Genomic DNA, 55061 nt, shown 5'->3' on the forward strand with positions numbered 1-55061 from the left:
TTGGCATTGGGAATGTGCAGCTGCTTGGCGATCGCCTCGCCGAACTGCTTCACGTTGCGCTCGTACTCCGCCTGGGTGAGGGAATAGGGCACGCCCACCGCACGCTGGGCCTTGAGCCGGTCCACCAGGTCCGAAGTGTCCAGCACGGTGGTGGCCAGCCAGGGATACCGCGGCATGACCGAGCCCGGCACCATGGAGCTGGGATCCTTCAGGTGCGCCACATGCCACTCGTTGGAATACTTCTTGCCCACCCGCGCCAGATCGGGGCCGGTGCGCTTGGAACCCCACTGGAAGGGATGGTCGTACTTGGACTCCGCCGCCAGGGAGTAATGCCCGTAGCGCAGCGCCTCGTCACGGAAGGGACGGATCATCTGGGAATGGCAGGTGTAGCAACCCTCGCGCACGTAGATGTCGCGGCCACGCGCTTCCAGGGGCGTGTAGGGACGCACGCCATCCACTTCTTCCACCGTGCTCTTCACCAGGAACAGGGGCGCGATCTCCACCAGGCCGCCGATGCTGATGACGATCATGGTGAGCACCAGCATCACGCCGACGTTGGTTTCGATCCATTCGTGTTTGAAGTTGAAGTTCATCGCGGTTTCCTTCCCTCGAACCCGGACCTCAAGCGCCGGCCCGGGCCAGTTTGGCCGCCAGCTTGGCTTCCAGCTCGGCCGCTTCGCGCTGGCCCTGGCGGATGGTCATGTAGATGTTGTAGGCCATGATCAGCACGCCGCTCAGGAAGACCATGCCACCGATGGCACGCATCACATAGGCGGGATGCATGGCGATCACCGTCTCGATGAAGGAATACTTCAGGTTGCCGAAGTCATCGAAGGTGCGCCACATCAGGCCCTGGCCGATGCCGGAGGCCCACATGGCGGTGATGTAGAGCAGCACGCCGATGGTGGCCAGCCAGAAATGCCAGTACACGAGCTTCAGGCTGTAGAGCCTGGTGTTCCACAGCTTGGGCATCATGTGGTAGAGGGAACCGAAGGTGATCATGGCCACCCAGCCCAGCGCGCCCGAATGCACGTGGCCCACCGTCCAGTCGGTGTAGTGGGACAGGCCGTTGACGCTCTTCAGCGACATCATCGGGCCCTCGAAGGTGGACATGCCGTAGAAGGACAGCGCCACCGCCATGAAGCGGATGATGGGGTCGGTGCGCAGTTTGTCCCAGGCACCCGACAGGGTCATGATGCCGTTGATCATGCCACCCCAGGAGGGCAGCAGCAGCATGATGGAGAAGGTCGCCGCCAGGGTGGACGTCCAGTCGGGAATCGCGGTCCAGTGCAGATGGTGGGTACCGACCCACATGTAGAGGAAGGACAGCGCCCAGAAGTGGACGATGGACAGGCGATAGGAATAGATGGGACGTCCGGCCTGCTTGGGCACGAAGTAGTACATCATCCCCAGGAAGGCGGCGGTCAGGAAGAAGCCCACCGCGTTGTGGCCGTACCACCACTGGGTCATGGCATCCTGGGCGCCCGCGAACAGACTGTAGGACTTCATGGAGAACAGGCTGACCGGCACCGCCAGGTTGTTGAAGGTGTGCAGCAGCGCGGTGGCGAGGATGAAGGCGATGTAGAACCAGTTGGCCACGTAGATGTGGGGCTGCTTGCGCCGCATGATGGTGCCGATGAAGACCACGGCGTAGGCGATCCACACCACTTCGATGAGCAGGTCGATGGGCCATTCCATCTCGGCGTATTCACGGCCCTGGGAGTAGCCCAGCACGTAGGAGGTGGCGGCGAGCACGATTACCGCCTGCCAGCCCCAGAAGGTGAAATTGGCCAGCGCGTCGGAGATGAGCCGGGTCTGGCAGGTGCGCTGCACCACGTAGTAGGACGTGGCGAACAAGGCGGAGCCGCCGAAGCCGAAGATCACGCCGCTGGTATGCACCGGACGCAGGCGGCCGAAGGTGATGTACGGAATGTCGAAGTTGAGGAAGGGCCAGGCCAGCTCGGAGGCGATGTAAACGCCGGCGAGCATGCCCACCACGCCCCACACCAGGGACATCACCGCGAACTTGCGGACGACGTCAAAGTTGTACTGCTCCTTCTCTGTCACTGCGACCGCCATGGTTTTTCTCCTGAAGTGCTCGAATGCCTGCCAACGCGGGCGAAATTAACCGATAAGTATATTCTTAAGTGCTTGGACATCGCAAGGCAGCCCGTACCGCCCAACCGTCACAATCTCAGTTTCCCGCCAGCAGCAGCCGGATATCGTGCACCAGGGGCGCTGCGCCGGAACCGAACCCGAACAGCAGACGCAGCCTGCCCCGGGGATCGAACACATAGGTGTTGGCCCCATGATCGAGGGTGTAGGTGTCGGGGCTGCTGCCCGGCTGTTTCTGGTAGAAAACCTTGAAATCGGCGGCCGTCTTGCGGGTGGTGGCCTCGTCACCGTAGAGCCCCAGGAAGGCGGGATGGAAGGCGGGCACGTACTGGGCCAGCAGGGCGGGCGTATCGCGGGCCGGGTCCAGGGTCACGAACAGCACCTGCACCCGCTGGGCGTCCGGCCCGAGCTGCTGCATGACCTGGGCCATTTCCCCCAGGGTGGTGGGACAGACATCGGGACAATGCGTATAACCAAAGAACAGCACCACCACCTTGCCGCGGAAATCCGCCAGGGTACGGGTCTGGCCCGTATGATCCGTGAGGCGGAAGTCACGGCCCCAGTCCGCGCCCGTGATGTCAGTGCCCTGGAAGGCGGGCGGCTTGGAGCAGCCGGCGAGGGCCAGCGCGAGCAGGCACAGGGCAAGACGAAGCAGGGTCCTCATGGCGCAGGGACGGACAGAAAAGGGAGCGCATTATCCGCTTTTCGGGCCGGCCTGTCAGCTACCCGGATGGATCAGGGGCGGCTGGCTTCAGACGCCCATTGGGCGAGTTCGGTGAGCACCAGGCCGACCGCCCGGTTGGCGGCCTGGGCCCCATGCACCGGGTCATCGCCCTGGCTGGGGACGCTGACCGTAAAGGTGCGGGTGGCGCGGGGCGCACCGGATTTCAGGTCGGTGAGCTGGGCGCGCAGGGCGAATTCCACGCGCGAGGGCGTGCTGGCAAAGTCCTGGCGCAGGCGCAGCACCTCGGTGTCCAGGCGCACAGCGGCCCGTGCCGCGGCCGGCGCAGCCAGCACCGCGGAAAAGCGCCCGCTCGCTTCCAGGGCCTGTACCAAAAGCGGTGCCAGCATGCGTGGGGGCGTGTCCACCCAACGGTGGCGCGCGAAATAGGCGAGCTCCTGGGGCTGCCGCCCGTAGGCCATGCCCGCGCTGTCGTAGCCGGCGCGGGCGCGCGGCGGCGCCACCAGCAGCGTGGGCCCCTGGCCCGCCGCGGCGGCCGGCGCGAAGTTGGCCTCCAGGGTGAACAGTTTCAGTTCTTCCGTGCGCGGCGTGGGCAGACAGGCCGCCAGTGTCAGGGTGGCGAGAATCAGCGCCAGGGCTGCCGATGGATGCATGGAGCCTCCTTTCCTCCTCATTCACCCGGACCGGGCCGGGGCGCAGGCCGCCCGAACACCAGGCTGGCGGGCTCCCGTTCCAGCTCACTGCTGGTGCGACGCAGGTTTTGCGCCAGCTCGCGCAGCTCGATCAGCAGGGCATCGAGTTCGGGCAGGGTCTGTCCGCCGAGCTGCCCCATGCCCGCCTCCAGCGCCTGCGCCGCGCCGCCGGCCTGGGTGGTGGCCCGGCCGATCTCGTCGGCCAGGTGTTCCACCCGGGTGGCGGTCTGCTGCATGCGCCGCGCCAGCCGCGCCACCTCGTCGCCTGCCGTGGCGGCGCTGTGCAGGGTGGCTTCCAGCACCGGCATCTGACGGGCGAGCAGGCGCGTGCCCGTCTCCACGTTGGCCAGGATCTGCCGCAACTGACGACGGGTTTCCTCGTCCGTGAGGCTGTTGAGGTTTTCCGCGCTGCGGTTGAGATTGGCGAGCACGCTGGTGACGGCGGTGTCCAGGCGTGTCATCAGGGAGGGGCGGGTGGGAATCACGGGCACCTTGTCCGGCCCACGCGCCGCCAGCGGCGGTGCCTGCGGCGAGCCGCCCGAGAGCTCCACCTGCACGAGGCCGGTGAGCCCCTGCATGCGCAGGGTGGCCACGGTGTCGCTGCGTATCGGCGCCCTGTCGTCCAGCGCCATCACCAGGCGAACCCGGCCGGAGCCGTCCGGGGCGAGATCCACTTCGGTCACCCGCCCCACGGTCACGCCCTTGTACTTCACGGGCGCGTTGACGTTGAGGCCCGCCACGGATTCATCGAAGTAGGCGTGATAGATGCGTGTGCGCGGCTCGCCGGGACCGCCCGCATACAGCCAGAAAATGACACCCACCAGCGCCGCCCCCAGCACGACCACGAAGGCGCCCACCAGCGTGTAGCTGAATCGGGATTCCATCACCTGTCCTCGTCCGCGCCGGGCCAGGCGGCCCGGCCGCGCGGGCCGTGAAAATAGGGCCGCAGGCCGGGATGTTGCGAGCGCGCCAGCTCGGCCATGCTGCCCAGTCCCACCACCCGCCCCTCGCCCAGCAGGGCCACGCGGTCGGTCACCCGCCAGAGCAGGTCCAGGTCGTGGGTGACCACAATGATGGTGAGTTTCAGGGCGGCCTTCAAGCCGAGGATGAGTTCATCCAGGGCGCTGGCCGCAAGGGGATCCAGCCCCGCCGAGGGTTCGTCCAGGAACAGCAGTTCCGGATCCAGGGCGATGGCCCGCGCCAGCGCCGCGCGCTTGCGCAGGCCGCCCGACAGCTCGCGGGGATATTTGTGGACGGCCTCCAGCGGCAGGTCGGCGAGGGCGATCTTGATGCGCGCCAGCTCGTCGATTTCCGCCGGGCTCAGGGTGGTGTGCTCCCGCAGGGGCAGCGCGACGTTTTCCAGCACGGTAAGGCCGGTGAACAGCGCCCCACCCTGGAACATGACGCCCCAGCGGCGTCGCAGCGCCTGCGCCTCGGCTTCGCCCAGCCGCGCCAGATCCAGGCCCAGCACCCGGATGCGCCCGGCATCCGGCCGCTGCAGCATGACCATTTCCTTGAGCAGGGTGGATTTCCCGCAGCCGCTGGGGCCGGCGATGCCGAACACCTCGCCGCGCCAGACCGTGAGGTCGATGCCATCGTGGACCAGGCTGCCCCCCAGACGGGTGGTGATGCCGGTGAGTTCGACCGCCGGTTCCATGCTCAGCGAAATCCCAGCCGTGTGATGCTGGCGAGCACCGAGAACACGGCATCGACGATGATGATGAGGAAAATGGACTGCACCACGGACAGGGTGGTGTGGCGCCCCACGCTGTCGGCACTGCCCGCCGCCCGGAAACCCTGGTAGCAGCCCACCAGGGCGACGATCAACGCGAACACCGGTGCCTTGCCCACCCCGAACAGTAAAGTGGAAACGCGTATGGTGTCGTCGAACCGGTCCAGGAAGCTCACCGCATCCACATCCAGCTGCAGACGCGCCACCACGAAACCGCCCAGCACGCCGAGAACGTCCGCATAGAAGGTGAGCAGGGGCATCACCAGCGCCAGCGCCACCATGCGCGGCACCACCAATACCTCCTGGGGCGACAGTCCAAGGGTACGCAAGGCATCGATTTCCTCCGAGACCTTCATGGTGCCGATCTGGGCGGCAAAGGCGGATCCGGAGCGTCCCGCCACGATGATGGCCACCAGCATGGGCCCCAGCTCGCGCAGAATGGAATGGGCGATGAGATCCACCACGAAGATGTTGGCGCCGTAGCGCGCAAGCTGGCTGGCCCCCTGGTAGGCAATCACCACCCCCACCAGGAAGGCGAGCAGCCCCACCAGAGGCAGGGCATCGAGACCCGCGTGCTGGATGTGATGCAGCACCAGCCGCCCCCGCCAGCGCCGCGGTTCGCCCACGGCACGGGCCATGCTCACCATGGCCTCTCCCAGGAAGGCCAGCATGTCCCGGGCCTCCGCGAGGCGCTGGAAGACCTTCATGCCCAGGCGTGCCAGCCAGCCGGGCGGCCGCGGCGGCGCGGACGCGGGCAGGCGCGCCGCGCGGTTTTGCACCAGGGCCATCAGGCGCGCCCGTTCCGGCGCCAGCCCCACCAGCTCCACCTCGCGCTCAAGCCCACGCAGGTGGGCGACAAGCGCGTCGAGCAGCCAGGCACCGGCAGTGTCGAACGCGGCAATGTCGCTGCAGTCCACGACGACACGGGAGGCCGGAGGATAGTCGAAGGTGGCCAGCCGGCCGCGCAGACCGGCGATGCCGCGGACCGTCCAGTGCCCGAGGCAGCGCAGGCGGCCGTCCCCGATCACCAGGGCGGCGGGCGCAGGTTCCGGGGGCAATGCAGAGGGCGCACGGGGCATGACGCCGGCAGTATAGCCAGCGGCCGCGGGCGCGTCAGGCGGTCTCGCGCTCCAGGCGCTGGGGCGCCAGCACGGTGTTGGGCAGATCGGCCAGACGATATTTGCCGGTCTGCACGGCGCGCGCGAGTTTTTCCAGGGTCTGCTCCTTGAGCAGGGCGAGCACCTTTTTCTTGATGGGCTGCCACTTGGTGTGCATGGGGCAGGCGGTGGCATCGGAACACACCTTGAGCCCCAGCACGCAGTCCTGGGCGAACCCCGGCCCTTCCGTGATGGCGAGCACCTGGAGCAGATCGGTCTTTTCCGCCCCCTCGCGCAGACAGAAGCCCCCCAGGCGGCCGCGGAAGGAATAGAGGAGGTTGCCCTTGCATAGGCTCTGCATGATCTTCGCGAGATAGGCCGGCGGTACGTTGAGGTGGCTGGCGATCTCCCGGTTGAGCACGGGCTGGCCCTTGGGCTGGGTGGCGATGAAGATCAGCGCCTGGATCGCGTACTGGCTGGTTCGGGACAGGATCATGGCCGCAGGATAAAGCTCTTTACGGAGCAGTTTATCCTAATTTCAGCCGTTGCGCACGGAAATTTCAGGCCAGGAGCGTCAGGGGCAGCCGGAAATAGTGGTCCACCAGCAGGGCGGCGAACAGCAGGCTCAGATACAGGATGGAATAGGCAAAGGTCTTCCTGGCCAGGGCATCGCTGTAGGCCCGGTACAGGCGCCAGCCATACCACAGGAACACGCCATCCAGCAGCAGGGCGGCCGCCAGGTAGAAGAGCCCGCTCATGCCGCTCGCCACGGGCAGCAGGGTGCAGGCGGTGAGGATCAGGGTATAGAGCAGCACGTGCAGCCGGGTGAAGGCCTCGCCGTGGGTGACCGGCAGCATGGGCATGCCCGCCTTGGCGTATTCCTCGCGCCGATACAGGGCCAGGGCCCAGAAATGGGGCGGCGTCCAGGCGAAAATGATGAGGAACAGGAGCAGGGCATCGGCACTCACCTCCCCTGTCGCGGCGGCCCAGCCCAGCACCGGCGGCATGGCGCCCGAGGCTCCGCCGATCACGATGTTCTGGGGCGTCAGGGGTTTCAGCAGCACCGTGTAAATCACCGCGTAGCCCACGAAGGTGGCCAGAGTGAGCCACATGGTCAGGGCATTCACGTAGGTGTTCAGGATGAACAGCCCCAGCCCGCCCACCACGCCGGCGAACACCAGGGTCTGCAGCGGCGTCACCTCGCCGCGCGGCAGGGGCCGCGCCCGGGTGCGCGCCATGATGGCGTCCACCTTCTGCTCGATCAGACAGTTGAAGGCCGCCGCCGCGCCCGCCACCAGGGCGATGCCCACGGTGCCGGCGATGAGGATCTGCAGGGGCACCATGCCGGGCAGCGCCAGGAACATGCCGATCACCGCGGTGAACACGATCAGCGCCACCACCCGCGGCTTGCAAAGGGCGAAGAACTGCTGGCAGCGGCAGGCCACCTGGTTGACGCTCAAGGTCGTCATGCTCGTCTCCTCACGTTGGATTCCCCCGTCTGCGCGGGCTTGGCTGGGGCGCAGCCCCGATGCGGAAGTGTAGCACCACCAGCGTCATCACCAGGAGCGCCGCGCCGCCGTTGTGCAGCAGGGCCAGGGGCAGGGGCCAGGCCAGCAGCACGTTGGACAGGCCGGTGACGAACTGCAGGAGGCCAAGCCCCGCCAGCACGCGGGCCCAGCGGGCGAGCCCCGGCACCGACCAGGCCCGCCAGGCGAGCGCCGCCAGCACGGCCAGCACACCGTAGGCGAAGTTGCGGTGCACCCAGTGAATGGCCACCAGGGCCTGGAAGGGAATGAGATCCCCGTCCCCCGTGTGTCCCAGGGGACGCCAGAGGGTGTAGGCATGACGGAAATCCATGGCCGGCGGCAGCCAGTGACCGTGACACAGGGGAAAATCCGGACAGGCCAGCACTGCGTAATTGGTGCTCACCCAGCCGCCCAGGGCGATTTGCAGCGCCAGCAACAGCGCCGCGAGGATGGCATGGCCCCGCAGTGCGCGCGCGCCCTCCCCCACGGGTTCAGGAGGGCTTTCCCGGAGGGCAAGCCAGGTGAGCAGGGCCAGCAGGGTCATGCCCCCCAGCAGATGCAGGGTGACGATGGCCGGCTGCAGTTTCATGGTCACGGTGAAGGCACCGAATGTCCCCTGGACGCACACCGCGAGGAAGATCACCGTGGCGAGCCAGGGTGAGCGGGCAGGCTCCTGCCGGTGGCGGCGCCAGGCCTGCACCATGAGCACGATGATGAGTACCCCCACCCCCATGGCGAAATAGCGGTGCAGCATTTCGATCCAGGCCTTCATGCGCGTGACCGGGCCGGTGGGCATGGCAGTCTCCGCGGCGCGGATATGCTCTCCGGCGGATATGGGATTGGAGTGGCCATAGCAGCCGGGCCAGTCGGGGCAGCCCAGACCGGAATCGGTGAGGCGGGTGAAGGCGCCGAACAGGATGAGATCCAGCGCCAGGAAGGCGGTGACCCAGGCCAGCCGCGGGTGCGGATCGCCGCCCCTGCGCGCCACGTACACGAGCACGGGCAGAGCCACGAGCAGGCCGAACAGGGCGAGCAAAAGCAGGCTCTGGAGGGTCATCAGCCGATCTGGGACGCCTTGAGCAGACGGGCGAGATCCTTGCCCATGCGCTTGAGATCGGGGTCCAGGGGGTAGCGCATCATGACATTGCCCAGGGGGTCGATCACGTAGAGATGCTCGCCAATGCTGCCGTGGGCAGGGAGGCGGCGCCCGAGCGCCCCCTGGGGGTCATGCACCAGGCGCAGCGGCGCAAGACGCTCCACGAGGGCAGGCTCCGCCGGCCCGCCATCGGTCACCAGCCACACCACCTGCACCCGGTCCTGGTCGCGTCCCTGCAGCAGTCGCACGCGGCGCATGGCGTCGAACTGACGCGCGCAGTGGGCGTCGCAGCGGCTGGACGCGGCATGCACCAACAGCCACTTGCCCCGCAGTTGGCGCAGGGACAGGGGTGTGCCGTCCGGCTGCATCAGGGTGAGGTCCATGGGCAGCGTCACCGGCTCGATCAACTCGCCATAGTTCACCGCCCCACCCTTGGGCGGCCACACGTAGTAAAAGAGATACGAGGCCACCACCGGGGCCAGGAAGACTGCCAGCACCAGGAGGAATTTAGTCCGATTTCTGCGACCTGCGTCGTCTTGCATACATCACCACGTAGAGGATCACGATGGCCGCCGCCATGGCGAACCATTGAAAGGCATAGCCCAGATGTTTTTCCACGCCGCTGTCCGGCCGCACCCACTCCCGGTAAAGCCCGTCGTCAGTGTCGTTGAGCTGGGTCACCACGATGGGCAGGAGGGGATAGGGCAGTCCCGCCGCATAGCGGGGCAGATCCAGGTTCTGCCACACCTTGCCCTGCACCACCTCGCGCGACAGTTCCAGGTATTTGCCCGGCGGCGGCCCGGCGATGCCCTCGATGCGCACAGGAGCGGGGGGCACCCTGACCACCGGCAGCGGTCCGCTCCAGTCATGGGGCACCCGGCCGCGGTCCACCAGGACCGCGACGGATCCGCCCCCGATCAGAAGCGGTGTCAGCACCTGATAGGCGGGACGGCCCTGCAGGCTGCGGTTGTCGAGAAAGATTTCGTGGGCGGGATCAAACCGGCCCGTGATCTGCACCCGCCGCCCATGCAGGGTGTCCGCATCCACGGGCCTGCCATCCAGGATCACCGGCGCGGCCTGCAGGCGGGCGTCGATGCGGGCCTGCAAGTCCCGTTTGTACTGCGCCCGGTCCAGCTGCCACTTGCCCGCGGCAAGGGTCACGCCGAGGAGCACCATAGCCGCCAGGGTGGGCCAGAAAAGACCGCGACGGGGTTCAGCCATGGCAGCAGGCCGACGGCTGGATTACACTTGCCCGGTGTCCGGCAGCGGCGGCGCGGCCTGCGACCGTCCCCCACCAGGGGCGGGAGCACAGTGCATTGCCCCGCACGCCTGCACCCGCCCCATCATCCAAGCCTGATTGCGAGCCCACCATGTCCGTCATCCTCTACCGCAGCCTCGTCGTCGCGTTTCTCGTCGTCATCGTCGCCAGCCTGTTTTCGGCCCTGGCCTTCCTGCTGAAGGACAAAGGTAGCACGGAACGCACCGTGAAGGCCCTGAGTGTACGTATCGGCGTGTCCATCACCCTGTTTGCCCTGCTCATGGCCGGCTTCTATTTCGGCGTGCTGCCGCCCAAGTCCTGACCCCGCCTCGGCTGCGTATCCCGCCCCAAAAACAAAAATGGCGCCGCGGTGCCCTGCGGCGCCAGAGTCCCCTTTGTGCTTATCGTTCTCGTTATAGGCCTCCTTTGGTGTATTCGGGGTCAGCGCATCACAGGGCGTAGACGAAGACGAACAGCAGCAGCCAGACCACGTCCACGAAATGCCAGTACCAGGACACCGCCTCGAACGCGAAATGGCGCTCCGGGGTGAAATGCCCCTTGAGAGCCCGCAACCAGATCACGATCAGCATCACCGTGCCGATGGTCACGTGCAGCCCGTGGAAACCCGTGAGCATGAAGAACGTGGCGCCATAGGCGCCTGCGCCCAGGGTGAGCCCCATCTTGGTGTAGGCATGCACGTACTCATAGGACTGCAGCCCCAGGAACAGGAGGCCCAGGCAGATGGTCAGGAACAGCCACACCACCAGCTGGGTGCGGTTGTTCTTTTTCAGGCCCCAGTGGGCGATGGTCACCGTGAGACCCGAGGTGAGCAGGATCAGCGTGTTGAGGGCGGGAATCCCCCAGGCCCCCATGCTGGAGAACTGGTTGGAACCGGGCGGCACCTCCGTGTCCACCCCTGCCAGCGTCGGCCCCAGGGGGCCGGCCGTGGGCCAGCTGGGCGTGTAGCCCGGCCACAGCATGGACCCCGTCTCTCCCGAACCCAGCCAGGGCACCGCCAGCACCCGCAAATAGAACAGGGCGCCGAAGAAGGCGGCAAAGAACATCACCTCGGAGAAGATGAACCAGGTCATGCCCCAGCGGAAGGAGCGGTCCACCTGCTCGTTGTATTTGCCGGACTCGGACTCCTCGATGACCCGGCCGAACCAGCCGAACATCATGTAGAACAGGACCGCCAGCCCGGCCAGCACCAGCCAGCCGCCCGGCAGCCGGTTCGCCCACAGCACCATGCCGAACGCGAACAGCAGCAGGGCCACCGAGCCGACGATGGGCCAGCCCGACGGCTGCGGCAGATAGTACCCTCCCCCTTGATGCTCACTCATGTTTGCTCCTCCTCGTCTTGGTTATCCAATACCCGACATGATCTGCCCGGCCTGCCCTTCATCCTGCGGCGAGGTGGGTCACCAGCCACACCACGCCCAAGAGCAGCGCAATGAACAGGGCGGCACCCAAAAGCCCCATGGCGATCACCTGGCCCGGGGTCAGCCCGGCCGCGTCCGACTCATAATCATGGCGGCGCCGAACCCCGAGAAAGCTCCAGAACACCGCCTTGGCGGCGGAAAGCCAGCCCGGCCTATTTGGGCCGCTCACGCCCCGCCTCCACCCGTGCCCGCCGCCACGGCCTTCGGGGCATGCTCGTAGAACGTGTAGGAAAGCGTGATCGTGTGCACGTCTCGGGGCAGATCGTTCTGCACCACGAACTGGACGGGCATCAGGCGCTCCTCACCGGGCTTCAGCGTCTGCTCGCTGAAACAGAAACATTCGATCTTCCTGAAGTAGCTGGCGGCGCGCGCCGGGGCATAGGCCGGCACAGCCTGACCCACGATGGTGCGGTCAGTGGTGTTCACCACCCGGTAGAACACCTGTTTGAGCTCACCCGGGTGCACCTGCATCTTGACCGTCTGGGGTTCGAAACGCCAGGGCAGCCCGGTGCCCACGTTGGAATCGAACTCGATGGTCACGATACGCGCGAAGTCCACCTGGGTATTGCTCACCGCGATACGTTCCCGGCTGAGCCCGGTCACTTCGCAAATCTTCTTGTAGAACGGCACCAGGGCGAAGCCGAAACCGAACATGGCCACGGTGACCACGATGAGCTTGCGCAGCACGATCCGGTTTTGATCCCGCCGATCCATCGCTTCAGCCATACATCCGCAGCGTCCACAGGAAAATGATCACCACCAGCGCCACCAGGACGGCCGCAGTCAGGTATTTGTTCTTCTCGTTGGGTTGCATCGTTTTCCTGTGCACGCTGGGGCGACCCGGGATGGGCCGCCCCTTGCGCGTTTACTTCAGCACCGGAGGCGTTTCAAAGGAGTGATACGGTGCCGGCGAGGGCAGGTGCGTCCACTCCAGCGAATCCGCCCCTTCCCAGGGTTTGGCTTCGGCCTTGACGCCACCCTTGATGGCCTTCAACACCACGGCCAGGAAAATGAGCTGGGACAGGCCGAACCCGAAAGCACCAATGCTGGACACCATGTTCCAGTCGGCGAACTGGAGGTTGTAATCGGGCACGCGCCGCTGCATGCCTGCAAGCCCCAGGAAGTGCATGGGGAAGAAGGCGATGTTGAAGAAGATGGCCGACAGCCAGAAGTGCAGCTTGCCCAGCTTCTCGTCATACATGTGGCCCGTCCATTTGGGCAGCCAGAAATACACTCCGGCGAAGATGGCGAACAGGGCGCCCGACACCAGCACGTAATGGAAGTGGGCCACCACGTAGTAGGTGTCCTGGATCTGGATGTCCACGGGCGTGATGGCGCACACCAGGCCGGTGAAGCCGCCGATGGTAAACAGGGAGACGAAGCCGATGGCGAACAGCATCGGGGTCTCGAAGGTCATGGAACCGCGCCACATGGTGGCCACCCAGTTGAACACCTTCACGCCGGTCGGCACCGCGATCAGCATGGTGGCGTACATGAAGAAGAGCTGGGCCGAGGTGGGCATGCCCACGGTGAACATGTGGTGCGCCCAGACGATGAAGGAGAGGATAGCGATGGAAGCCGTGGCATACACCATGGACGCGTAACCGAACAGCGGCTTGCGCGCAAAGGCCGGGATGATCTGCGAGATGATGCCGAACGCCGGCAGAATCATGATGTACACCTCGGGGTGGCCGAAGAACCAGAAGATGTGCTGGAACATCACCGGATCGCCGCCCCCCGCGGGGTTGAAGAAATGGGTGCCGAAATGGCGGTCGGTGAGCAGCATGGTCACGGCACCGGCCAGCACGGGCATCACCGCGATCAGCAGATAGGCGGTGATCAGCCAGGTCCACACGAACAGGGGCATCTTCATCAGGGTCATGCCCGGGGCGCGCATGTTGAGGATGGTGGTGATGATGTTGATCGCGCCCATGATGGAGGAGATGCCCAGGATGTGCACCGCGAAGATGGTCATGTCATTGGCGATGCCCCCCTGCAGGAACAGGGGCGCGTACATGGTCCAGCCCCCCGCCACGGCGCCGCCCGGCACGAAGAACTGGCCGATGAGCAGCACCGCCGCCACCGGCAGCAGCCAGAAGGACCAGTTGTTCATGCGCGGGAAGGCCATGTCGGGCGCGCCGATCATCATGGGCACCTGCCAGTTGGCGAAGCCCACGAAGGCAGGCATGATCGCGCCGAACACCATGATCAGCCCATGCAGGGTGGTGAGGCTGTTGAACACCTCGGGCTCGACCACCTGCAGGCCGGGCTGGAACAGCTCGGCGCGGATGAGCAGCGCCATCACGCCCCCGGTGAGCAGCATGATGAAAGAGAACCACAGATAGAGGGTGCCGATGTCCTTGTGGTTGGTGGTGGTGAGCCAGCGCATCAGGCCCGTGGGATGGGCGTGGCCGTGCTCGTGTGCGTGTGTCGCTTCCATGTTCTCGACCTCCTCCGATTATTTGCGCAAAGCCTTGATGTCGGCAGGCTGGATGACATCACCCGTGGCGTTGCCGAAGGCATTGCGCTCGTAGGTGATGACCGCGGCCAGCTCCACGTCGGACAGCTGTTTGCCGAAAGCGGCCATGGCCGTGTTGGCCTTGCCGTTCATGACGATGTCGATGTGGGCCGCCTTGTCGCCGGTGGCGATCTTCGAGCCGGCCAGGGCCGGGAAGGCGGGCGGCAGACCCTTGCCGTCGGGCTGGTGGCAGGCGGCGCAGTGGGTCTTGTACACCGTCTCACCCTTGGCCTTGAGCTCGTCCAGGGTATAGGTTTTGTTCGCGTCGGCCACCGCGGCCGCCTTGGCCGCCTTCTGGGCCAGGACCCACTTGTCGTATTCCTCCTGGGTCTTCACTTCCACCACGATGGGCATGAAGCCGTGGTCCTTGCCACAGAGTTCGGCGCACACGCCGCGATAGACGCCCGGGTTTTCGGCCTTGAACCAGGCGTCCTTGACGTAGCCCGGGATGGCATCCTGCTTGATGCCGAAGGCGGGCACCCACCAGGAATGGATCACGTCGTTGGCGGTGAGCAGCAGACGCACCTTTTTGCCCACCGGCACCACCAGGGGATTGTCCACCTCGAGGAGATAGTGCTCGCCCTTCTGCGCACGGTTTTCGATCTCGTCCCGCGGGGTGGACAGGGTGGACAGGAAGCGGATGCCCTCCGCCGGATATTCGTACTCCCACTTCCACTGGTAGCCGGTGACCTTCACGGTCATGTCCGGGTTGCTGGCATCACGCATGTTGAGGATGGTCTTGGTGGAGGGGATGGCCATTCCCACCAGGATCATGAAGGGAATGATGGTCCACACCACTTCCAGCTTGGTGTTCTCGTGGAAATGGGCGGGCTGGTGCCCCACGGACTTGCGGTGCTTCCAGATGGAATAGAACATGGTGCCGAACACCACGATGAAGATCCCCACGCACACCCACAGGATGAGGATGTGCAGGTCATAGATCTCCCGGGCCACCTGGCTTTGCGGCGTGGGCAGGTTGATCTTCGATTCCGCCGCCCATGCCGCGGCCATCGCTCCCCAGGTCATGAGCGCGGTGAGCGCGCCCACCGCGAGCCCCCTCGACTTGCTTGCCATTGCCTTCCCCCTCGATGGTTGTAGTCGTCAGTTGTTGAAATGGATGCGCAATTCCCGGGCCAGGGCCGCCCGTGCTTCCGGGGCCAGACGGCGCCCCAGGACCACCTCCCGGCCGTGGGAGCGCAGACGCAGGGCGAGCTCGCCGGCTTCGTCCCGCTCCGTCAGGAGCCGGGCCCAGTAGCGGTTGAATTCGTGGCGCGACACCTGTGCACCGTCGCGGCGCTCCACCAGCACGGTGTCGCCGCGGATGCGGATCATCTCGTAATCGCCGGCGTGGCTGCCCAGCTCGCGGAACGCCCAGGCCAGCACGCCGACTTCCAGGCCGGCGAAGGGCAGCACGAGCCACGCCCCTGCCCAGGCAAAACCCAGGGCAATGCCGAAAGTGACACCGGCGATGAGGAAGAGGCAGCACCGCCGGCCGGCGGGGGAGAGGGAACAGTTGGGCCGCACCAGAACGGTGCATTCCGACCCGGGTGCTGCGTGTGTGCCTTCCATCCTCGCCTGCTGCCTTCTTTCGTCACGGGCATCCGGCGGTTTTCCGCGCCCGCCTTGTCGTTGGCCGCTACGGTAGCATGCCGCGACAATTTGCCGCAAGGGGAAGACCGAAAAAAATCCTTTTGTTTCCGGTATTTAAAATTACTATGTCACAAGATTATGAAGTGCTGATGCATTGGCTCACGCACCGGTGGGAGGCGCAAACCCGGCTGGCAGACACAGGTGGGCCGCGGCTGCGGCAGGATCCGGCGGGGCGGAAAGACGCGGCACCACCCCCAGGAGGGGCGCGGCCAGCCGCGCCCGCAGGGTGTCCAGGTTGTCCTCGAAACGGCCCATTTCCGGGTCGAGGCGGTTGGCCACCCAGCCCGCCAGTTGGAGACCGCGCCGGGCAATGGCTTCCGCGGTGAGCAGGGCATGGTTGAGACATCCCAGACGCATGCCCACCACCAGCACCACCGGCAGCCCCAGGCGCACGGCCAGATCGGCCAAGGTCGCCTCCCCATCCAGGGGAACCAGGAAACCCCCCGCGCCTTCCACCACCACCCGCTCGGCCCGGGCAGCGAGCTCACGGAAACAGCGGGCCATGACCTCCAGGTCGAGCCGCACGCCGTGGGTCGCTGCGGCCAGGTGAGGCGCGACCGGTTCCGGGAAGCGATAGGGGTTGACCCACTCGCGCGGCGCGGCGACGCTGCCCGCGGCAATCAGAGCTTCCACGTCGCCATAGACGCACTGCCCGCCCACCTGCTCGCAGCCGGCGGCCACCGGCTTCATGCCCACGGCCTTCAGCCCCGCCTGCGCAGCGAGCTTGAGCAGGGCCGCGGCCACCAGGGTCTTGCCCACGCCGGTGTCGGTCCCGGTGACGAACAGGCCCCGGCTCATCGCAGCCCCGCCTGCCGCCGCGCGATCTTGAGGGCGATCACCTGGCGCCCGTCCTCCCGGCGCTTGGTCTCGCCCACCCAGGCATGCCCATAGACGATCTCGAAGGTCGCGGGCAGGCGGCCCTCCCGCCGCAGGGTCTCGTAGGCCGCCACCATGGCCTGCCAGCGCCCCTTGCCCATGAGCCCGTGGTTGCGTCCCAGGGTCACGTTGTGGGCGCCGATGGCCTTGAGTTCACTGAAGAGCTGTTTCAGGTCGCGATAGGTGAGGGTGATCATTTCCATGTCCATCACGGGGGCGGTGAAACCGGCATAGGTGAGCCAATCCCCCAGGTCGTGCATGTCCACGAAGCGGTTCACATGGCTGTAGCCGTCCACCCCCGCGAAGGCCTGACGCAATTCCTTGAGCGTGTCCGGCCCGAAGGTGCTGAACATGAACAGCCCGCCTGGCGCAAGGATGCGGTAGCACTCGCGAAACACCTGCTCCGGCGCATTGCACCATTGCAGGGTCAGATTGGACCAGATGAGATCCACGCTGGATGCCGCGACAGGCAAACGTTCCAGATCGCCGCATACATAGCGCACCCGGCGCGCGGCGCCCGCCAGGCGCTCGCGCAGTGACCAGCCGGCACGTGCAGTCTCGAGCATGCGCCGGGCAAGGTCGAGGGCAAGAATCAGCGCCCCGGGATAGCGGCGCGCGAGCAGCCGGGTGCCAAAGCCGGTCCCGGCCCCCGCGTCGAGGATGCGGCGGGGCGCGAGCTTCACGTAGTCCAGCCGCTGGAACATGCGCTGCGCCACTTCCCGCTGCAGCACCGCCGCCTGGTCGTAGCTGGCGGCGGCCCGCTCGAAGGCGCGCCGCACCAGCCGCTTGTCCACCTGCAGGGGTTGGTCAGCCATGAATGAGGGCCTCCAGCGCCTGGGTCACCTGGGCACGGTGGGAGAGGAAGGGCGCGTGGGCTGCGCCGGCGATTTCCAGCCAACGCCCCCGGGGCAGGTTTTGCGCCAGCCACCGGCCGGCCGCCGGCGGCGTCACGGTATCGTGGCTGCCATGGATGACCAGGGCAGGCTGGATGATGCGCGCCACCTCCGGGCGCAGGTCGGCTTGCCACAGAATGGCCAGTCCCGCCCGCAGCACCTCGGGTGCCGGCCGGCCCCGCGCAAACAGGCTGGCGCGCAGGCGGGCGATCACCGCGCGCGCGTCGTCGCCCGCGCGTGCGGTGAGGGCAAGAAAGCGTTTGAGGGTGCCCTCGTAGTCGGCCTCCAGGCTGCGCGCGAAGTCGGTGAGGGTGGCCTCGTCCATGCCATGGGGCCAGTCCGGGCGCTGTCGGAAGCAGGGCGTGGTGGCGACCAGCACGAGACCTGCCACCCGCTCGGGCCAGTCCCGGGCCAGGCGCAGGGCCACCTGCCCCCCCAGGGACCAGCCGCATACATGGGCGCCTTCGGGCAGCGCCTGCGCCACGGCCTGCGCCAGGGTTTCCAGCGTGTAGGGTGTCACCGGCGCGCTCGCGCCATGCCCCGGCAGGTCCGGCACGTGCACGCGATAGCGCCGGGCGAGGGCCTCCCCGAAACCCTGCCAGACGCCGCCATGCAGGCCCCAACCGTGGAGCAGCACGAGATCGGGCCCCCGGCCGATCCGTTCCACATGCAAACGCGCCATGGCAGGCCCTGTGGCGTGCACCCTACAGGGTCCGTTCCGCATCCTGCAGGGCCTCGCACAGACGCCGCAGGTCTTCCCTGCTGTGGGCCGCCGACAGGGAGATGCGCAGGCGGGCCTGGCCCTTGGGCACGGTGGGCGGACGGATGGCGGGCACCAGGATGCCCTGGGCCCGCAGGGCCTCGGCCAGGCGCACGGTCTCGTCGTTGTCACCGACGATGAGCGGCTGGATGGGCGTGTCGGAAGGCAGCAGGTGCCAGCGTTCGACCCGGAGATGCGACCTGAACCAGCTGAGGAGCTCCCGCAACTGACCCCGGCGCCAGCCCTCCTCCCGGAACAGGTGCAAACTGGCCAGGAGGGCCGTGGCCAGCAAAGGGGGAAAGGCCGTGGTGTAGATGTAGGTGCGCGCGCGCTGGATCAGGGTTTCGATCAGACTTTCGCTGCCCGCCACGAAGGCACCGAACACCCCGGCCGCCTTGCCCAGGGTGGCCATGTAAACGATGCGGTCGCTTATCACGCCGAAATGCTCCAACACGCCTTTGCCGCTGTCTCCCAGCACGCCGAAGCCGTGGGCATCGTCCAGCATGAGCCAGGCGTCGTGGCGTTCGCACAGGTCCAGCAGATCCGGCACCGGAGCGATGTCGCCGTCCATGCTGAAGACCGCGTCGGTCACCACCAGTTTGCGTCGGCCCCGGGCCGCGGCCAAGGTCCGCTCCAGCTGCGCAAGATCCAGGTGGCTGTAGCGCAGGAACCGGGCGCGGGACAGCAGCGCGGCATCGTTGAGGGAGGCGTGGTTGAGCTTGTCCGCCAGCACCACGTCGTTGCGTCCCAGCAGTGCGGAGACGACCCCCAGATTGGCCATGTAGCCGGTGGAGAACAGCAGCGCCCGCGGCAGGCCGACGAATGCCGCCAGGGCCAGCTCCAGCCTGTGGTGCGCCTCGGAATGCCCCACCACCAGATGGGAGGCACCCGCCCCCACGCCATACTGGGCCGCCCCGCGACAGGCGGCGTCGATCAGCGCCGGATGGGAGGCCAGACCGAGGTAGTCATTGCTGCAGAAGGCCAGATAGTCGCGACCGTCCACGCGCACGTGGACACCCTGGGCACTCTCGAGCATGCGGCGCCGGCGCAGCAGACCCTGGGCTTCGAGTTCCTTCAGCTCGTCGGGGAGATCAGGAAAAGACATGCAACATCCGCTGCGGAAAAGCCATGGGACGCGGCAGACGGGAACGCGCGCAGGAGCTCCCGGGCGGCCGCGCCGGCTCAGGCCGTCGGCCGGGACGCACCCGGGTAGGGGCCGTCCCCGCCCAGGGGTCGCATGCCCAGCTTTTCCAGCAGGGCCAGGTCGCGGGCCACCTCCGGGTTGCCGGTGGTGAGCAGCCTGTCGCCGTAGAAAATGGAATTGGCCCCTGCCAGGAAACACAGGGCCTGGGTGGATTCCGACATCTGCGCCCGCCCCGCGGACAGGCGCACGAAGCTTCGCGGCATGGCGATGCGGGTCACCGCGATGGTGCGCACGAACTCCAGGGGATCCAGCGGCTCGGTGCCGTAAAGGGGCGTGCCCTCCACCTGCACCAGCAGGTTGATGGGCACCGATTCCGGCTGGGGATCCAGGTTGGCGAGCTGGGCGATGAGCCCCGCGCGCTCCCGCCGGGACTCGCCCATGCCGACGATGCCGCCGCAGCAGACGTGGAGTCCCGCGCGCCGCACCCGCTCCAGGGTCTCCAGCCGGTCCGCATAGTCGCGCGTGGTGATGATGCGCCCGTAGAACTCGGGCGCCGTGTCCAGATTGTGGTTGTAGTAGTCGAGACCGGCTTCCCTGAGCCGCTCCGCCTGACCTTCCCGCAGCATGCCCGCGGTCAGGCAGGTCTCCAGTCCCAGGGCCTTCACCTGCCGCACCATCTCCAGCACCGGCTCCAGGTCCCGGTCCTTGGGACTGCGCCAGGCCGCGCCCATGCAGAAACGGGTGGCACCGCTCGCCTTGGCGGCCCGCGCCGCCGCCAGCACCGATTCCAGATCCATGAGCTCCTCGTTGGGCACGCCCGTGGCATGGCGCGCCGACTGGGGGCAGTAGCCGCAGTCCTCGGGGCAGCCGCCGGTCTTGATGGAAAGCAGGGTGGACAGCTGCACCACGTTGGGGTCGAAGTGCGCCCGGTGCACGCTCTGGGCGCGATGCAGCAGGTCGGCAAAGGGCAGCGCGAACAGCGCCTCCAGCGCCTCCACGGTCCAGCGGGCGGGACTTGCGACTTCACTCATTGACCGGTACCTCCACGATGATGTCACGCCAGTCCTCCCGGCGCGCCCGGAGGATGTCCAGCACGGCGGGGGGAATCAGGGTCAGGGCGAAGATCGCCCAGATGGCCAACACACCGTGCAGACCACCAAGCCAGCTCACGATGGGCTGACCGAAGATCACCATCGCCCCCGCCACGCCGTAGAACCGAAAGCCCGCGCGGCGGGTGTAGCGCGCCACCCGCTCGTCCGGATGGTGGGCGTTCTGGGCATAGACGAACATGGACGCGCCCACCCACAGCATGAGCAGGATGGGCACCAGCACGGCGACGATGGTCGCCAGATTGAACAGCTGAGCCGAGAGGCGGCATTGCTCGGCGGTGATGGCTTTTTTGATTTTCATGCGCGTGGCGGCTGGCAGCCGCCCCCCCCGCGGGCTTACAATGGGTCATCGGGAAAGCGCGGATAATCAATGATCTCGCCTCCACTGTCAAACGCGGTGCGCTCGTTTTTGAACAACTGTTCAAAACTTGTGCAATCCGACTGCATCCTGTGTGGCGCGCCCACGGCGCCGGGCCAGGTATGCCCCCGCTGTGGCGCCGAGCTGCCCGCCCAGCGCGGCGGCTGCCCGGTTTGCGGCGGCCCGGGCGAGGACCGCATCTGCGGCGACTGTCTGCGCGATCCACCGCCCTACAGCCGCTGCATCGCCGCGATGCGCTACGAATTCCCCGCCGACGAACTGATCCAGGCCCTCAAATACCGCGGCGAGCTCGCCCTGGCCCCCCTCCTGGCCAGCTGGCTCGCACGCGCCGTCGCCCACGCGCCGCGGCCGGATCTCATCGTGCCCATGCCCCTGTTTCCCGCCCGCGCGCGTGCCCGCGGCTTCAACCAGGCCACGGAAATCGCCCGCCCCCTGGCGCGCCAGCTGGGCGTGCGCCTGGAGACGGGCAGCCTCAGGCGCATCCGCGACACTGCCCCCCAGGCCCAGCTCTCCCTGGTGGAGCGCAGCCGCAACGTGCGCGACGCCTTCGCCTGTGACAAGACCGTGGCAGGGCTGCATGTGGCCCTGGTGGATGACGTGATGACCAGCGGCGCCACCCTGCGTGAGGCGGCGCGCGCCCTCAAGCGCGCCGGGGCGGCGGAAGTCAGTCTGTGGGTGGTGGCCCGCGCCCTCCCCAGGAGGTAAGCCGGTGGACAGCCGGCGCGTGGATCAGGCCGTCACCCGCATCTGCGAGCTGGGTTGCGCCCGGGTGCGGGAGATCATCCAGGCACTCGCCAGCCGGGAGCCGGTGCCCGAAACGGAAGGGCTAAACGCCGAGGAACGTGCGGCGGTGCTGGCCGAGCTGGTTTCCATCATGGCGGTGTACGACCGGCCGGCGTGAGCCTCATTCCCCGGCCGGCAGGTATCTGCGCACCGGCCGCTGCACCAGCAGGAGCCCCACCACCGTGAGCAGGAGAACGAGCGCCATGGTGGACGTGAAGCCCCCGTGGTAATGGGCGGCGGGCACGGTGAGGGCCGTCCCGGCGGCGGGCGGGTGGGGGGCACGCGCCCACTGCATGAGCGCCACCGACACCCCGACGGACAGGGAATAGGGAATCACCGGCGGCACGCCGAGCCCGGCCAGGGGCAGGACCAGAAGCCCCGCGCCCAGCCCCAGCAGGTGGCCCATCAGCGTGTTCCAGGGGCGGGCCGCCAGGCTGGCGGGCGCGGCGAACAGCACGAAGGCGGTGCTCGCCACGGAGGTCGAGGCGACGATGGTACTGGTGCCACTGGCCAGCAGGGCAAACAGCAGGGCCGTGGCCAGGGTGGCCATGATCCCGGGAAGCAGCCAGCGCTTCATCGGGGTACCGTCACCTGATTCATGCGCGCCAGGATACGCGCCGTCTGCCGGGCCAGATACGGGGAATTGGGGCGCTTCTCGAAATAGCGCGGTCGGGGCACCATGGCGGCCAGACGCGCCGCCTGTTCCGGCGTGAGACGCGCCGCGCTGGTGCCGAAATAGTGGCGGGCCGCGGCCTCCGCGCCATAGACGCCCTCCCCCCACTCGATGACGTTCATGTAGATCTCCAGGATGCGGCGCTTGGTCATCATTTTCTCCAGCATCAGCGTGATGACCGCCTCCTGCGCCTTGCGCAGGTAGGACCGCTTCCCGGACAGGAACAGGTTCTTGGCCAGCTGCTGGCTGATGGTGGAGCCACCCGCCACCACGCGCCCTTTCTTTTCGTTCTTTTCCAGGGCCTTCTCGATGCCTTCCAGGTCGAAGCCCTCGTGCTCGGGAAACTTGGCGTCCTCGGCGGCGATCAGGGCCCGCTTGAGATGGATGGAGATGCGCTCGTAGGGTACCCAGTGGTGCTTGAGTGCCGCATCCTCGCCCATCTTCGCCTGCAGTTCGGCCAGGCGCCGCTCCATGAAGGCCGTGGTGGCGGGATTGTGATCCACGTACCACCACACGTGGGCGAAGAACCACAGCTGCAGCAGAAGCACGCCGGCCAGGACGAGGGCCAGCACGCGCCACAGCCAGCGCCAGAGGGCCTTCAGCACGAGCCTCACCCCTGGCGCAGGGCGTCGATCACCGGCCGGGTCGCGGGGCGCACGCCCCGCCACCAGAAGAACGCTTCCGCCGCCTGCTCCACCAGCATGCCCAGTCCGTCGGCCACACGCGCGCCGTGGGCGGCGGCGAAGCTCATGAAGGGGGTGACCCGTCCGTACATCATCTCATAGGCGAGCGCCTGTGGGGCGAACACCGTCGCCGGCAGGGGCGGCATGTCATCACTGAGGCCGGTGGAAGTGGCGTTGATCACGATGTCGAAACGCCCCGGGATGGCGTCGAAACCGCCACCGGCCACCCGTCCCAGTCCGGCGAACTGGGCGGCCAGCGCTTCGCCCTTTTCCGGTGTGCGGTTGGCGATGAAGAGCTCGGCCGGCCCCTCGGCGAGGAGGGGCCCCACCACCCCCCGGGCCGCACCCCCTGCCCCCAGGAGCAGCACCCGGCGCCCGGCCATGGGCTCTCTGAGGTTGACCATGATGTCCCGCACCAGCCCCACCCCGTCCGTGTTGTCCCCCAGGATCTCCGTCCCTTCGAACTTGAGGGTGTTCACTGCCTGGGCCAGGCGCGCGCGCTCGGTGAGGGTGCGGGCGTAGTGGAAGGCTTCCACCTTGAAAGGCACGGTGACGTTGGCGCCCCTGCCTCCCTCGGCCCGGAACGCCTCCACGGCGGCGACGAAGCCGTCCAGGGGCGCAAGCCGCGCCTCATAGACCATGTCCTGACCGGTGGCGCGCGCAAACGCGGCATGGATGCGGGGAGACAGGCTGTGGCCGATGGGGTTGCCGAAGACGGCGTAGCGGTCGGTCATCTGGAGTCGAGTTTCAGGGTGAGTCGCAAGCCGCGAATTCTAGCCGCCCCCGCCCCCCCTTGTAACTTGCATCGTGCAACCCGGCCTTGCTGCCTTTCAGCTCTGCACCCAGGGCAGTCCCGCCTTTTTCCAGCCGTTGACGGTGCGCTGCTGGGTGAGTTTGTCGCGGTCACCCTCGAACCCCTCCAGCACGTTGTAGCAGTCGAGCCAGCCCTCGCGCGTGGCGGCCTCGGCCGCCCGGTGGGAGCGGCCGCCGCTGCGGCAGATGAACATGACCAGGGATTCCCGGTCCACCGCCTGCTTGAGCTGCTGCAGGAAATGGGGATTGGGATGCCAGCCGGGATAGGTCTGCCACTCGATCTGCACCGCGCCGGGAATGGTGCCCACCAGATCCCACTCCGCGCGGCTGCGCACATCCACCAGGCGCGCATGGGGGGCAAGCTGCAGGACCTGCCAGGCCTCCACCGGGGTCAGGGCCCCCTCGTAGGGCAGGTGGGCGACCCGCGCCCGTTCCTGGGCCCGGGCCAGGATTTCGCTCAGCGTCATCGTTGTTTTCCTTGTCACTCCCCAGCCGGTTTGAGTATAAGTCAGATTTTTCCCGCCCCTGCCCTACAGCCCGTGCCCGCCGCCGAGACACGCCCCCTCCGTGCCGAGGACCGCTACCGCGCCACCCAGCGGGTGACCTGGGTAAGCGTCGCGGTCAATCTGATCCTCACCCTCCTGCAGATCGTGGTGGGGTATCTGGGCCGCTCCCAGGCCCTGATGGCGGACGGCCTGCACTCGGCCTCCGACCTGCTCTCCGATTTCCTGGTGCTGTTCGCCAACCGCCACGGCAGCCGGGACGCGGATGCAAACCATCCCTACGGGCATGCCCGCATCGAGACAGCCGCCACCCTGGCGCTGGGCGTCATGCTCATGGGACTGGGCGTGCTGCTCCTGTGGGGCGCGGGCACCCGGCTGCAGGACCCGGCAGCGATCCAGCCGGTGCACGTGGCCACCCTTTACATCGCCCTGCTCACCCTGATCGGCAAGGAAGCCCTGTTCCGCTACATGATGGCGGTGGCGCGCCGTCTGCGTTCCCAAATGCTGGTGGCCAATGCCTGGCACTCCCGCTCCGATGCGGCCTCCTCGCTGGTCGTGGTGGTGGGCATTTCCGGCAACCTGCTGGGGTACCGCTTCCTGGACCTGGTGGCGGCGCTCTTGGTGGCCTTCCTGATCGTGCGCATGGGCTGGAAAATGGCCTTCCAGGCCCTGTCCGAGCTGATCGACACGGCGCTTTCCGACGAGGAGGTGGCGGCCATCCGCGCCACCCTGGAAAACACCCCGGGCGTGCGCGGGCTGCACGAGCTGCGCACGCGGCGCATGGGCGACCAGGCCCTGGTGGACGCCCACGTGCTGGTGGATCCGAGGATCAGCGTCTCAGAAGGCCACCACATCGCCGAGCGGGCCCGCAAGCGGGTGCTGGAAAACCACGACGTGCTGGACGTGATGGTACACGTGGACCCGGAGGACGATGCCCTGGTCAAACCCTCGGCCCATCTGCCGCCCCGGGACGAGCTCCTGGCGCGCCTGCGGGCCGCCCTGGGGGACACCCTCCCCGAGCCCCGGCGGGTCCAGTTCCATTACCTGGACGGGCAGGTGGAGGCGGAAATCCTGCTGCCGGAAGACTTCTGCGCGGACCCGGCACGCATGGGACGCCTCAAGGACCGCATCAGGACCCTGCAGGACGACCCCCTGTTCCGGGCCATCCATCTCCACGCGCCCCATCACCAGATTGGTGCATCGGCCGATGAGCTTGCACCATGATGGTGCACACCGCGGCAAAGGGCGGTTCCCAGGCATTTGTGGCACAATGGCTTGTTTCGTTTTCCGCCTTGGCACGCTTCCTGCTTTAGCGCCAGCCCGAGAGTTGGAAACACCCTGTCCCTTCCCATTGCTTTGAGGAGAAAACCATGGCGGTCGCCGACGTAATGAAGATGATCAAGGACAACGAGGTGCGCTTCGTTGACCTGCGTTTCACCGATACCCGCGGCAAGGAGCAGCACGTCTCCGTGCCTGTTTCTGCCTTCGACGAGGAAAAGTTCGAGTCGGGCCATCCCTTCGACGGTTCCTCGATCGCCGGCTGGAAGGGCATCCAGGCGTCCGACATGATCCTCATGCCGGATCCGGACACCGCCAACATGGACCCCTTCATGGAAGAGCCCACGCTCATCCTCACCTGCGACGTGATCGAGCCTGCCGACATGAAGGGCTACGACCGCGACCCGCGCTCCATCGCCAAACGCGCCGAGGCCTACCTCAAGTCCACCGGCATCGCCGACACGGCCTATTTCGGTCCCGAGCCCGAGTTCTTCATCTTCGATTCCGTGACCTGGCATGACGACATGTCCGGCTGCGCGGTGAAGATCCAGTCCGAGGAGGCGGCCTGGTCCTCCGGGGAGCAGACCGAGGCGGGCAACATCGGCCACCGGCCCAAGGTCAAGGGCGGCTACTTCCCGGTGCCGCCGGTGGATTCCCTGCAGGACATCCGTTCCGCCATGTGCCTGGCGCTGGAGGAGATGGGCGTGCCGGTGGAGGTGCACCACCACGAGGTGGCCACGGCGGGCCAGTGCGAAATCGGCACCCGTTTCAACACACTGGTCAAGCGCGCCGACTGGACGCAGATCCTCAAATACGTGGTGCACAACGTGGCGCACCAGTACGGCAAGACCGCCACCTTCATGCCCAAGCCCATCGTCGGCGACAACGGCTCCGGCATGCACTGCCACCAGTCCCTGTGGAAGGACGGGCAGAACCTGTTCGCGGGCAATGGCTATGCGGGGCTGTCCGAACTGGCGCTCTACTACATCGGCGGCATCATCAAGCACGCGCGTGCCCTCAACGCCATCACCAACCCGGCGACCAACTCCTACAAACGCCTGGTGCCCGGCTTCGAAGCGCCCGTGATGCTGGCCTACTCGGCCAAGAACCGTTCCGCCTCGATCCGCATCCCCCATGTGGCCAGCCCCAAGGGTCGCCGCATCGAGGTGCGCTTCCCCGATCCCACGGCCAACCCGTATCTGGCCTTCGCGGCCATGATGATGGCGGGCCTGGACGGTATCCAGAACAAGATCCATCCGGGGGACCCGGCGGACAAGAACCTCTACGACCTGCCGCCGGAAGAAGCGGCCAGGATCCCCACCGTCTGCCACAGCCTGGATCAGGCCCTGGAAGCGCTGGACAAGGACCGCGAGTTCCTCACCCGTGGCGGCGTGTTCAGCAACGACTTCATCGATGCCTACATCGAGCTCAAGATGGAGGACGTCACCCGCCTGCGGATGACCACCCATCCCATCGAGTTCGACATGTACTATTCCCTGTGAGGCGGGTCCTGCTCCCGCGCGGGAGCAGGGCAACCTTTTCCGGGTTACGGCATCCAAGGGCGGGCAGGGTCCCGCCCTTTTTCATGGCCCCGTTCATTCCGGGCCGGCCCCCTGCGTTGCAAGCCCCACGCGCCTGTCATACACTGGATTGCCCTCACTGGCGGAGCGTCCCATGTCCCAACGCCACCTGCTCATGCTCCTGCTCCTCGCCGCCGCGCTGCCGGCGCGTGCGGACATCTACAAGTACGTGGACGAGCGTGGTCACGTGACCTACTCCAACAAGCCCATCAAGGGCGGCCAGAAGGTAGAGCTGCCGGAAATCTCCACCGTCCCGGCGCCCAAGGTGGAACCGCGCCCGACACGGGCGCCCGCCGCAAATGAGCGCGAGCAGCAAATTGAAGCCCTGCGCCAGCGCATCGCTGCAGCGGAAAAGGCGCTGGCCGAGGCCAAGCAGGCCTACCAGGAAGGGGCGGACAAGCCGGAAGTGTTCGTGCGCAAGGATGGCACGCGCGGCCGTAACGTCGCCGCCTACGAGGAAAAGATGAAGCGGCTGCAGGAAGAAGTGGACCGCCGGCAGAAGGAACTGGATGATCTCAAGGCCCAGCTCGCCGATCTGGAAGGGCGCGGCCAGACCCTCGCGCCGCCGACGCCCGAGGCGCGCCCGCGATGAGGTGGGGCGCGGTCCCGCTCGTCCTGCTCGTGGCCGCGACCGGGCCGGCAGGCGCGGAAATCTACAAGTTCGTGGACGAGAACGGTCGGGTCACCTACACCAACATTCCCCGCAAGGGCGCCACCAAGCTGGACATCGGCGAACCGACGCCGGCGCCGCGCAACCGCGCCAACCCGGGCCCCGGCAACTTCCCCCGGGTGGACGCGCAAACCCAGCGCCAGCGGGACGACCTGCGGCGCCGGATCCTGGAGGACGAGCTCGCCAGCGAACAGCGGGCCCTGGCCGAGGCGCGCCGCGCCCTGCAGGAGGGCGAGGCCGCGCGCCTGCCCGAAGAAGCGGGCAACCCGCAGAAAACCCAGGAACGCCTCAAGCGCCTGCGTGAAGCCGTGGCCCTGCACGAGCGCAACATCGCCGCCCTGCGCCGGGAGCTGGGTCTCGCCCGCTGAGCCTTCGGACCGCCCTGGTCCGCTTATTGCTTCGTTTTTCCCCGCCATGACCGTGCCGGCCGAATCCCCCTTCGCTTCCGTCGGACTGGAGCAGCTCGCCACCGCCGTGATGCTGCTCGACGCCGATTTGCGCGTCGCCTACATGAACCCGGCGGCGGAGAATCTGTTCGAGCTGAGCCTGCGCACCCTGCGCGGGCAACCCTTGACCCAGGCTTTCGTGGAGACGGGTGGACTCGTGAACGCCCTGGAAACCGCCCTCACGGAGGGCGCGAGCTACACCGAACACGAGCTTACCCTGGCCACCCCCGCCAACCGCCATCGGGTGACCTGCACCATCACGCCGCTGGCCCAGCCGGCGCAGGGTCTGCTGCTGGAATTCAAGCCCCTGGACCCGCACCTGAGAATCGCGCGCGAGGAACGCGTCTATTTCCAGCAGGCGTTCAACCGCGAGCTGCTGCGCAACCTGGCCCACGAGATCCGCAATCCCCTGGGCGGCATCCGCGGCGCCGCACAGCTTCTGGAACACGAACTGCCCCGGGCGAGCCTGCGCGAGTACACCCAGGTGATCATCAAGGAATCGGACCGGCTGCAGTCCCTCATGGACCGCATGCTGGCGCCCAACCGTGCGCCCCGTTTCACGCTGGTCAACGTCCACGAAGTGCTGGAGCGGGTGCGCAGCATCCTGCTCGCCGAACGGCCGGAAGGGATCGTCATCCGCCGCGATTACGACGTGAGTCTGCCGGAACTCACGGCCGATCCGGAACAGCTGATCCAGGTGGTGCTGAACATTGCGCGCAATGCGGCGCAGGCTCTGGAGGCCGTGGGCAGCGACGGCGAGATCGTTTTCCGCACGCGGGTGGCACGCCGCGTCCATATCGGCAAGCGCGCCTTCCGGCTGGCGGTGGCACTGCAGATCATCGACAACGGTCCGGGCATTCCGGAAGAGATGCGGGAAAAAATTTTCTATCCCCTGGTGAGCACCAAGCCGGACGGGTCCGGCCTGGGGCTGACCATCGCCCAGACCTATGTCGCCCAGCACCAGGGCATCATCGACTGTGAAAGCCGCCCCGGGCACACCTGCTTCACGGTGCTTTTGCCCTACGTTCATCCGGAATAGGCCCCTGGCATGACCGAGCAGAAATCCGTCTGGATCATCGACGACGACCGTTCCATTCGCTGGGTGCTGGAAAAGGCCCTGGCGCGGGAACACATTCCCCACCAGACCTTCGAAAGCGCCAGTGCCGCCCTCGCCGCCCTGGAACGTACCACACCCGAAGTAGTGGTCACGGACATCCGCATGCCCGGTGACTCGGGGCTGGATCTGCTGCACACGATCAAGGCACGCCACCCGACCCTGCCGGTCATCATCATGACCGCCTACTCGGATCTGGACAGCGCGGTGGCGGCCTTCCAGGGCGGGGCCTTCGAATACCTGCCCAAGCCCTTCGACGTGGACCAGGCGGTGGGGCTGATTCGCCGCGCCCTGGAGGAGAGCCGCGCCGGGGCGCAGTCGGACGCGGCCGAAGAAGCAGTCCCCGAGATACTCGGCCAGGCGCCCGCCATGCAGGAAGTGTTCCGCGCCATCGGCCGGCTGGCGCTGTCCCACGCCACGGTGCTCATCACCGGCGAGTCCGGCACGGGCAAGGAGCTGGTAGCCCGCGCCCTGCACCGGCACAGTCCCCGGCGCGATCGGCCCTTCATCGCCCTCAACATGGCGGCCATTCCCCGCGACCTGCTGGAGTCAGAGCTGTTCGGCCACGAACGGGGGGCCTTCACCGGCGCCCAGACCATGCGCCGCGGCCGCTTCGAGCAGGCCGACGGCGGCACCCTGTTCCTGGACGAGATCGGCGACATGCCGCCGGAACTGCAGACCCGGCTGTTGCGCGTGCTCTCCGACGGGCAGTTCTACCGCGTCGGCGGCCACCAGCCCATCCAGGTGAATGTGCGCGTGATCGCCGCCACCCACCAGAATCTGGAGCAGCGGGTCAAACAGGGGTTGTTCCGGGAAGACCTGTTCCACCGCCTCAACGTCATCCGCCTGCGCCTGCCCCCCCTGCGCGAACGGCGGCAAGACATCCCGCTGCTGGTGCGCCACTTCCTCGCCAGGAGCGCGCGCGAGCTGGGCGTGGAACCGAAGAAAATCTCCGATGCCGCGCTGAAACATCTCCAGTCCCTGGAGTGGAGCGGCAACGTGCGCCAGCTGGAAAACGTCTGCCACTGGCTGACGGTGATGGCGCCCGCACAGACCATCGAGATCGCCGACCTGCCGCCGGAACTGCGCGGCGGGACGGCGGCGGAAGCTGCCACCGACTGGGTGGCCAGTCTGGAGCGGGAAGTGGCCGCGCTCTTTGCCCGCGGCGAAACCGGCATCATGGAAGCGCTCCTCGCGCGCTTCGAGAAGGCCTGCCTGCTCAAGGCGCTGGAACACACCGGAGGACGGCGCATCGAGGCGGCCCACCTGCTCGGCATCGGCCGCAACACCCTCACCCGCAAGCTCCAGGAACTGGGGATCGACGACCACCCCGGGGACAAGACGCCCGGCTGACGCCGCCGCGTCCTTCGTATGGCCACCCGCGATGGGGTCAGGTCTTTACTTTAGGCCACCCGCGATGGGGTCAGGTCTTTACTTTATAGTCGGCGTCCCGGCTCAAACGGGCGGTCATCGGGCAACCCGCGCAGCGGGCAAGGGGCATGGCAAGCCCTCAGGTGCCGCAGAAGGTGCGGAAGCCCGCCATGAATTCCGCCGGTGCAGGTTCGGCGAAGGGCGCGTGGGCGGGGTCTTCGTCGAAGGGGTGACGCACGGCTTCGAGCAGGCGCCGGAAGGGGGCAAGCTCGCCCGCTTGGGCAGCGGCCAGTGCCTCCTCCACGCGGTGGTTGCGGGGAATGATCCAGGGATTCACCCGCCGCATGCGCGCCGCGCGCTCGGCCGCCGCCTGCTGCGCGTCGCGTCCGGCATCTTCGGCGGCGCAGCGGGCGCGCCAGCGTTCCAGCCACCGGTCCAGAGCCGGCTGACCCGGGAACAGTGCCCGCAGGCGGGCCTCATCGCCTGCCGCGGCATCGGCGAGATAGCGGAAGGCCAGGGTGAAATCCACCCGTTGCGCCTCGAGCAGGTCGAGCCAGGTTTCGCCCAGGATGCGGTCGGCCGGCGCCTCGCTGGCCAGCCCGAGCTTGGCACGCAGCCCGGCGAGCCAGTGCCGTTCGTAGTGCATCACGAAGTCGTCGATCACGCGGGTGGCCTGGGCCACGGCGTGACCTTCGTCGTCGCTGATGAGGGGCAGCAGGGTCTCGGCGAAGCGCGCGAGATTCCACCGGGCGATGGGCGGCTGCTCCCGGTAGGCGTAGCGTCCCATGTGGTCGATGGAGCTGAACACCGCCTGGGGATCGTAGGCCTCCATGAAGGCGCAGGGTCCGTAGTCGATGGTCTCGCCGGAGATGGTCATGTTGTCCGTGTTCATCACGCCATGGATGAAGCCCACGTGCATCCAGCGTGCAATGAGCGCGGCCTGGCGCGCCGCCACCGCGGCCAGGAACGCGAAATGGCGGTCGTCCCGCGTCGCGAGTTCCGGATAATGACGCGCGATGGCATAGTCGGCGAGGCGCCGCACCTGGTCCGGTGTGCCATGGGCCCAGAAATACTGGAAGGTGCCCACGCGGAGGTGGCTCGCGGCGACCCGGGTGAGCACCGCGCCCGGCAGGATGCGCTCGCGATAAACCGGCTCGCCCGTGGCCACCACCGCAAGGGCCCGGGTGGTGGGAATGCCCAGGGCATGCATGGCTTCCCCCACCAGCACCTCGCGCAGCATCGGGCCGAGGGCGGCCTTGCCGTCGCCACGGCGGGAAAACGGCGTCGGGCCGGAACCCTTGAAGGCGATGTCGCGGCGTTGGCCGTTGCGGTCGATCACCTCGCCGATGAGCAGCGCGCGGCCATCGCCCAGCTGCGGGGAAAAACTGCCGAACTGGTGCCCGGCATAGGCCTGGGCGATGGGTTGTGCGCCGCGAGGCAGGGCATTGCCCGAAAACAGCGCCGCCAGCGTGGCGGAATCCAGGGCACCGAGATCGAGCCCCAGCTCTTCGGCCAGCGGCGCATTCAGGAACACCAGCACCGGCTGCGGCACGGTTTCCGGCTGCCATTCCACGTAAAAGCCGGGGAGTTCGCGGAAATAGGTGTTGTCGAAGGGAAACTCGATCATGGGGCATCCGACGCAGGAACGGGCTCTGGCAGGGTAAGTCCGCTGCTGCGGAAATTCCACCCCGTCGGTCACAGGGGCACCCGATGCCCGATCGAGGGGCGATGGCCGGGCCCCTGTCGGTTTTTTTTACATCGGGTGGCCGATGGGATTCCCTTCCCCTGAAAAAGCGCTTTTGCGACAGATGCTTGTGGACGGCCCCGGCGGGTGGCATGAAGCGTGCTTCATGAACCGGTTGGTCTCTGTTGGAAAACTTTCCGGGAGTGAACATGAAACTGCTGAAAGGTCTGGCCATGCTGGCCGCCCTGTGTGCCCACCTCACCGCCCACGCAGGCTTTACCGCCCTTTACGTCTTCGGGGACAGCCTCTCGGACACCGGCAATATGCGCAATGCGGTCTATTACGCGACCGGCGGCACAACGGAAGTCCCGCCCTCGCCCCCCTATGCGACGGGCCGCGCCTCCAATGGTCCGGTGGCCGTGGAATACCTGGCCGGGGCGCTGGGACTGACTGCCCAGCCGGTCATCCTGGCAGACGGCAGCATCAACCCGACGGGCACCAACTTCGCGTTCCTGGGCTCGGCCACCGGGCCGGTCACGCAATGGGATGGCACCACCTGGCGCAACTACATGCCCTTCCGCTACAACCCGTTGCTGCCTGATGTGGGCATGGACGACCAGGTGGGGGGCTTCGCCTGGCTCACTTCCGGGATGGCAGATCCCAACGCCCTGTATTTCCTCTGGGGCGGCGCCAATGATGCCTACCTCGCGCTGGAGGATCCCGGCGTCAACCAGAACGACCAGACCGTCGTGAGCTTCGTGGCCGGGGGCGCCGCAGTCACGGCGGCCAACAATATCTACAACCTCATTCTTGCTTTGGCCGGCATGGGGGCGCAAACCTTTCTCGTGCCCAACCTGCCAGATCTGGGCCTCACCCCGGATGCGGTGCTGGGCACTGCGAATGGCACCTATGGCAGCTACTATGCCTGGGGGCTCAGCACCTACACCATGATTTTCAACAGCCTCCTGGCCTACGAGCTGGTGGGGCTGGATGCGGACCCCGCAATCCGCATCATTCCCTTCGACACTGCCGCCGCCTTCGAGGAGATTCGCACAAGCGGGCTGTACGACGTGACCACGCCCTGTCTGCTGAACCCCCTGTGTGACCCGGACACCACCGTGTTTTGGGACGGCGTCCATCCCACCACGGCCTTTCATGAGCGGCTGGGGCTCATGATGGCGCGCGCCGTGCCCGAGCCCGCCTCCGTGGCGTTGCTGGCGGCTGGCCTGCTGGTGCTCATGGCCTGGCGCGCCCGTCGCGGCGCCACGCCTTCCATCGCCTGAACGCCTGCCGTCGCTCCGCGGCGACGGCACGGTCTTCGCGCCTCCCGGGACAAAGAACCTCCTTGCCCCGGGGTGGTCTTTCCCCGGGCAGACAACGACAATGGCACCTGCCCGGAGCCCGCCATGCCCGACAGCCAACCCCCCTGGCACGCCCTGCCTGCCGATGCCGTCCTCGCCCGGCTTCTCACCCGCCGTGAAGGCCTCAGCAACGAGGAAGCCGCAGCGCGGCGCGCCCGCTTCGGCCCCAACGCCCTGCCCGCGCCCAAAAAGCGCGGGCCGCTTTTGCGCTTTCTGCTCCAGTTCCACAACGTCCTCATCCATGTTCTGCTGGCCTCGGCCCTGGTTACGGCGTTCATGGGCCACTGGGTGGATGCAGCCGTGATCCTGGGCGTGGTGATCATCAACGCCCTGATCGGCTTCATTCAGGAAGGCAAGGCGGAAGCGGCGCTGGATGCCATCCGCGGTCTGCTCTCGCCCCATGCCCAGGTTCTGCGTGACGGCCGCCGGCAGGAAACGGACGCAGCCGAGCTGGTGCCCGGCGACATCGTATTCCTCGCCGCAGGGGACCGCGTGCCTGCCGATGTGCGTCTGCTTTCGGTGAAGGGCTTGCGGGTGGACGAGGCGACCCTCACGGGTGAATCCCTGGCAGTGGACAAGCAGGTGGCACCGGTTGCCGCCGACGCACCCCTGGGGGACCGCAGCTCCATGGCCTGGTCCGGCACCCTGGTGACCTCGGGACAGGGCATGGGTGTGGTCGTGGCCACGGGCGCCGCCAGCGAGATCGGCCGCATCAGTGCGCTGCTCGCCGAAGTTGCGCCCCTGGAAACGCCTCTGCTGCGCCGCATGGCGCGGTTCGGACGCCGGCTCACGCTGCTCATTCTCGCCATCGCCGGCGCGACCTTTGCCTACGGCACCCTGCTGGGGGGCTTTTCGGCGCCGGAAATGTTCCTGGCGGCGGTGGGCCTGGCGGTGGCGGCCATTCCCGAGGGCCTGCCGGCCATCATCACCATCACCCTGGCCATCGGGGTGCAGGCCATGGCGCGACGCAACGCCATCGTGCGGCGCCTGCCGGCGGTGGAGGCCCTGGGGTCCGTGACGGTGATCTGCTCGGACAAGACGGGCACCCTCACCCGCAATGAGATGACCGTGCAGGCGCTCATCACCGCCCCACAGTCCTTCGAGGTCACCGGTGTGGGCTATGCGCCGGAGGGCGGCTTTCTCGCCGGTGGGCGTGAGATCGCGCCGGAGACCGAGCCCGTGCTGGCCGAGATCGCCCGGGTCGCCGCGCTGTGCAACGACGCCGCGCTGCACTTGGAGGGCGGCGAGTGGCGCCTGTCGGGGGATCCCACGGAAGGTGCGCTGCTCACCCTGGCCATGAAGACCGGCCTAGATCCCGCCTTCGAGGCGGAGGCCTGGCCCCGCACCGATGTCATTCCCTTCGAGTCCCAGCACCGCTTCATGGCCACGCTGCATCACGACCACACGGGCCGGGGCGTGATCTACCTCAAGGGCGCGCCGGAACGCCTGTTCGCCCTGTGTGACCGGGAATGGACGCCCGCCGGGCCGCGCCCCCTCGACGCCCGTCGCTGGCACGACGAAATGGAGCGCGTGGCCGGACAGGGCATGCGCCTGCTGGCGCTGGCCATGAAACCGGCCGCGCCGGGCCAGCGGGAACTCGGCTTCACCGACGTGGAAGCCGGTGGCTTCGTGCTGCTGGCCGTGGCGGGACTGAGCGACCCGCCCCGGGAGGAGGCCCGCCGGGCGGTGGCGAGCTGCCTCGCCGCCGGCATCCGGGTAGCCATGATCACCGGCGATCATGCGCTCACCGCGCGGGCCATCGGCGACCAGCTGGGGCTGCGCCCGGATCGTGGCGTGCGCGTGCTCACGGGCAGCGAGATCGAAACCCTGGACGATGCCACCCTGCGCCGGGTGGTCCAGGAGACGGAGGTGTTCGCCCGAGCAAGCCCCGAACACAAGCTGCGTCTGGTCCAGGCCCTGCAGGCCAACGGCGAGGTGGTGGCCATGACCGGCGATGGCGTCAACGACGCGCCCGCCCTGAAACAGGCCGATGTGGGGGTGGCCATGGGCCGCAAGGGGACGGAGGCCGCCAGGGAGGCGGCCGAGATCGTGCTCGCCGACGACAACTTCGCCTCCATCGCCGCGGCGGTGGAGGAAGGGCGCACCATCTACGACAACATCCGCAAGGCCATCGTCTTCATCCTGCCCACCAACGGCGCCCAGGCGGGCGTGCTGGTGGCGGCGGTGATCCTGGGCCTGCACGTGCTGCCCGTCACGCCCGTGCAGATCCTGTGGGTGAACATGGTCACCGCCGTGACCCTGGCGCTGGCCCTCGCCTTCGAACCGGCGGAGGCCGACATCATGCGCCGCCCGCCGCGCGACCCGCGCGAGGCGGTGCTCTCGCCCTTCATGCTGTGGCGGGTGGGGTTCGTGTCCGTGCTGCTGGTGGGCGGCAGCCTGGGACTGTTCCTGTGGGAGCTCGCCCGCGGCACGCCGGTGGAGGTGGCGCGCACCGCCACGGTCAACCTGCTCATGGTGGGCGAGGCGTTCTACCTTCTCAACTGCCGCCGCCTGGTGCGGCCGGTCTCGCCCTGGGAGGGCCTGACCGGCAACCGCTGGGTGCCGGTGACCATCGCCCTGCTGCTGGCGTTGCAGCTTGCCTTCACCTACGCGCCGCCGATGCAGCGGCTGTTCCACACGGCCCCCCTCGACGGTGCGGCCTGGGGCCGGATCCTCGTGTTCGGCCTCGCCGTGCTTTTGTTCGTGGAACTGGAGAAGGCCGTGGTGCGTCGCATCGCAAGGCCATGATGAGGCGAGGTGGCCGGCAGCCCGCACCCCGCCACCGGGGGCGCCAATCCTGAGGGGCGCAGGGGACCCGGAGCAGGCTTTGCCGGCGGCGGGCGTCTGTCCCGGCCGTTTCGCCGCAGGCCGCGCCGGCCGCCCGGCGCGGCCGCCTCAGGGCTTTGATGAAAAAGCGGTAAAATGAAGCGTTTTGCGGCATCCCGCCGTTTTTGCGCGCCATGCAGCTCTTCGCCTTCGGCATCAACCATCAGACGGCACCGCTGGCCATTCGCGAGCAGGTGGCGTTTCCCTCGGACCGGCTCGAGCCGGCCCTGCACGACCTGGCCTCGCGCCGGGCGGTGAAGGAAGCGGCCATCCTCTCCACCTGCAACCGCACCGAGATCTACTGCAACACCGAAGCGCCGGAGCAGGCCATCGACTGGCTTTCGGAATTCCACCGGCTGCCGCGCGCGAGCCTCGACCCCTACCTCTACACCCTACCCCAGGAACAGGCGGTGAAACACGCCTTCCGGGTAGCGAGCGGGCTCGACTCCATGGTCCTGGGCGAGGCGCAGATCCTGGGCCAGATGAAGCAGGCGGTGCGCACCGCGGAAGCCGCCGGCACCCTGGGCACGCTGCTGCACAAGCTGTTCCAGCGCACCTTCGCCGTGGCCAAGGAGGTGCGTACCACCACCGAGATCGGCGCGAACTCCATCTCCATGGCGGCGGCGGCGGTGCGCCTCGCGGAACGCATCTTCCCCAGCATCGCCGAACAGGCGGTGCTGTTCATCGGCGCCGGGGAAATGATCGAGCTGTGCCTGGACCATTTCGCGGCCCGGCACCCCCGCCGCATCACCATCGCCAACCGCACGGTGGAGCGCGCCCAGCTGCTCGCCCGCCGGTGCAACGGTGCCACCCTCACCCTGAACGAGCTGCCCGAGGCCCTGCACCACTACGACATCGTGGTGAGCTCCACCGCGAGTCCGCTGCCCATCCTGGGCAAGGGCATGGTGGAGCGGGCCATCAAACAGCGCCGGCACCGGCCCATGTTCATGGTGGATCTGGCCGTGCCCCGGGACATCGAGCCGGAGGTGGGCGACCTGCCGGATGTTTTCCTCTATACCGTGGACGATCTCGCCCACATCGTGCAGGAAGGGGTGGGCAGCCGGCGGGCGGCTGCGGAGCAGGCCGAAGCCATCATCGAAAGCCGGGTGCAAAGCTTCATGGAATGGGTCAGGAGCCGGGAGCTGGTGCCCACCATCCGCGCCCTGCGCGACCACGGCGAACGCTTCCGCCGCCAGGAACTGGAGCGCGCCCTGAAGCACCTCGCCCGCGGCGACGATCCCGCGCTGGTGCTGGAGCATCTGTCCCGCGCCCTCACCAACAAGCTGCTCCACGGCCCCACCGATGCCCTGCATCACGTGCGTCCGGAAGAGCGGGAGGCGCTTGAAAACTGGCTGCGCCGCCTCTACCACCTGCATTCTGAATGAAACCCGCCCTGCTTGCCCGCCTGCGCCAGCTCTCCAGCCGGCTGGAGGAACTCAACCAGCGCCTCAGTGCCGCGGACGCCACCGCGGACCTGGAGCAGTATCGCCGGCTGTCGCGGGAACACGCCGAGATCGCGCCCGTGGTGGAACTGTTCCGCACCTATGAGCGGACCCTGCAGGACCAGGCCACGGCGCGCGAGATGCTCAAGGACCCGGAAATGAAGGCCTTCGCGGAGGCCGAGCTGGCGGCGTCAGAGGGAAGACTTCAGGAACTGGAACTGGAACTCAGGAAGGCCCTGCTGCCCCGCGACCCGAACGACGAGCGCAACGTGTTCCTGGAGATCCGGGCGGGCACCGGGGGGGATGAGTCGGCCCTGTTCGCGGGTGACCTGTTCCGCATGTATTCCCGCTATGCGGAGCGCCAGGGATGGAAGGTGGAGGTGCTCTCCCACAGTGATGGCGAGGTGGGCGGCTACAAGGAAATCATCGCCCGCATCAGCGGCCCCGGCGCCTATTCCAAACTCAAATTCGAGTCCGGCGGCCATCGCGTGCAGCGGGTGCCGGAAACCGAGGCCCAGGGACGCATCCACACCTCCGCCTGCACCGTGGCCGTGCTGCCGGAGGCCGATGAGATCGGCGACGTGGATCTCAACCCCGCGGAGCTCAAGATCGACACCTTCCGCGCCTCCGGGGCAGGCGGTCAGCACGTGAACAAGACGGACTCCGCCGTGCGCATCACCCACCTGCCCACGGGCATCGTCGTGGAATGCCAAGACGACCGCTCCCAGCACCGCAACAAGGCCCAGGCCATGGCCATCCTGGCCGCCCGCCTCAAGGACATGAAACGCCGGGAGCAGCAGGCCCGGGAGGCCGCCACCCGCAAATCCCTGATCGGCAGCGGGGACCGTTCCGAGCGCATCCGCACCTACAACTTCCCCCAGGGGCGGGTGACGGATCACCGCATCAATCTCACCCTCTACAAACTGCCCCAGATTCTCGAAGGGGACCTGGACGAGCTGATCCAGGCCCTGCTGAGCCAGCACCAGGCCGACCAGCTGGCCAGTCTCGGCGAAGCGGCCTGATGACCCCATTCACCCTGGACCAGGTGCTGGGCCGGGCGCGCGCGGCGCTGGCCCAAACCCTGGCGCTGGATGCCCACAGTGCGAGCCTGGAAGCCCAGCTCCTGCTTGCCGAGTCCCTGGGACGCCCCCGCGCCTGGCTCATCGCCCATGGCCGCGAGCCCCTGGCGGCACCGGCGCTGGCGGCCTTCGAAGCGCTGCTCGCCCGCCGGCTTGGGGGCGAACCCATGGCCTACATCCTGGGGCGGCGGGAGTTCTATGGGCTTGAGCTTCGGGTCACGCCCGAAGTGCTGATTCCGCGACCGGACACGGAACTGCTCGTCGAGTGGGCGCTTGCTCTCATTCCGGAGGGCAAGCCCTGGTCGGTTCTCGATCTCGGCACGGGCAGCGGCGCAGTGGCGCTGGCCATTGCCCGGCACCGTCCCGCGGCGCGGGTCACCGCCGTGGACCGCTCCCCCGGGGCGCTGGCCGTGGCCCGGGAGAACGCCCGGCGGCTGGCACTCCCCCAGGTCCGCTTCCTGGAAGGGGACTGGTTCACACCCCTGGGGACGGAGGCCCGTTTCCAGCTCATCGTGGCCAATCCGCCCTACGTGGCGGAAGACGACCCCCACCTCACCCAGGGCGATGTCAGCTTCGAGCCGCGCATGGCCCTCGCCGCCGGACCGGCGGGGCTCGATGCCCTCGACGCCATCATCGCCGGCGCGCCCCGTCACCTGGTAGCGGGCGGCTGGCTGCTGCTGGAACATGGGTGGGACCAGGGCCCCGCCTGTCGCGCGCGTCTGGCCAAAGCCGGCTTCGGGGCCATCGCCAGCCGGCGGGATCTGGGAGACCGGGAGCGGGTCACGGGCGGAAGGCTCGCCTGAGGTGTCGGAAAACTTTACAGGCGCAGGGACAGAGCGCCCCGGTCGAGCCCCGCCTGCGATGCTAAGTGCCTGTGACGACTGGCCTCCAGGCGCGGGGCCGGAACATGGCGCGATTCTTGCATACGATCATGTGAACGGGGTCCGGCAAGGCTTGGTCTGGGGTCTTGTCCGGTCTGGCCCCGGACCCAGGGAGTGACTCATGGCAGAGCAGGAACAGGACAAACGGGACAACCCCTCCACAGCGCAGCAGGTGGACCAGAGCCGGCGCCGTTTCACCGGCGCGGGCCTGGCCGGCTCCGGCGTCATCCTCACCCTGGTGAGCCACCCGGTGCTGGGTGGCAGCAGGGGGGGCGGCAATCAGTGCACCCGCTCGGCCATCCTGTCCGGCAACCTCTCCCATCAGCAGGACAACACCCAGTGTGGTTGCAGCCCGGGTTACTGGGGCCAGCATCCGGAAGTGTGGGGCAAGCTCACGGACAACCTGTATCTGCCGGACATGGTGTTCAATACCGTATTCGGGCGGAATGTCTTCAAGAACAACGCCACGCTGGGACAGGTGGCTAAGCAGTCCCTGAAGCTCGAGCTCGTGACCATCCCGGCCAACTGCAACAAGCAGGACTACTACTCCAAGGTGCGCAACGCGTCCTTTCATGCCGTGGCTGCCCTCCTCAACGCGGCGACCTTTGCCTGGCGTTATCTGCCCCTCTACGACACGCCCCAGAAGGTGATCAATGCCTACCAGACCGCCTTCGATGCCGCGGCGCTGGATTGCGGGGCTGCTCTCACCCAGCTCAAGAGCGAGTGGGACCAGTACAGCCGCCTCTACTGCGGCTACGACGCCCACGGCAATTACAGGTAGCGCCATGACCAAGCCGCGCTGGCGGGTGAATCCGGCCCACGGCGTGCGCCTGACCGCCTGGGAGGACGGCTACACGGTGTTCCACGCCGCCAGCGGCGATACCCATCTGCTTGACCCCTTCACCGGCCAGGTCCTATCCTGCCTCCTGGAACATCCCATGGACTTGGACGAACTGGCACGCGCGCTGGCCGACCGCCCCGCCGCGGCACTGGCCCGCGAGGAGCGGGAAGCCCTGGAAAAGGCCCTGGCCGCCCTCGCCCGCGCGCATCTCGCCGAAGCCGAGTAGCCCTGCTCTGTTGAACCTGCGCGAGCTCCCCCCGGAGGACATCCGCCGCCGGCTCGCCGGCCCCGGCCTGTGTCTGCGCACGGGCCCCCTCACCGTGCGGATCCGCAGCCGCCTGCCCGCCGTCGTCCACACCCTGCCCCTGCTCTATGCCGACCATCCCGTGGTGGACGGGGAAGCCTTCTGCGATTTCCACGTGCGGCTGTTCCGGCCGGCGGGCCTGCGCCGCTGGTGGCGCCCCCAGGTCCAGTTCGCCTTCGACGATTTCGTGCCCTTCAAGCCCCTGCCCTACGATCACGCCTTCCCCATGCTGGAATGGGGGCTCAACTGGGCGGTGGCCAACCATGCCCACTGGTTTCTCGTGCTCCACGCGGCGGTGATCGAACGTGGGGGACGTGCAGCCATCCTGCCGGCGCCGCCCGGCTCCGGCAAGAGCACCCTCACCGCCGCCCTGGTGCAACGGGGTTGGCGACTGCTGTCGGACGAGCTCACCCTGATCGACCCGGACACCGGTTTGGTCCACGGCCTGGCCCGGCCCGTGAGCCTGAAGAACACGTCCCTGCCCCTCCTGCGGGCCTGGGCGCCCGAGGCGATGTTCGGCCCGCCCGCCCACGACACCCTCAAGGGCACGGTGGCCCACATGAAACCCCCTCGGGAGAGCGTGGCGCGCATGGACGAACCCGCCCGGCCCGCCTGGGTGATCTTTCCCCGCTATGTGCCGGATGCCGCCCCCCGGCTCACCCCCCACCCCCGGGGTCACGCCCTGCTGGAATTCGCCCGCAACGCCTTCAATTACAGCGTCCTGGGCAGCCGCGGCTACGACACCCTGGCCCGCCTCATCGCCTCGGTGCAATGCTTCGATTTCCAGTACAGCCGGCTGGAGGATGCCCTGGCCACGTTCACCCGGCTTGCCCATGGCGACTGACCTGCTGCTGCGCCTGCTGAACACGCCGGCCGAGGCCCGCACCCTGGCGCCCGCCCAATGGGATCTGGCCCTGCGCCAGGCGCGCCGGGCGGGCCTCACCGGCCGTCTCGCGCTGGTGCTGGAGGAGGCCCAGGCACTGGCCGCGGTACCGGCGGCGGCCCGGCGCCATTTCGAGGCCGCGATCGTGGTGGCGCGGCGTCTGGCCCAGGCCCTGGAGTGGGAGCTGGCGTGTATCCGCGCGGCAGTGGCCGAAACGGGCGCACCGGTGCTGCTGCTCAAGGGGGCGGCCTATGTCGCGGGCGATTTGCCTGCGGCCCGGGGCCGCCTGTTCCACGACGTGGACCTGCTCGTACCCCGGACGCAGCTCGACATCGTGGAGCAGGCCCTGCTGGACCACGGCTGGGCCCCCATGAAGCTCGATGCCTACGACCAGCGCTATTACCGCCAGTGGATGCACGAGGTTCCCCCGCTGGAGCACGTGCGGCGGCAGACGGTGATCGACCTGCACCACTCCATCCTGCCGCTTACCGCCCGTTACCGGCCGGACCCGGAAAAGATTCTCGCGGCCGCGCGGCCCGCTATCCGGGCACCCGGTTTCCTGGTGCCGGCGCCTGCGGATCTGGTGATCCACTGCGCCACCCATCTGTTCCACGAAGGGGAAACCGACCGGGCCCTGCGCGATCTGCTGGACTTCGACACCCTGCTGCGCCATTTCGCCCGGACGGAGCCCGGTTTCTGGCAGGATCTCGTGCCCCGGGCACGGGCACTCGATCTGGCCCGCCCCCTGTACTACGGCCTGCGCTACGCCCACCGGCTGTTGGGCAGCCCCATCCCGCCGGCGGTGATGGCCGCCGCGGCAGAAGACGCGCCGCCGCAGCCGGCGGGGTGGGTCATGGACTGGCTGGCCCGGGAAGGCTTTCGCCCGAAACACGCCAGCTGCCGCGGCCCCCTGACGGGCCTAGCCCATTTCCTCCTCTATGTGCGGGGCCACTGGCTGCGCATGCCGCCCCACCTGCTCCTGCCCCACCTGGTGCGCAAGGCGCTGCCGGACTGGCAGCGGCGCCGGGCGGAAAAACCCGACCGGGCGCTTGACAAAGTCTAAAATCCCGATTAAGTTTGTCGGGTATTCGACACCTTTCCCGGAGCCAACGAGATGAACATTCAGGACGTGATCCGCGAACAGATCAGCACCCATCCGGTGGTGCTCTACATGAAGGGCACGCCCCAGTTCCCCCAGTGCGGCTTTTCCGCCAATGCGGTGAACCTGCTGCGGGCCTGCGGGGTGAAGGATTTCTTCTCGGTGAACGTGCTGGCGGATCCCGCCATCCGCCAGGGGATCAAGGAATTCTCCAACTGGCCCACCATTCCCCAGCTCTACGTGCGGGGCCAGTTCATCGGCGGCTCCGACATCATGACGGAGATGTATCAGAAGGGCGAGCTGCAGAAACTGCTCGAAGGACTCGCCGCCGCCTAAGGGCCCTCAGCCCAGCAGCACCAGTCCCCACACCACGGGCACGTTGAGAAGCGCCAGGAACACCGCCGCGCTGCCCATGTCCTTGGCCCGCTTGGCCAGGGGATGATCCTCGGTGGACACCCGGTCCACCACCGCCTCCACCGCGGAATTGAGGAGCTCCACGATCAGCACCAGCAGCACCGCGCCGACCATGAGCGCGCGCCCCGTGCCGCTGGCGGGCAGGAAGAAACTCACGGGAATGAGCAGCGCCGCCACCCAAAGCTCCTGGCGGAAGGCGTGCTCGTGGCGCAGGGCCGCGCGCAGGCCCGCCAGGGAGTAGAAAAAGGCGCGGCCGATGCGGGCGAGCCCGCTTTTGCTCTTGTGGGGCGATTCCATCAGGCCGCGGGCTTGTATACCAGATCCAGTTCCCGCGCGGCACGCACGTCGTCGAGGCGGCGCACCGGCGTGGTATAGGGCGCACCCTTGACCCGTTCGGGATCGGTATGGGCCTCCTCCACGATTTCCGTGAGCGCCGCCACGAAGGCATCCAGGGTCTCCTTGGATTCGGTCTCCGTCGGTTCGATGAGCAGGCACTCCGGAACGAGCAGGGGGAAATAGGTGGTGGGGGCGTGGAAGCCCTTGTCCAGGAGACGCTTGGCCACGTCCATGGCCGTGACCCCCGTCTGCTCCTTGAGTCCCCTGAGGCTGACGATGAATTCGTGGCTGGCGCGGCGCATGGGATAGGCCAGCTCGAAGCCGGCCTTTTTCAGTTCCGCCATCAGATAGTTGGCGTTGAGGGTGGCGTAGTCGGCCACGCGCTGCATGCCCTCGCGTCCCAGCATGCGGGCATAGACCCAGGCCCGCAGCAGCACACCGGCGTTGCCCATGTGGGCGGAAAGGCGGCCGATGCTCTGGGGCCGGTCCCGCTCCGTGAGCCAGCGATACACGCCGCGCTCCTCATGCACGATGGGCACCGGCAGGAAAGGCAGCAGCCGCTCCGACACACCCACCGGCCCCGCACCCGGACCGCCACCGCCGTGGGGCGTGGAGAAGGTCTTGTGCAGGTTCATGTGGATGACGTCGAAGCCCATGTCGCCCGGCCGCACCCGCCCCAGGATGGCATTGAGGTTGGCGCCGTCATAGTAGAGCAGCCCCCCCGCGTCGTGGACGATGCGCGCAATCTCGACGATGTTGCGCTCGAACACGCCCAGGGTGGAGGGGTTGGTGAGCATCAGCCCCGCCGTGTGGGGGCCCACCGCCGCGCGCAGGGCGTCGAGATCCACGTCGCCGTTGCGGTCGGTGGGAATCTCCCTGACCGTGTAGCCGCACATCACCGCCGTGGCGGGATTGGTGCCGTGGGCGGCATCCGGCACCAGCATCTCGCGCCGCGCGCTGTCGCCACGGGAGAGGTGATAGGCGCGGATCATGGCCACGCCGGCGAACTCGCCCTGGGCCCCCGCCATGGGCGTCAGACTCACGCCGGCCATGCCGGTCACGTCCTTGAGGATTTCCTGCAGCTCGAACAGGCAGGCGAGAAAGCCCTGGCCCGTGGGAGCGGCCGCCTGGGGGTGGCGGGCCAGGAACTGCGGCAGCATGGCCAGACTGTTGCACGCCCGCGGGTTGTATTTCATGGTGCAGGAACCCAGGGGATAGAAATGGGTGTCGATGGAGAAATTCTTCTGGGACAGGCGCGTGTAATGGCGCACCACGTCCAGCTCCGAGCATTCGGGCAGAAGGGGCGCATCCCGGCGCAGGCACTCGGCCGGCAGATCCACCTCCGGCATGGCGGGGGGCAGCTGGGCCGCGGCACGGCGGCCCGGGCGTGAGCGTTCAAAGATCAGCATGGTGCAAACTCTTTCTGGCGCCGCGGGGCAGGCTTCCCTGCCCGCCCCCTGCGGGAACGAAGGCTCATTTGAGGGCGGCCAGCGCCGCGTCGTAATCCGGCTCCTGGGTGATCTCCGGCACCAGCTGGGAATACAGCACGGTGTCGTTCTCGTCGGCCACGATCACCGCCCTTGCCATGAGGCCCGCCAGGGGATAGTCGGTGATCATGACGCCGTAGTCCTTGGCGAAATCCCGGCCGCGCATGGAGGACAGGGTGATCACGTTTTGGATGCCCTCGGCCCCGCAGAAGCGCGCCTGGGCGAAGGGCAGGTCGGCAGAAATCACCAGCACCACGGTGTTGGGCAGCGCGGCGGCCTTCTCGTTGAACACCCGCGTGCTCTGGGCACATACGGGCGTATCCAGGCTGGGCACGATGGACAGCACCTTGCGCTTGCCGGCGAACTTGGCCAGGGAGACGTCGTTGAGATCCTTGTCCACCAGCATGAAACTGTGCAGCTTTTCACCGGGCTGGGGAAAATGACCGCTCACGTGCAGGGGCGTGCCTTCCAGGGTAACGGTGCTCATGTTGCCTCCTTTCTGTGCTGACGACGTCAGAGCTTGGGTTGGATGGGACAGGGCGGTGCACTTTGCTGCCGGCCCATGATGCGCGCCAGGTGTTCGGCGTAGCGCGCGATGTCGGCTTCGGTCCGGGTCTCCGTGGCGCACACCAGGAGGGCGTGGCCCAGTTCCGGATAGTGGGGCGTGAGGTCGAAACCGCCCACGATGCCCTGGGCTTCCAGCGCATGCAGCACACCGGCCACCGGCGTGACAAGCTGCAGCACCACCTCATGGAAGAACGGCCGCGCAAACAGCCGGCGCACGCCCGGAATGGCGGTGAGGGCGTTCATCAGGCGCGTGGTATTGGCATGACAGGTGGCCGCCACGCGCTTGAGTCCTTCCGGGCCCAACAGGGCGAGATAGAGAGTCGCCGCGGTGACCAGCAGCCCCTGGTTGGTACAGATGTTGGAGGTGGCCTTGGCCCGCCGGATGTGCTGTTCCCTTGCCTGCAGGGTGAGGGTGAAACCGGGGCGGCCATCCAGGTCCACCGTGCGGCCGATGATGCGGCCAGGCATCTGGCGCACCAGGGCCTGGCGGCAGCACATGAAGCCGAAATAGGGCCCGCCGGAGGAAAGGGGCGCGCCCAGGGGTTGGCCGTCGCCCACGGCGATGTCTGCGCCCCTGCCGCCCCACTGGCCCGGCGGCTTGAGCAGGGCAAGCGAAGTGGGATTGACCAGGGCGATGGCCAAGGCGCCCCGCCCATGGGCGGCATCCGTGAGGGCGTCCACATCCTCCAGGCAGCCGAAGAAATTGGGCTGGGGGATCACCACGGCCGCCAGATCCCCCTCGGGCAGGCCCGCGGGATCGGTGATGCCCTGGACGGGATCGAACGCCACCTCGACGAGCTCGATGTCCTGGGGCGTGACCAGGGTCTCCACCACCCGCCGGTAGAAGGGATGCACGGTGCGCGGCAGGGCCACGCGGCGCGCGCCCCTGTGGGCGCGCACCGCCATCAGCACCGCCTCGGCCAGAGCGGAAGCCCCGTCGTACAGGCTGGCATTGGAGACATCCAGCCCGGTGAGGGAGGCCATCATGGTCTGGTATTCGTACACCACCTGCAGGGTGCCCTGACTCGCCTCGGCCTGATAGGGCGTGTAGGCGGAATAGAACTCACCGCGCGTGACGATCTGCCAGACCGCGGCGGGAATGTGGTGCTCGTAGGCGCCAGCCCCGATGAAGTTGAGATAGCGTCCATCCCGCTCCGCGCGCTCCTGGGCAAGGCGCGTCACTTCCATTTCGGTGAGCCCCGGGGGTACGTGTTCCAGTCCCCTGCTGGCCAGACCCTGGGGGATCTCGTCGAACAGCTCGTCGATGCTGGCCACGCCGATGCTCGCCAGCATGGCCCGCACGTCGTCTTCGGTGTGAGGTATGAAAGGCATGGTGGATTCCCGGTGTGACATCCGCGGTGAGGCAGGCGGCGCCCAAGGCGGGGCGGCGCCCTACGCCCGCCTGGGATCAATGTGCTTCGCTTTCCACCAGCGCGGCATAGGCCGCGGCATCGAGCAGGCCATCGAGCTCGGCGGGATCGGCGGGGCGGATGCGGAACATCCAGGCACCGTAGGGATCCTGGTTGATTTTCTCGGGGCTGGCGACGACCTCCTCGTTCACCGCCACCACCTCGCCGGACACCGGCGCATAGACGTCGGAAGCGGCCTTGACCGATTCCACCACGGCGCATTCCTCGCCGGCGGCCAGCCTGCGCCCCACGGCGGGGTTTTCCACATAGACCATGTCCCCCAGGAGATCCTGGGCGTGGTGGGTGATGCCCACGCTGATGGTGCCATCGGCCTCGCGGCGCGCCCATTCGTGGGTCTTAGTGTATTTCAGGTCGGAGGGAATGCTCATGGTGGGTTCCTTCAATCGATCAGACTCTTGCCATTGCGCACGAAGGGATATTTCACCACCTTCGCCGCCAACAGTTTGTCGCGCACCGCCACCTGCACCTGGTCGCCCACTTCCACCTGCACCGGCAGGCGCGCCAGGGCAATGGAGCGGTTGAGGGTGGGGGCGAAGCTGCCGCTGGTGGTCTCGCCCTCGCCATGGGCGGTGATCACGCGCTGGTGGGCACGCAGCACGCCCGGGTCCAGCAGCACCAGACCGTAGAGGTTGCGCATCACCTGCTGTTCCTCCAGGGCATGCTTGCCGATGAACTCGCGCGGACTCTTGAGATCCACGGTCCACGCCAGCCCCGATTCCAGGGGCGTGGTGGTCTCGTCCATGTCCTGGCCGTAGAGATTCATGCCCGCTTCCAGGCGCAGGGTGTCGCGTGCACCCAGGCCCGCTGGCGCCACACCCAGCTGGTGCAGCAGCCACCAGAAGTCCTCGATCTCGCCCGCAGGCAGGATGATTTCGAAACCATCCTCGCCGGTGTAGCCGGTACGGCCGACGAACCAGCCATCCAGGGCCACGGCCTGAAAGGGTTTCAGGGACTCGGTGGCGGCGCGCAGTTCGGGGCGTGCCAGCCACACCCTCTCCCGGGCATTGGGACCCTGCACGGCAAGGATCGCCAGGTCGCGCCGCGGCACCACCGTCACCCCCGGCGCATGGGCGTCGCGCTGGTGCTCGATCCAGGCCAGATCCTTATCCGCGGTGCCCGCGTTGACCACCAGGCGGAACCAGTCTTCGGACAGGTAATAGACGATGAGATCATCCAGCACCCCGCCCTGCTCGTTGAGCATGCAGGAATACATGGCCTTGCCCGGAATCTGCAGACGGTCCACGTTGTTGGCCAGCAGGTAGCGCAGGAACTCGCGGCTGCCTGCACCATGGAGATCGATGGCCAGCATGTGGGACACGTCGAACATTCCCACGTCGCGGCGTACCTTGTGGTGTTCCTCGATCTGGGAGCCGTAATGCAGCGGCATGTCCCAGCCGGAGAAATCCACCATCTTCGCGCCGAGGGCGCGGTGTGCGGCATTGAGTGCGGTCGTTTTCAGCATGGTCATCTTTCCGCTCCGTCGCAGACGGAAGGCCTGGGCCCGATGGATGGACTGGCGCGGTGACGGGACGGGGCAAAGGCGGTTGCGCCCGGCAGACCGAACGTCCCAGTCAGCTTCACCCCTCTGTCCCGGTACCTGAGAGATTGCGGCGAACGCCGCGTGCCCCTTCGGTGGACGGATCGGATCGACCGTCGCTCTCCAGAGTTGCCTGAACACGCGGTTCTTTTGCCTGAGCGGTTACGGGTGGTTGCGCCTTCGGCGGCACGGCGGGCGTGCGCTCTTCCGCGGGTTCAAATGGCAGCTGGAACTATACCGGAGGCCCCTGGCGCGCTCAAGCTCAGCAGGCCAACTGGTTGGCGATGCAGATCTGGTGCTTAAGCCAGGCCAGGCCCAGCCACAACCACAGCAGCAGGAAGAACGCCACGAAGGGGATGTGGGCGTCGAGGATCACCCGCGGCGTGATCAGGCGCACCAGCCGCAGCACGGGCCGCGTGACGATCTCGAAGATCTGGTAGAAGAGGTTGTCGTGCCGGCGGGCCCCCGCGAGCAGCGCCAGCAGGCCCTGGCCCAGGAGCGCCCAGCCCGCCACTTCCACCAGGGTGCGCACCACACTGATCAGGAAGATCTGCTGCGCCACGGTCATGGCCGCCTCCGGCCAAGGCTTGTCGAGCACCCCTCATGCGGAGACAATGCCCGCTCGATCATTGGTCTTTTCCCCATGGATTTCGATTTTCTGCGTCATTACTGGCGCGGCCGTCTGCTCACCCGGCTGAAGCGCCGGGAGCAGGCCATCGCCGCCTATCAGGTGGCCCTGGCCGTGCAACCGGACGACGCGCGCGTCCTGCGTGCCCTGGGTTATCTCCACGGCGAGCGCGGCGACCGGCAGGCGGCCGAAAGCCTTTTGCGCCGTGCCCTGGCCATCGACCCGGACGCCGTGACCTGGTTCAACCTGGGCTACCTGCTCGACCAGTCCGGGCGGCGCGAGGAGGCCATCGCCGCCTTCCGGGAAGCCACCCGCCTCGATCCCAAACTGGATCGGGCCTGGTACGGCATGGGGCTCGCCCACGCCGCCCTGGGCCGGCACCAGGAAGCCGTGGCGGCCCTGGAGCAGGCTGCCCGGCTGGAGCCGCGCAATCCCCACGTCTGGTACGCCCTGGGCATGGCGCAGCACCACGCCCAGGCGCCGGACAAGGTGGAAGCGGTGGCGCGCCACCTGCTGCGCTTCCATCCTCTGGTCTGCCGCAAGTTGATCCAGGACACCCAGCGCGCCGACCTGCGCCATCTCGTGCGCGAACTGGAATGATCCCAAAAACAAGGCCCGCTCGCAGCGGGCCTTGTTCCCTGGAGTGACCGCCCCGTCAGGTGGCTTCGGTGCGGATGTCACCCGCCAGACTCGGGTAACGCACGTGCTCCACCAGATCCTGGGTGGCCTTGTCGGGTGCCGGCGTGAGCAGGCTCACGATGACCATCACCGCGAAGCCCACCGGCACACCGAACAGGCCCGCGGAGATGGGCTCGATGCCCCACCACTTGGCGTCGGCAACGGGCATGGTAACGCCGAACACCCCGCGCAGCCAGGGCTGGGTGGTGGCCATGTAGTAGAAGGTGACACCCAGGCCGGCGAGCATGCCCAGGATCGCCCCCCACTTGGTGGCGCGCTTCCAGAAGATGCCCAGCACCAGGGCGGGGAAGAAGCTCGCCGCCGCGAAGCTGAACGCCGCGCTCACCAGGAACAGGATGTCCGCCGGTTTCTGCGCCGCCACCGCGGCCGCCGCGATGGCCACCAACAGAAGCAGCGTCTTGGCCACGGTGAGCCGGGTCTTGGTGGAAGCGTTGGGGTTCACCATCTTGTAGTACACGTCGTGGGACAGGGCGTTGGCGATGGTGAGCAGCAGGCCGTCCGCGGTGGACAGGGCCGCGGCCAGACCACCGGCGGCCACCAGGCCGGACACCACGTAGGGCAGGCCGGCGATCTCGGGCGTGGCGAGCACGACGATGTCCTGATGCAGGCTGATTTCGGCGAGCTGCACGATGCCGTCCCCGTTCAGGTCCTTCACCGACACCAGGGTCGAATCCACCGCCGCCCACTTCGCCACCCAGCCGGGCAGGCTGGCGAAGCTGGAGCCCACCAGGTGGCTGTAGACGTCGAACTTCACCAGCACCGCGAGGGCCGGGGCGGTGAAGTAGAGCAGGAAGATGAAGAACAGGGACCAGCCCACGGACTCGCGCGCTTCCCGCACGGACGGCGTGGTGTAGTAGCGCATCAGGATGTGGGGCAGCGCGGCGGTACCCAGCATCAGGCAGAAGATCAGGGCCAGGAAGTTGCGCCGCTTGATGTCACGCTCCTTCTCGTCCTTGCCCGGGAAGGCTTCCGCATGGGCGCGGGGCGGGGCAGACTTGGCCTTGGCGCCATCGGCATCCTTCTTGAGCTTCTCCTTGAGCTTGGCAGGCGTGGGCGGGAACTCCTTGACCGCCTTCTCGGCGGCAGCGATCGCCTTCTGATCCAGCGTGGGCGCCGCCTTGAGCTCCGCCAGCTTGGCCTCGGCCTTGGCCTTTTCTTCGGCGTAAACCGCCTCCGGATTGGCCTCCAGCTCCTTGATGCGCGCCTCCAGGGCGAGCTGTTTGTCCTTGTGGATCTGGCGCACCTCGATCTCTTTCGGATCAGCCTTGATCTTCTGCTCCAGCTCGGAGAGCTTGGCGAGTTGCTGACCGTAGGCGATCTGGGCCACCGGATTGCCGGTCTGCTGCACCGACAGCCACACCACGGGGATCATGTAGGCGATGATGAGGATGATGTACTGGGCCACCTGGGTCCAGGTCACCGCCCGCATGCCGCCCAGGAAGGAGCACACCAGGATGCCGGCCAGACCCACGAACACCCCGATCTGGAATTCGATGCCCGACAGGCGCGAGGTGATCAGGCCCACGCCCATCACCTGCGCCACCACGTAGGTAAAGGAGCACAGGATGGCCGCCAGCACGCCGATCATGCGCACCGTGTGGCCGCCGTAACGAGCGCCCAGGAAGTCGGGAATGGTGAACTGGCCGAACTTGCGCAGGTAGGGCGCGAGCAACAGGGCCACCAGCACGTAACCGCCGGTCCAGCCCATGATGAAGGCGAGGCCGTCATAGCCCTGGATGTAAAGGCCGCCCGCCATGCCGATGAAGGAGGCGGCGCTCATCCAGTCGGCGCCGGTGGCCATGCCGTTGAATACCGCCGGCACACGCCGCCCCGCCACGTAATATTCCGCCACGTCGGCGGTGCGGCTCATGATACCGATACCGGCATAAAGGGCCACGGTGGCGAACAGGAAGACATAGCCGATCCATTTCGAGGGCAATCCCATCTGCTCGGCGATGGCGAGCGCGATGATGAACAGGATGAAGCCGCCCGTGTAGAAGCTGTAATACTTCTTGAGCGACTGGGCAAACTGGGCCTGGGTGGTGGCAGCCATGTTATTTCTCCTCCCCTTCCGCCACGCCGTACTCCTGGTCGAGGCGGTTCATGCGTTTGGCGTAGTAGAAGATCATGATCACGTAGATGATCAGCGACCCCTGGGCGCCCATGTAGAAGGCCAGGGGGAAGCCGAGAAACGTGATCTGGTTGAGCTCCCGGGCGAAGTAGCCCACCACGTAGGTGACGACGAACCAGATGGCGAGCAGGACCGCCGTGAGGGCCAGATTCCTGCGCCAGTACTCGCGATGTCTTTCGGTGATTTCCACGATGCCTCCTCGAGCTGGGTTGGGGACGGACACGAACCCGGCGTGAACCGGACCGGCGCCTTATGCCAGACGCATAAATTCTCTTTATCGCGCCAGTGGCGGGAGTATAGGTGCGCCGGTCCGGCGCTGTAAAGAACCGCGGAATCCTGTTTCGCGATACGAAAAACTCAGCGGGCGCCGAGCCGGGCCAGGGCCCGCTGGTCCCGCTCGAGGCGCCGCAGGGCGGCCAGGTCACGGTGGCCCTGGCTATGCGCGGCAGCCAGCGCCACCTGCAGGAGCTGGGCCGTGGCGTAGGCATCGGACAGGGCCTGGTGACGCGCGTAGTGGTCGATGCCGAAGCGGGTGAGCCAATCGTCCAGGGAACGCAGCTCGACACCGGGAAACAGGGCCGGCATGAGATCGGCCAGGTCCAGCACCAAGGGCTTCCAGCGCAGTCCCAGAGTCTCGCGCAGGGCACGCCCGATCATGAGGGTGTCGAACGGGGCGTGGAAGGCCACCAGGGGATCCTGACCGGCGTACTCCAGGAAACGCAGCAGCGCCTCGGCCGGGGGCAGACCGGCCTGCTGGGCGGTGCCGCCGATGCCGTGCACCAGGATGTTGGCCGTGCCGCTCACCCGTTCCTGGCGGAGCACCACTTCCAGGCTGTCGGCGAGGATGATGGTCTCCCCGGTGAGGGCCACCGCGCCAATGGAGATGAGCCGGTCGCGCCAGACATCGAGACCGCTGGATTCCACGTCCACCACCACCCAGCGCAGGCTGTCGGCCGGTTGGTGGGGGTCGGGCGGCGGACGCCGGCGCCAGGCGGCGAGCCGAGCCCGCAGCTCGGGATCGGTCACCGGCGCGGTGAGGCGGCGCAGCCAGTGCAGCCATTCCATGATTCGGGCCGCCTCACAGGCCGTAGTCGAGGGCGAGCCGGGTCTGCAGCTTGCGCGCCTGGCGGAAGGCCTCCTTGAGGATGCGCCGTTCCAGTTCGTTGAGCTCGTCCGGATTGACGTGGTTGTGCAGAGCCTGGCCTTCCCGCTCCTGCCAGTGCTGGTGGCGCAGCTTGAGCAGCTGGATGAACAGGAAGGCCTCGTTCCAGGCTTCCACCTCCTCGCCCGGCAGCAGGCGCGCCGCGGCGGCCGCCCGCAGACGCTGCACCGTGTTGGTATGGCTGTCGCCCGCCGCCAGACTGTAGATGCGCGCCGCATCCACGAAGGGGGTGGTGCCGTTCAGCTTGAGGTCGATGGTGTGGGCATACTCGCCCCGGGATTCCAGCACGAAGTCGCGCACCACCCCCAGGGGCGGACGGTTGCGCAGGGCATTGGCCGCCATCTGGTGCAGAAAGCGCGGGTTGGCCGGCGCGTGGCGGGCAAGCCAGGCGCGCAGCTCCTCCGCCAGCGTGACGTCGCCGGTGAGGGGCCGGAAGTCGAAGAAAATCGAGGCATTGAGCAGGGCCTCGGGATCGCCCTGGTCGATCCAGTTGGCGAACAGTTTCCGCCAGCCGGCGAGGGTGAGGCACCACTGGGGGTTGCTCGCCATCACCCCACCCTTGCACAAAGGGAAGCCGCAGGCATCGAGCGCCTCGTTCACCGCACGCGCGAAGGGCAGCAGACGCTCGCGCGTGGCCTTGGCCTCCTGCTCGCCCGCGGCGAACACGATGCCGTTGTCCTGATCGGTGGACAGGGTCTGTTCCAGCCGTCCCTCCGACCCCAGGGCCAGCCAGCAGAAACGAATGTCCCCGACATCGAAGCGGGCGCGCATGAGTTCGATGATGCGCTCGGTGAGCAGGTCGTTCAGGGTGGAGATGAGCTGGGTGAGCTGCTCGGCCCCCACGCCCTGGGCCAGCATGGCATGGGCGAGCGCCCGAATGTCGGCGGCGATGGGCGGCAGCTCCTCCACGCTGCGCGCCGTGCGCAAACTGGTGCTGATCTGGGTGAGACCCACCCGCTGCAGGGAAAACAGATCCCGCTCCGAGATCACGCCCTGAAGCCGCCCCTCCTCCACCACCAGCACGTGGCGGATGCCGTGACGGGCCATGAGCACCGCCGCCTCGTGGGCCGTGGCCCGCCCCGGCAGGCTAAGGGGATCGCGGGTCATCACGCTGGCGAGGGGCGCGGCGAGATCCTGGCCGGCCAGCGCCACGCGCGCAAGCAGATCGTGCAGGGTGAAGATGCCCACCGGCCGTTCCCCTTCCACCACGATCATGGAACCCACGTTCTGCTGGTGCATGCGCGCCAGGGCGTCGCGAATGGGCACCCCGGGGCCGCAGGTGACGGCCGGCCGGCGCAAAAGCTCGACAAGGGGACTGGAGAGGGGCTGCTGGGCGGCGCTCGCCTGGGTGTATTGCGCCTGGATGAGCTGCCGCGAGCGTTCCAGCAGA

General features: G+C 67.6%; 60 protein-coding genes and 2 riboswitches (2 of these 62 only partly in view). Of the genes, 20 read left to right on the top strand and 40 right to left on the bottom strand.

The genetic code is table 11. The features are described from left to right. The 12 genes from ccoO to ACZ42P_RS06835 form a co-directional block, all read right to left on the bottom strand. On the bottom strand, positions 1-593 hold the 5' portion of the coding sequence (ccoO, locus tag ACZ42P_RS06780) for a cytochrome-c oxidase, cbb3-type subunit II (protein ID WP_464899319.1). It extends 154 nt beyond the left edge of the window; the window shows 593 of its 747 coding nt (coding positions 1-593); its start codon is at positions 591-593; the stop codon falls past the left edge of the window. A 28-nt stretch (positions 594-621) separates the two neighbouring features. Further along, entirely contained in the window at positions 622-2079 is a 1458-nt protein-coding gene (gene ccoN, locus ACZ42P_RS06785) for a cytochrome-c oxidase, cbb3-type subunit I (RefSeq protein ID WP_464899320.1), read from the bottom strand. A 115-nt stretch (positions 2080-2194) separates the two neighbouring features. After that, positions 2195-2779, bottom strand: a complete 585-nt coding sequence (locus ACZ42P_RS06790) for an SCO family protein (RefSeq protein ID WP_464899321.1) — start codon at positions 2777-2779, stop codon at positions 2195-2197. 71 nt (positions 2780-2850) lie between these two features. Then, a complete protein-coding gene (locus ACZ42P_RS06795) occupies positions 2851-3450 on the bottom strand; it encodes an ABC-type transport auxiliary lipoprotein family protein (RefSeq protein WP_464899322.1) in 600 nt (199 codons plus the stop codon). A gap of 17 nt (positions 3451-3467) precedes the next feature. Continuing rightward, the gene (locus ACZ42P_RS06800) at positions 3468-4373 is read right to left on the bottom strand and encodes an MlaD family protein (RefSeq protein WP_464899323.1); all 906 of its coding nucleotides are present in this window, start codon (positions 4371-4373) and stop codon (positions 3468-3470) included. Further along, a complete protein-coding gene (locus ACZ42P_RS06805) occupies positions 4373-5146 on the bottom strand; it encodes an ABC transporter ATP-binding protein (RefSeq protein ID WP_464899324.1) in 774 nt (257 codons plus the stop codon). Before ACZ42P_RS06805 ends, ACZ42P_RS06800 begins: the two co-directional genes overlap by 1 nt. Before the next feature lie 2 nt (positions 5147-5148). Then, complete coding sequence (locus ACZ42P_RS06810) at positions 5149-6300, bottom strand: ABC transporter permease (RefSeq protein ID WP_464899325.1); 1152 nt, start codon at positions 6298-6300, stop codon at positions 5149-5151. A 34-nt stretch (positions 6301-6334) separates the two neighbouring features. After that, positions 6335-6814 carry an RrF2 family transcriptional regulator gene (locus tag ACZ42P_RS06815; RefSeq protein WP_464899326.1) on the bottom strand — a complete coding sequence of 160 codons (480 nt, stop codon included), beginning with the start codon at positions 6812-6814 and terminating at the stop codon, positions 6335-6337. Positions 6815-6878: 64 nt separating this feature from the next. Further along, positions 6879-7787 carry a heme o synthase gene (gene cyoE / locus ACZ42P_RS06820; protein ID WP_464899327.1) on the bottom strand — a complete coding sequence of 303 codons (909 nt, stop codon included), beginning with the start codon at positions 7785-7787 and terminating at the stop codon, positions 6879-6881. A 10-nt stretch (positions 7788-7797) separates the two neighbouring features. Continuing rightward, complete coding sequence (locus tag ACZ42P_RS06825) at positions 7798-8901, bottom strand: COX15/CtaA family protein (RefSeq protein ID WP_464899328.1); 1104 nt, start codon at positions 8899-8901, stop codon at positions 7798-7800. Then, the gene (locus tag ACZ42P_RS06830; protein WP_464899329.1) at positions 8901-9437 is read right to left on the bottom strand and encodes an SCO family protein; all 537 of its coding nucleotides are present in this window, start codon (positions 9435-9437) and stop codon (positions 8901-8903) included. The genes ACZ42P_RS06825 and ACZ42P_RS06830 overlap by 1 nt, the downstream gene beginning before the upstream one ends. 10 nt (positions 9438-9447) lie before the next feature. Then, entirely contained in the window at positions 9448-10161 is a 714-nt protein-coding gene (locus tag ACZ42P_RS06835) for an SURF1 family protein (protein ID WP_464899330.1), read from the bottom strand. Positions 10162-10310: 149 nt separating this feature from the next. Between ACZ42P_RS06835 and ACZ42P_RS06840 the strand changes: the two genes are divergently transcribed. Next, positions 10311-10520 (top strand): twin transmembrane helix small protein, encoded by a 210-nt coding sequence (locus ACZ42P_RS06840; protein WP_464899331.1) that lies wholly within the window; start codon positions 10311-10313, stop codon positions 10518-10520. Between the two features lie 127 nt (positions 10521-10647). Here the strand turns inward: ACZ42P_RS06840 and ACZ42P_RS06845 are convergent, their stop codons facing one another. The 12 genes from ACZ42P_RS06845 to ACZ42P_RS06900 all read right to left on the bottom strand — a co-directional run bounded on the left by ACZ42P_RS06845 (position 10648) and on the right by ACZ42P_RS06900 (position 20888). Further along, on the bottom strand, positions 10648-11538 hold the full coding sequence (locus tag ACZ42P_RS06845; protein ID WP_464899332.1) for a cytochrome c oxidase subunit 3: 891 nt from the start codon (positions 11536-11538) through the stop codon (positions 10648-10650). A 58-nt stretch (positions 11539-11596) separates the two neighbouring features. Continuing rightward, entirely contained in the window at positions 11597-11806 is a 210-nt protein-coding gene (locus ACZ42P_RS06850) for a DUF2970 domain-containing protein (RefSeq protein ID WP_464899333.1), read from the bottom strand. Then, complete coding sequence (locus ACZ42P_RS06855) at positions 11803-12363, bottom strand: cytochrome c oxidase assembly protein (protein ID WP_464899334.1); 561 nt, start codon at positions 12361-12363, stop codon at positions 11803-11805. Before ACZ42P_RS06855 ends, ACZ42P_RS06850 begins: the two co-directional genes overlap by 4 nt. Positions 12364-12502: 139 nt before the next feature. Next, positions 12503-14077, bottom strand: coding sequence for a cytochrome c oxidase subunit I (gene ctaD, locus ACZ42P_RS06860; protein ID WP_464899335.1), 1575 nt, complete (start codon positions 14075-14077; stop codon positions 12503-12505). A gap of 18 nt (positions 14078-14095) precedes the next feature. Next, positions 14096-15229, bottom strand: coding sequence for a cytochrome c oxidase subunit II (gene coxB, locus ACZ42P_RS06865; protein ID WP_464899336.1), 1134 nt, complete (start codon positions 15227-15229; stop codon positions 14096-14098). A gap of 27 nt (positions 15230-15256) precedes the next feature. Further along, positions 15257-15724 (bottom strand): DUF2244 domain-containing protein, encoded by a 468-nt coding sequence (locus ACZ42P_RS06870; protein ID WP_464899337.1) that lies wholly within the window; start codon positions 15722-15724, stop codon positions 15257-15259. Positions 15725-15904: 180 nt separating this feature from the next. Then, positions 15905-16603 (bottom strand): dethiobiotin synthase, encoded by a 699-nt coding sequence (bioD, locus tag ACZ42P_RS06875; protein WP_464899338.1) that lies wholly within the window; start codon positions 16601-16603, stop codon positions 15905-15907. Continuing rightward, positions 16600-17496 (bottom strand): malonyl-ACP O-methyltransferase BioC, encoded by an 897-nt coding sequence (bioC, locus tag ACZ42P_RS06880; RefSeq protein WP_464899339.1) that lies wholly within the window; start codon positions 17494-17496, stop codon positions 16600-16602. The genes bioD and bioC overlap by 4 nt, the downstream gene beginning before the upstream one ends. Beyond that, entirely contained in the window at positions 17489-18256 is a 768-nt protein-coding gene (gene bioH, locus ACZ42P_RS06885) for a pimeloyl-ACP methyl ester esterase BioH (RefSeq protein ID WP_464899340.1), read from the bottom strand. Before bioH ends, bioC begins: the two co-directional genes overlap by 8 nt. Before the next feature lie 22 nt (positions 18257-18278). Continuing rightward, complete coding sequence (gene bioF / locus ACZ42P_RS06890) at positions 18279-19439, bottom strand: 8-amino-7-oxononanoate synthase (protein WP_464899341.1); 1161 nt, start codon at positions 19437-19439, stop codon at positions 18279-18281. 77 nt (positions 19440-19516) lie between these two features. Next, entirely contained in the window at positions 19517-20509 is a 993-nt protein-coding gene (gene bioB, locus ACZ42P_RS06895) for a biotin synthase BioB (RefSeq protein ID WP_464896823.1), read from the bottom strand. Continuing rightward, a complete protein-coding gene (locus ACZ42P_RS06900) occupies positions 20502-20888 on the bottom strand; it encodes a hypothetical protein (protein WP_464896824.1) in 387 nt (128 codons plus the stop codon). Before ACZ42P_RS06900 ends, bioB begins: the two co-directional genes overlap by 8 nt. Before the next feature lie 129 nt (positions 20889-21017). On the opposite strand from ACZ42P_RS06900, the gene ACZ42P_RS06905 reads away from it, so the two are divergent. Both ACZ42P_RS06905 and ACZ42P_RS06910 read left to right on the top strand, forming a co-directional pair. Continuing rightward, positions 21018-21671 carry a ComF family protein gene (locus ACZ42P_RS06905; protein WP_464896825.1) on the top strand — a complete coding sequence of 218 codons (654 nt, stop codon included), beginning with the start codon at positions 21018-21020 and terminating at the stop codon, positions 21669-21671. A 4-nt stretch (positions 21672-21675) separates the two neighbouring features. Then, positions 21676-21867 carry a hypothetical protein gene (locus tag ACZ42P_RS06910; RefSeq protein ID WP_464896826.1) on the top strand — a complete coding sequence of 64 codons (192 nt, stop codon included), beginning with the start codon at positions 21676-21678 and terminating at the stop codon, positions 21865-21867. A 3-nt stretch (positions 21868-21870) separates the two neighbouring features. Here the strand turns inward: ACZ42P_RS06910 and ACZ42P_RS06915 are convergent, their stop codons facing one another. From ACZ42P_RS06915 to ACZ42P_RS06930, 4 genes are all read right to left on the bottom strand, one after another. Then, the gene (locus tag ACZ42P_RS06915; protein ID WP_464896827.1) at positions 21871-22326 is read right to left on the bottom strand and encodes an HPP family protein; all 456 of its coding nucleotides are present in this window, start codon (positions 22324-22326) and stop codon (positions 21871-21873) included. Next, positions 22323-23024 (bottom strand): monofunctional biosynthetic peptidoglycan transglycosylase, encoded by a 702-nt coding sequence (mtgA, locus tag ACZ42P_RS06920; RefSeq protein ID WP_464899377.1) that lies wholly within the window; start codon positions 23022-23024, stop codon positions 22323-22325. Before mtgA ends, ACZ42P_RS06915 begins: the two co-directional genes overlap by 4 nt. An 8-nt stretch (positions 23025-23032) precedes the next feature. Next, positions 23033-23839, bottom strand: a complete 807-nt coding sequence (aroE, locus tag ACZ42P_RS06925) for a shikimate dehydrogenase (protein ID WP_464896828.1) — start codon at positions 23837-23839, stop codon at positions 23033-23035. Between the two features lie 96 nt (positions 23840-23935). Continuing rightward, positions 23936-24385: a rhodanese-like domain-containing protein gene (locus tag ACZ42P_RS06930; RefSeq protein WP_464896829.1), complete on the bottom strand. Its 450-nt coding sequence runs from the start codon at positions 24383-24385 to the stop codon at positions 23936-23938. A 72-nt stretch (positions 24386-24457) separates the two neighbouring features. Here ACZ42P_RS06930 and ACZ42P_RS06935 point away from each other — a divergent pair, with 72 nt between their 5' ends. The 6 genes from ACZ42P_RS06935 to ntrC all read left to right on the top strand — a co-directional run bounded on the left by ACZ42P_RS06935 (position 24458) and on the right by ntrC (position 30862). Continuing rightward, positions 24458-25645, top strand: coding sequence for a cation diffusion facilitator family transporter (locus ACZ42P_RS06935; RefSeq protein WP_464896830.1), 1188 nt, complete (start codon positions 24458-24460; stop codon positions 25643-25645). Positions 25646-25791: 146 nt separating this feature from the next. Then, positions 25792-27201, top strand: a complete 1410-nt coding sequence (glnA, locus tag ACZ42P_RS06940; protein WP_464896831.1) for a glutamate--ammonia ligase — start codon at positions 25792-25794, stop codon at positions 27199-27201. Between the two features lie 172 nt (positions 27202-27373). Further along, the gene (locus ACZ42P_RS06945) at positions 27374-27871 is read left to right on the top strand and encodes a DUF4124 domain-containing protein (protein WP_464896832.1); all 498 of its coding nucleotides are present in this window, start codon (positions 27374-27376) and stop codon (positions 27869-27871) included. After that, a complete protein-coding gene (locus tag ACZ42P_RS06950; protein ID WP_464896833.1) occupies positions 27868-28317 on the top strand; it encodes a DUF4124 domain-containing protein in 450 nt (149 codons plus the stop codon). The genes ACZ42P_RS06945 and ACZ42P_RS06950 overlap by 4 nt, the downstream gene beginning before the upstream one ends. 46 nt (positions 28318-28363) lie before the next feature. Continuing rightward, positions 28364-29434 carry a nitrogen regulation protein NR(II) gene (glnL, locus tag ACZ42P_RS06955; RefSeq protein ID WP_464896834.1) on the top strand — a complete coding sequence of 357 codons (1071 nt, stop codon included), beginning with the start codon at positions 28364-28366 and terminating at the stop codon, positions 29432-29434. A gap of 9 nt (positions 29435-29443) precedes the next feature. After that, entirely contained in the window at positions 29444-30862 is a 1419-nt protein-coding gene (gene ntrC, locus ACZ42P_RS06960) for a nitrogen regulation protein NR(I) (protein WP_464896835.1), read from the top strand. A gap of 157 nt (positions 30863-31019) precedes the next feature. Here the strand turns inward: ntrC and ACZ42P_RS06965 are convergent, their stop codons facing one another. After that, a complete protein-coding gene (locus tag ACZ42P_RS06965) occupies positions 31020-32507 on the bottom strand; it encodes a protein adenylyltransferase SelO (protein ID WP_464896836.1) in 1488 nt (495 codons plus the stop codon). Between the two features lie 266 nt (positions 32508-32773). On the opposite strand from ACZ42P_RS06965, the gene ACZ42P_RS06970 reads away from it, so the two are divergent. From ACZ42P_RS06970 to grxD, 10 genes are all read left to right on the top strand, one after another. Next, positions 32774-33847, top strand: a complete 1074-nt coding sequence (locus ACZ42P_RS06970) for an SGNH/GDSL hydrolase family protein (RefSeq protein WP_464896837.1) — start codon at positions 32774-32776, stop codon at positions 33845-33847. A gap of 123 nt (positions 33848-33970) precedes the next feature. After that, positions 33971-36673: a cation-transporting P-type ATPase gene (locus ACZ42P_RS06975; protein ID WP_464896838.1), complete on the top strand. Its 2703-nt coding sequence runs from the start codon at positions 33971-33973 to the stop codon at positions 36671-36673. Between the two features lie 212 nt (positions 36674-36885). Then, positions 36886-38136, top strand: coding sequence for a glutamyl-tRNA reductase (hemA, locus tag ACZ42P_RS06980; RefSeq protein ID WP_464896839.1), 1251 nt, complete (start codon positions 36886-36888; stop codon positions 38134-38136). Continuing rightward, the gene (gene prfA / locus ACZ42P_RS06985) at positions 38133-39215 is read left to right on the top strand and encodes a peptide chain release factor 1 (RefSeq protein ID WP_464896840.1); all 1083 of its coding nucleotides are present in this window, start codon (positions 38133-38135) and stop codon (positions 39213-39215) included. Before hemA ends, prfA begins: the two co-directional genes overlap by 4 nt. Beyond that, complete coding sequence (gene prmC, locus ACZ42P_RS06990; protein ID WP_464896841.1) at positions 39215-40075, top strand: peptide chain release factor N(5)-glutamine methyltransferase; 861 nt, start codon at positions 39215-39217, stop codon at positions 40073-40075. Before prfA ends, prmC begins: the two co-directional genes overlap by 1 nt. A gap of 199 nt (positions 40076-40274) precedes the next feature. Continuing rightward, complete coding sequence (locus tag ACZ42P_RS06995; RefSeq protein WP_464896842.1) at positions 40275-40934, top strand: hypothetical protein; 660 nt, start codon at positions 40275-40277, stop codon at positions 40932-40934. A gap of 4 nt (positions 40935-40938) precedes the next feature. After that, positions 40939-41220, top strand: coding sequence for an HPr-rel-A system PqqD family peptide chaperone (locus tag ACZ42P_RS07000; protein ID WP_464896843.1), 282 nt, complete (start codon positions 40939-40941; stop codon positions 41218-41220). 10 nt (positions 41221-41230) lie between these two features. Beyond that, on the top strand, positions 41231-42142 hold the full coding sequence (locus ACZ42P_RS07005; RefSeq protein ID WP_464896844.1) for an HprK-related kinase A: 912 nt from the start codon (positions 41231-41233) through the stop codon (positions 42140-42142). Next, a complete protein-coding gene (locus ACZ42P_RS07010) occupies positions 42132-43244 on the top strand; it encodes a nucleotidyltransferase domain-containing protein (RefSeq protein WP_464896845.1) in 1113 nt (370 codons plus the stop codon). Before ACZ42P_RS07005 ends, ACZ42P_RS07010 begins: the two co-directional genes overlap by 11 nt. A gap of 51 nt (positions 43245-43295) precedes the next feature. Beyond that, positions 43296-43616 carry a Grx4 family monothiol glutaredoxin gene (gene grxD, locus ACZ42P_RS07015; RefSeq protein ID WP_464896846.1) on the top strand — a complete coding sequence of 107 codons (321 nt, stop codon included), beginning with the start codon at positions 43296-43298 and terminating at the stop codon, positions 43614-43616. Between the two features lie 6 nt (positions 43617-43622). Here the strand turns inward: grxD and ACZ42P_RS07020 are convergent, their stop codons facing one another. The 7 genes from ACZ42P_RS07020 to ACZ42P_RS07050 form a co-directional block, all read right to left on the bottom strand. Continuing rightward, entirely contained in the window at positions 43623-43991 is a 369-nt protein-coding gene (locus tag ACZ42P_RS07020; protein WP_464896847.1) for a diacylglycerol kinase, read from the bottom strand. Then, entirely contained in the window at positions 43991-45439 is a 1449-nt protein-coding gene (gene gcvPB / locus ACZ42P_RS07025; RefSeq protein WP_464896848.1) for an aminomethyl-transferring glycine dehydrogenase subunit GcvPB, read from the bottom strand. The genes ACZ42P_RS07020 and gcvPB overlap by 1 nt, the downstream gene beginning before the upstream one ends. A gap of 64 nt (positions 45440-45503) precedes the next feature. Then, on the bottom strand, positions 45504-46004 hold the full coding sequence (tpx, locus tag ACZ42P_RS07030) for a thiol peroxidase (protein ID WP_464896849.1): 501 nt from the start codon (positions 46002-46004) through the stop codon (positions 45504-45506). Positions 46005-46030: 26 nt separating this feature from the next. Beyond that, entirely contained in the window at positions 46031-47416 is a 1386-nt protein-coding gene (gcvPA, locus tag ACZ42P_RS07035; protein WP_464896850.1) for an aminomethyl-transferring glycine dehydrogenase subunit GcvPA, read from the bottom strand. A 76-nt stretch (positions 47417-47492) separates the two neighbouring features. After that, entirely contained in the window at positions 47493-47882 is a 390-nt protein-coding gene (gcvH, locus tag ACZ42P_RS07040; RefSeq protein ID WP_464896851.1) for a glycine cleavage system protein GcvH, read from the bottom strand. Positions 47883-47893: 11 nt separating this feature from the next. Then, a complete protein-coding gene (gene gcvT, locus ACZ42P_RS07045; RefSeq protein ID WP_464896852.1) occupies positions 47894-48982 on the bottom strand; it encodes a glycine cleavage system aminomethyltransferase GcvT in 1089 nt (362 codons plus the stop codon). A gap of 107 nt (positions 48983-49089) precedes the next feature. Next, positions 49090-49183: riboswitch (glycine riboswitch) on the bottom strand. Next, positions 49184-49271, bottom strand: a riboswitch (glycine riboswitch). Between the two features lie 42 nt (positions 49272-49313). Next, complete coding sequence (locus ACZ42P_RS07050) at positions 49314-49649, bottom strand: hypothetical protein (RefSeq protein WP_464896853.1); 336 nt, start codon at positions 49647-49649, stop codon at positions 49314-49316. Between the two features lie 45 nt (positions 49650-49694). On the opposite strand from ACZ42P_RS07050, the gene ACZ42P_RS07055 reads away from it, so the two are divergent. Beyond that, positions 49695-50279 carry a tetratricopeptide repeat protein gene (locus tag ACZ42P_RS07055; RefSeq protein WP_464896854.1) on the top strand — a complete coding sequence of 195 codons (585 nt, stop codon included), beginning with the start codon at positions 49695-49697 and terminating at the stop codon, positions 50277-50279. Positions 50280-50334: 55 nt separating this feature from the next. Here ACZ42P_RS07055 and ACZ42P_RS07060 read toward each other — a convergent pair whose 3' ends face one another. The 4 genes from ACZ42P_RS07060 to ACZ42P_RS07075 form a co-directional block, all read right to left on the bottom strand. Next, the gene (locus ACZ42P_RS07060) at positions 50335-52431 is read right to left on the bottom strand and encodes a VC_2705 family sodium/solute symporter (protein ID WP_464896855.1); all 2097 of its coding nucleotides are present in this window, start codon (positions 52429-52431) and stop codon (positions 50335-50337) included. Position 52432: 1 nt separating this feature from the next. Further along, complete coding sequence (locus tag ACZ42P_RS07065; protein WP_464896856.1) at positions 52433-52699, bottom strand: DUF4212 domain-containing protein; 267 nt, start codon at positions 52697-52699, stop codon at positions 52433-52435. Positions 52700-52866: 167 nt separating this feature from the next. Continuing rightward, positions 52867-53574, bottom strand: a complete 708-nt coding sequence (locus ACZ42P_RS07070; protein WP_464896857.1) for a 3'-5' exonuclease — start codon at positions 53572-53574, stop codon at positions 52867-52869. A 13-nt stretch (positions 53575-53587) separates the two neighbouring features. Continuing rightward, positions 53588-55061: the 3' portion of a DUF294 nucleotidyltransferase-like domain-containing protein gene (locus ACZ42P_RS07075; RefSeq protein ID WP_464896858.1), read on the bottom strand. 425 nt of this gene lie beyond the right edge of the window; the window shows 1474 of its 1899 coding nt (coding positions 426-1899); its start codon lies off the right edge, out of view — the gene reads right to left on this strand; it ends in the stop codon at positions 53588-53590.

The sequence above is a fragment of the Thiobacter subterraneus genome, from assembly GCF_055379455.1.

Excerpts from the sequence above, each read along its gene's own strand:
- gcvPB (WP_464896848.1), bottom strand. The coding sequence starts at position 45,439 with ATGCTGATCTTTGAACGCTCACGCCCGGGCCGCCGTGCCGCGGCCCAG.
- gcvPA (WP_464896850.1), bottom strand. The coding sequence starts at position 47,416 with ATGCCTTTCATACCTCACACCGAAGACGACGTGCGGGCCATGCTGGCG.
- ACZ42P_RS06870 (WP_464899337.1), bottom strand. The coding sequence starts at position 15,724 with ATGGAAGGCACACACGCAGCACCCGGGTCGGAATGCACCGTTCTGGTG.
- cyoE (WP_464899327.1), bottom strand. The coding sequence starts at position 7,787 with ATGACGACCTTGAGCGTCAACCAGGTGGCCTGCCGCTGCCAGCAGTTC.
- glnA (WP_464896831.1), top strand. The coding sequence starts at position 25,792 with ATGGCGGTCGCCGACGTAATGAAGATGATCAAGGACAACGAGGTGCGC.
- bioB (WP_464896823.1), bottom strand. The coding sequence starts at position 20,509 with ATGAGTGAAGTCGCAAGTCCCGCCCGCTGGACCGTGGAGGCGCTGGAG.
- bioC (WP_464899339.1), bottom strand. The coding sequence starts at position 17,496 with ATGGCTGACCAACCCCTGCAGGTGGACAAGCGGCTGGTGCGGCGCGCC.
- ACZ42P_RS06790 (WP_464899321.1), bottom strand. The coding sequence starts at position 2,779 with ATGAGGACCCTGCTTCGTCTTGCCCTGTGCCTGCTCGCGCTGGCCCTC.
- gcvT (WP_464896852.1), bottom strand. The coding sequence starts at position 48,982 with ATGACCATGCTGAAAACGACCGCACTCAATGCCGCACACCGCGCCCTC.
- ACZ42P_RS07060 (WP_464896855.1), bottom strand. The coding sequence starts at position 52,431 with ATGGCTGCCACCACCCAGGCCCAGTTTGCCCAGTCGCTCAAGAAGTAT.
- ACZ42P_RS07055 (WP_464896854.1), top strand. The coding sequence starts at position 49,695 with ATGGATTTCGATTTTCTGCGTCATTACTGGCGCGGCCGTCTGCTCACC.
- ACZ42P_RS07020 (WP_464896847.1), bottom strand. The coding sequence starts at position 43,991 with ATGGAATCGCCCCACAAGAGCAAAAGCGGGCTCGCCCGCATCGGCCGC.
- ACZ42P_RS06965 (WP_464896836.1), bottom strand. The coding sequence starts at position 32,507 with ATGATCGAGTTTCCCTTCGACAACACCTATTTCCGCGAACTCCCCGGC.
- ACZ42P_RS06975 (WP_464896838.1), top strand. The coding sequence starts at position 33,971 with ATGCCCGACAGCCAACCCCCCTGGCACGCCCTGCCTGCCGATGCCGTC.
- ACZ42P_RS06835 (WP_464899330.1), bottom strand. The coding sequence starts at position 10,161 with ATGGCTGAACCCCGTCGCGGTCTTTTCTGGCCCACCCTGGCGGCTATG.
- coxB (WP_464899336.1), bottom strand. The coding sequence starts at position 15,229 with ATGGCAAGCAAGTCGAGGGGGCTCGCGGTGGGCGCGCTCACCGCGCTC.
- bioD (WP_464899338.1), bottom strand. The coding sequence starts at position 16,603 with ATGAGCCGGGGCCTGTTCGTCACCGGGACCGACACCGGCGTGGGCAAG.
- ACZ42P_RS06845 (WP_464899332.1), bottom strand. The coding sequence starts at position 11,538 with ATGAGTGAGCATCAAGGGGGAGGGTACTATCTGCCGCAGCCGTCGGGC.
- ACZ42P_RS06915 (WP_464896827.1), bottom strand. The coding sequence starts at position 22,326 with ATGAAGCGCTGGCTGCTTCCCGGGATCATGGCCACCCTGGCCACGGCC.
- ACZ42P_RS06930 (WP_464896829.1), bottom strand. The coding sequence starts at position 24,385 with ATGACGCTGAGCGAAATCCTGGCCCGGGCCCAGGAACGGGCGCGGGTC.
- ACZ42P_RS06855 (WP_464899334.1), bottom strand. The coding sequence starts at position 12,363 with ATGGCTGAAGCGATGGATCGGCGGGATCAAAACCGGATCGTGCTGCGC.
- ACZ42P_RS06825 (WP_464899328.1), bottom strand. The coding sequence starts at position 8,901 with ATGACCCTCCAGAGCCTGCTTTTGCTCGCCCTGTTCGGCCTGCTCGTG.
- ACZ42P_RS06795 (WP_464899322.1), bottom strand. The coding sequence starts at position 3,450 with ATGCATCCATCGGCAGCCCTGGCGCTGATTCTCGCCACCCTGACACTG.
- ACZ42P_RS06970 (WP_464896837.1), top strand. The coding sequence starts at position 32,774 with ATGAAACTGCTGAAAGGTCTGGCCATGCTGGCCGCCCTGTGTGCCCAC.
- bioF (WP_464899341.1), bottom strand. The coding sequence starts at position 19,439 with ATGTCTTTTCCTGATCTCCCCGACGAGCTGAAGGAACTCGAAGCCCAG.
- ACZ42P_RS06800 (WP_464899323.1), bottom strand. The coding sequence starts at position 4,373 with ATGGAATCCCGATTCAGCTACACGCTGGTGGGCGCCTTCGTGGTCGTG.
- ACZ42P_RS06805 (WP_464899324.1), bottom strand. The coding sequence starts at position 5,146 with ATGGAACCGGCGGTCGAACTCACCGGCATCACCACCCGTCTGGGGGGC.
- ctaD (WP_464899335.1), bottom strand. The coding sequence starts at position 14,077 with ATGGAAGCGACACACGCACACGAGCACGGCCACGCCCATCCCACGGGC.
- ACZ42P_RS06900 (WP_464896824.1), bottom strand. The coding sequence starts at position 20,888 with ATGAAAATCAAAAAAGCCATCACCGCCGAGCAATGCCGCCTCTCGGCT.
- ACZ42P_RS06950 (WP_464896833.1), top strand. The coding sequence starts at position 27,868 with ATGAGGTGGGGCGCGGTCCCGCTCGTCCTGCTCGTGGCCGCGACCGGG.
- ACZ42P_RS06810 (WP_464899325.1), bottom strand. The coding sequence starts at position 6,300 with ATGCCCCGTGCGCCCTCTGCATTGCCCCCGGAACCTGCGCCCGCCGCC.
- grxD (WP_464896846.1), top strand. The coding sequence starts at position 43,296 with ATGAACATTCAGGACGTGATCCGCGAACAGATCAGCACCCATCCGGTG.
- ACZ42P_RS07010 (WP_464896845.1), top strand. The coding sequence starts at position 42,132 with ATGGCGACTGACCTGCTGCTGCGCCTGCTGAACACGCCGGCCGAGGCC.
- ACZ42P_RS07000 (WP_464896843.1), top strand. The coding sequence starts at position 40,939 with ATGACCAAGCCGCGCTGGCGGGTGAATCCGGCCCACGGCGTGCGCCTG.
- tpx (WP_464896849.1), bottom strand. The coding sequence starts at position 46,004 with ATGAGCACCGTTACCCTGGAAGGCACGCCCCTGCACGTGAGCGGTCAT.
- ntrC (WP_464896835.1), top strand. The coding sequence starts at position 29,444 with ATGACCGAGCAGAAATCCGTCTGGATCATCGACGACGACCGTTCCATT.
- gcvH (WP_464896851.1), bottom strand. The coding sequence starts at position 47,882 with ATGAGCATTCCCTCCGACCTGAAATACACTAAGACCCACGAATGGGCG.
- glnL (WP_464896834.1), top strand. The coding sequence starts at position 28,364 with ATGACCGTGCCGGCCGAATCCCCCTTCGCTTCCGTCGGACTGGAGCAG.
- aroE (WP_464896828.1), bottom strand. The coding sequence starts at position 23,839 with ATGACCGACCGCTACGCCGTCTTCGGCAACCCCATCGGCCACAGCCTG.
- ACZ42P_RS06815 (WP_464899326.1), bottom strand. The coding sequence starts at position 6,814 with ATGATCCTGTCCCGAACCAGCCAGTACGCGATCCAGGCGCTGATCTTC.
- ACZ42P_RS06840 (WP_464899331.1), top strand. The coding sequence starts at position 10,311 with ATGTCCGTCATCCTCTACCGCAGCCTCGTCGTCGCGTTTCTCGTCGTC.
- prmC (WP_464896841.1), top strand. The coding sequence starts at position 39,215 with ATGACCCCATTCACCCTGGACCAGGTGCTGGGCCGGGCGCGCGCGGCG.
- bioH (WP_464899340.1), bottom strand. The coding sequence starts at position 18,256 with ATGGCGCGTTTGCATGTGGAACGGATCGGCCGGGGGCCCGATCTCGTG.
- prfA (WP_464896840.1), top strand. The coding sequence starts at position 38,133 with ATGAAACCCGCCCTGCTTGCCCGCCTGCGCCAGCTCTCCAGCCGGCTG.
- ACZ42P_RS07070 (WP_464896857.1), bottom strand. The coding sequence starts at position 53,574 with ATGGAATGGCTGCACTGGCTGCGCCGCCTCACCGCGCCGGTGACCGAT.
- ACZ42P_RS06995 (WP_464896842.1), top strand. The coding sequence starts at position 40,275 with ATGGCAGAGCAGGAACAGGACAAACGGGACAACCCCTCCACAGCGCAG.
- ACZ42P_RS06945 (WP_464896832.1), top strand. The coding sequence starts at position 27,374 with ATGTCCCAACGCCACCTGCTCATGCTCCTGCTCCTCGCCGCCGCGCTG.
- ccoN (WP_464899320.1), bottom strand. The coding sequence starts at position 2,079 with ATGGCGGTCGCAGTGACAGAGAAGGAGCAGTACAACTTTGACGTCGTC.
- hemA (WP_464896839.1), top strand. The coding sequence starts at position 36,886 with ATGCAGCTCTTCGCCTTCGGCATCAACCATCAGACGGCACCGCTGGCC.